This window comes from Grimontia marina (assembly GCF_900060185.1).
Classification (GTDB): domain Bacteria; phylum Pseudomonadota; class Gammaproteobacteria; order Enterobacterales; family Vibrionaceae; genus Enterovibrio; species Enterovibrio marinus.
In genome coordinates, this window is the sequence record NZ_FIZY01000026.1 from 1 (window position 1) to 57,042 (window position 57,042).

The 57,042-nt window shown below is 50.3% G+C and carries 58 protein-coding genes, 4 tRNA genes and 1 other RNA gene (1 of these 63 only partly in view); 39 read left to right on the top strand and 24 right to left on the bottom strand.

Going from position 1 to position 57,042, the window contains the following annotated elements:
- The 7 genes from GMA8713_RS13975 to GMA8713_RS14000 form a co-directional block, all read left to right on the top strand.
- Positions 1-539: IS3 family transposase (locus tag GMA8713_RS13975; RefSeq protein ID WP_062705098.1), on the top strand; the 539-nt coding region annotated here is incomplete at its 5' end.
- A gap of 81 nt (positions 540-620) precedes the next feature.
- Positions 621-794, top strand: a complete 174-nt coding sequence (locus GMA8713_RS26805; protein WP_198159511.1) for a DUF2730 family protein — start codon at positions 621-623, stop codon at positions 792-794.
- Positions 791-1,087 carry a VpaChn25_0724 family phage protein gene (locus tag GMA8713_RS13980; protein WP_062710933.1) on the top strand — a complete coding sequence of 99 codons (297 nt, stop codon included), beginning with the start codon at positions 791-793 and terminating at the stop codon, positions 1,085-1,087. The genes GMA8713_RS26805 and GMA8713_RS13980 overlap by 4 nt, the downstream gene beginning before the upstream one ends.
- Before the next feature lies 1 nt (position 1,088).
- Entirely contained in the window at positions 1,089-1,667 is a 579-nt protein-coding gene (locus GMA8713_RS13985) for a DUF3486 family protein (protein WP_062710936.1), read from the top strand.
- Positions 1,664-3,250, top strand: a complete 1,587-nt coding sequence (locus GMA8713_RS27350) for a hypothetical protein (RefSeq protein WP_062710938.1) — start codon at positions 1,664-1,666, stop codon at positions 3,248-3,250. The genes GMA8713_RS13985 and GMA8713_RS27350 overlap by 4 nt, the downstream gene beginning before the upstream one ends.
- Positions 3,251-3,259: 9 nt before the next feature.
- Positions 3,260-4,816, top strand: coding sequence for a DUF935 domain-containing protein (locus GMA8713_RS27355; protein WP_062710941.1), 1,557 nt, complete (start codon positions 3,260-3,262; stop codon positions 4,814-4,816).
- Positions 4,809-5,564 (top strand): phage head morphogenesis protein, encoded by a 756-nt coding sequence (locus GMA8713_RS14000; RefSeq protein WP_062710944.1) that lies wholly within the window; start codon positions 4,809-4,811, stop codon positions 5,562-5,564. The genes GMA8713_RS27355 and GMA8713_RS14000 overlap by 8 nt, the downstream gene beginning before the upstream one ends.
- A gap of 98 nt (positions 5,565-5,662) precedes the next feature.
- On the opposite strand, the gene hsdR is transcribed toward GMA8713_RS14000, so the two are convergent.
- The 3 genes from hsdR to GMA8713_RS14015 are packed head-to-tail and all read right to left on the bottom strand — an operon-like array spanning position 5,663 to position 10,718.
- Positions 5,663-8,068: an EcoAI/FtnUII family type I restriction enzme subunit R gene (hsdR, locus tag GMA8713_RS14005; protein ID WP_062710947.1), complete on the bottom strand. Its 2,406-nt coding sequence runs from the start codon at positions 8,066-8,068 to the stop codon at positions 5,663-5,665.
- 26 nt (positions 8,069-8,094) lie between these two features.
- Positions 8,095-9,270 carry a restriction endonuclease subunit S gene (locus tag GMA8713_RS14010; protein ID WP_062710950.1) on the bottom strand — a complete coding sequence of 392 codons (1,176 nt, stop codon included), beginning with the start codon at positions 9,268-9,270 and terminating at the stop codon, positions 8,095-8,097.
- The gene (locus GMA8713_RS14015) at positions 9,270-10,718 is read right to left on the bottom strand and encodes a class I SAM-dependent DNA methyltransferase (protein ID WP_062710954.1); all 1,449 of its coding nucleotides are present in this window, start codon (positions 10,716-10,718) and stop codon (positions 9,270-9,272) included. Before GMA8713_RS14015 ends, GMA8713_RS14010 begins: the two co-directional genes overlap by 1 nt.
- 208 nt (positions 10,719-10,926) lie before the next feature.
- On the opposite strand from GMA8713_RS14015, the gene GMA8713_RS14020 reads away from it, so the two are divergent.
- From GMA8713_RS14020 to GMA8713_RS14110, 19 genes are all read left to right on the top strand, one after another.
- Complete coding sequence (locus GMA8713_RS14020) at positions 10,927-11,892, top strand: phage protease (RefSeq protein ID WP_062710957.1); 966 nt, start codon at positions 10,927-10,929, stop codon at positions 11,890-11,892.
- 3 nt (positions 11,893-11,895) lie between these two features.
- Positions 11,896-12,783 (top strand): Mu-like prophage major head subunit gpT family protein, encoded by an 888-nt coding sequence (locus tag GMA8713_RS14025; protein ID WP_062710959.1) that lies wholly within the window; start codon positions 11,896-11,898, stop codon positions 12,781-12,783.
- 65 nt (positions 12,784-12,848) lie between these two features.
- Positions 12,849-13,262: a hypothetical protein gene (locus tag GMA8713_RS14030; RefSeq protein WP_157515618.1), complete on the top strand. Its 414-nt coding sequence runs from the start codon at positions 12,849-12,851 to the stop codon at positions 13,260-13,262.
- A 3-nt stretch (positions 13,263-13,265) separates the two neighbouring features.
- Positions 13,266-13,703 (top strand): gp436 family protein, encoded by a 438-nt coding sequence (locus tag GMA8713_RS14035; RefSeq protein WP_062710965.1) that lies wholly within the window; start codon positions 13,266-13,268, stop codon positions 13,701-13,703.
- Positions 13,703-14,245 carry a phage virion morphogenesis protein gene (locus tag GMA8713_RS14040; protein ID WP_062710967.1) on the top strand — a complete coding sequence of 181 codons (543 nt, stop codon included), beginning with the start codon at positions 13,703-13,705 and terminating at the stop codon, positions 14,243-14,245. The genes GMA8713_RS14035 and GMA8713_RS14040 overlap by 1 nt, the downstream gene beginning before the upstream one ends.
- On the top strand, positions 14,242-14,862 hold the full coding sequence (locus GMA8713_RS14045) for a hypothetical protein (protein WP_062710970.1): 621 nt from the start codon (positions 14,242-14,244) through the stop codon (positions 14,860-14,862). Before GMA8713_RS14040 ends, GMA8713_RS14045 begins: the two co-directional genes overlap by 4 nt.
- Positions 14,859-15,083 carry a DUF2635 domain-containing protein gene (locus tag GMA8713_RS28140; RefSeq protein ID WP_062710973.1) on the top strand — a complete coding sequence of 75 codons (225 nt, stop codon included), beginning with the start codon at positions 14,859-14,861 and terminating at the stop codon, positions 15,081-15,083. The genes GMA8713_RS14045 and GMA8713_RS28140 overlap by 4 nt, the downstream gene beginning before the upstream one ends.
- Positions 15,080-16,552, top strand: coding sequence for a phage tail sheath subtilisin-like domain-containing protein (locus tag GMA8713_RS14055; RefSeq protein WP_062710974.1), 1,473 nt, complete (start codon positions 15,080-15,082; stop codon positions 16,550-16,552). Before GMA8713_RS28140 ends, GMA8713_RS14055 begins: the two co-directional genes overlap by 4 nt.
- Before the next feature lie 12 nt (positions 16,553-16,564).
- Positions 16,565-16,918 carry a phage tail tube protein gene (locus GMA8713_RS14060; protein WP_062710978.1) on the top strand — a complete coding sequence of 118 codons (354 nt, stop codon included), beginning with the start codon at positions 16,565-16,567 and terminating at the stop codon, positions 16,916-16,918.
- A gap of 12 nt (positions 16,919-16,930) precedes the next feature.
- Complete coding sequence (locus GMA8713_RS14065; RefSeq protein WP_062710981.1) at positions 16,931-17,323, top strand: phage tail assembly protein; 393 nt, start codon at positions 16,931-16,933, stop codon at positions 17,321-17,323.
- Positions 17,324-17,433: 110 nt separating this feature from the next.
- Entirely contained in the window at positions 17,434-19,209 is a 1,776-nt protein-coding gene (locus GMA8713_RS14070; RefSeq protein WP_062710984.1) for a phage tail tape measure protein, read from the top strand.
- Between the two features lie 9 nt (positions 19,210-19,218).
- Positions 19,219-20,424, top strand: coding sequence for a DNA circularization protein (locus GMA8713_RS14075; protein WP_062710987.1), 1,206 nt, complete (start codon positions 19,219-19,221; stop codon positions 20,422-20,424).
- Complete coding sequence (locus GMA8713_RS14080; RefSeq protein ID WP_062710990.1) at positions 20,417-21,466, top strand: phage baseplate assembly protein; 1,050 nt, start codon at positions 20,417-20,419, stop codon at positions 21,464-21,466. The genes GMA8713_RS14075 and GMA8713_RS14080 overlap by 8 nt, the downstream gene beginning before the upstream one ends.
- On the top strand, positions 21,460-22,050 hold the full coding sequence (locus tag GMA8713_RS14085) for a phage baseplate assembly protein V (protein ID WP_062710994.1): 591 nt from the start codon (positions 21,460-21,462) through the stop codon (positions 22,048-22,050). Before GMA8713_RS14080 ends, GMA8713_RS14085 begins: the two co-directional genes overlap by 7 nt.
- Complete coding sequence (locus GMA8713_RS14090) at positions 22,047-22,505, top strand: phage GP46 family protein (RefSeq protein WP_062710997.1); 459 nt, start codon at positions 22,047-22,049, stop codon at positions 22,503-22,505. Before GMA8713_RS14085 ends, GMA8713_RS14090 begins: the two co-directional genes overlap by 4 nt.
- Positions 22,495-23,574: a baseplate J/gp47 family protein gene (locus tag GMA8713_RS14095; RefSeq protein WP_062711000.1), complete on the top strand. Its 1,080-nt coding sequence runs from the start codon at positions 22,495-22,497 to the stop codon at positions 23,572-23,574. Before GMA8713_RS14090 ends, GMA8713_RS14095 begins: the two co-directional genes overlap by 11 nt.
- Positions 23,562-24,119, top strand: coding sequence for a YmfQ family protein (locus GMA8713_RS14100; protein ID WP_232314444.1), 558 nt, complete (start codon positions 23,562-23,564; stop codon positions 24,117-24,119). The genes GMA8713_RS14095 and GMA8713_RS14100 overlap by 13 nt, the downstream gene beginning before the upstream one ends.
- Positions 24,119-24,859 carry a phage tail protein gene (locus GMA8713_RS14105; RefSeq protein ID WP_062711003.1) on the top strand — a complete coding sequence of 247 codons (741 nt, stop codon included), beginning with the start codon at positions 24,119-24,121 and terminating at the stop codon, positions 24,857-24,859. The genes GMA8713_RS14100 and GMA8713_RS14105 overlap by 1 nt, the downstream gene beginning before the upstream one ends.
- Positions 24,859-25,884 (top strand): DUF4376 domain-containing protein, encoded by a 1,026-nt coding sequence (locus tag GMA8713_RS14110; RefSeq protein WP_062711004.1) that lies wholly within the window; start codon positions 24,859-24,861, stop codon positions 25,882-25,884. The genes GMA8713_RS14105 and GMA8713_RS14110 overlap by 1 nt, the downstream gene beginning before the upstream one ends.
- A 194-nt stretch (positions 25,885-26,078) precedes the next feature.
- Here GMA8713_RS14110 and ffs read toward each other — a convergent pair.
- Positions 26,079-26,175: signal recognition particle sRNA small type (gene ffs, locus GMA8713_RS14115), an RNA gene on the bottom strand.
- Between the two features lie 136 nt (positions 26,176-26,311).
- Positions 26,312-27,046, bottom strand: coding sequence for a VP0952 family biofilm-associated protein (locus GMA8713_RS14120; protein ID WP_062711007.1), 735 nt, complete (start codon positions 27,044-27,046; stop codon positions 26,312-26,314).
- A gap of 111 nt (positions 27,047-27,157) precedes the next feature.
- On the opposite strand from GMA8713_RS14120, the gene GMA8713_RS14125 reads away from it, so the two are divergent.
- Positions 27,158-27,469, top strand: a complete 312-nt coding sequence (locus GMA8713_RS14125) for an MGMT family protein (protein ID WP_062711010.1) — start codon at positions 27,158-27,160, stop codon at positions 27,467-27,469.
- Between the two features lie 6 nt (positions 27,470-27,475).
- Here the strand turns inward: GMA8713_RS14125 and GMA8713_RS14130 are convergent, their stop codons facing one another.
- Entirely contained in the window at positions 27,476-27,895 is a 420-nt protein-coding gene (locus GMA8713_RS14130) for a YbaY family lipoprotein (RefSeq protein WP_062711024.1), read from the bottom strand.
- A gap of 269 nt (positions 27,896-28,164) precedes the next feature.
- Between GMA8713_RS14130 and tesB the strand changes: the two genes are divergently transcribed.
- Positions 28,165-29,028, top strand: a complete 864-nt coding sequence (gene tesB / locus GMA8713_RS14135; RefSeq protein WP_062711027.1) for an acyl-CoA thioesterase II — start codon at positions 28,165-28,167, stop codon at positions 29,026-29,028.
- Positions 29,029-29,061: 33 nt separating this feature from the next.
- On the opposite strand, the gene GMA8713_RS14140 is transcribed toward tesB, so the two are convergent.
- Together GMA8713_RS14140 and GMA8713_RS14145 are read right to left on the bottom strand one after the other, a co-directional pair.
- On the bottom strand, positions 29,062-29,241 hold the full coding sequence (locus tag GMA8713_RS14140; protein WP_157515620.1) for a hypothetical protein: 180 nt from the start codon (positions 29,239-29,241) through the stop codon (positions 29,062-29,064).
- A 220-nt stretch (positions 29,242-29,461) separates the two neighbouring features.
- Complete coding sequence (locus GMA8713_RS14145; RefSeq protein ID WP_062711033.1) at positions 29,462-30,385, bottom strand: porin; 924 nt, start codon at positions 30,383-30,385, stop codon at positions 29,462-29,464.
- Positions 30,386-30,674: 289 nt separating this feature from the next.
- On the opposite strand from GMA8713_RS14145, the gene GMA8713_RS14150 reads away from it, so the two are divergent.
- A complete protein-coding gene (locus GMA8713_RS14150) occupies positions 30,675-31,058 on the top strand; it encodes a VOC family protein (protein ID WP_062711036.1) in 384 nt (127 codons plus the stop codon).
- Here GMA8713_RS14150 and GMA8713_RS14155 read toward each other — a convergent pair.
- From GMA8713_RS14155 to GMA8713_RS14170, 4 genes are all read right to left on the bottom strand, one after another.
- Positions 31,055-31,678 carry a helix-turn-helix domain-containing protein gene (locus GMA8713_RS14155; RefSeq protein WP_062711040.1) on the bottom strand — a complete coding sequence of 208 codons (624 nt, stop codon included), beginning with the start codon at positions 31,676-31,678 and terminating at the stop codon, positions 31,055-31,057. The two genes, GMA8713_RS14150 and GMA8713_RS14155, sit on opposite strands and share 4 nt — an antisense overlap.
- A gap of 33 nt (positions 31,679-31,711) precedes the next feature.
- Positions 31,712-33,499 carry an ABC transporter transmembrane domain-containing protein gene (locus GMA8713_RS14160; RefSeq protein WP_062711043.1) on the bottom strand — a complete coding sequence of 596 codons (1,788 nt, stop codon included), beginning with the start codon at positions 33,497-33,499 and terminating at the stop codon, positions 31,712-31,714.
- Positions 33,496-35,241, bottom strand: coding sequence for a SmdA family multidrug ABC transporter permease/ATP-binding protein (locus GMA8713_RS14165; RefSeq protein WP_062711046.1), 1,746 nt, complete (start codon positions 35,239-35,241; stop codon positions 33,496-33,498). Before GMA8713_RS14165 ends, GMA8713_RS14160 begins: the two co-directional genes overlap by 4 nt.
- Positions 35,242-35,328: 87 nt before the next feature.
- Positions 35,329-35,793: an Lrp/AsnC family transcriptional regulator gene (locus tag GMA8713_RS14170; protein ID WP_039850363.1), complete on the bottom strand. Its 465-nt coding sequence runs from the start codon at positions 35,791-35,793 to the stop codon at positions 35,329-35,331.
- A gap of 194 nt (positions 35,794-35,987) precedes the next feature.
- Here GMA8713_RS14170 and GMA8713_RS14175 point away from each other — a divergent pair, with 194 nt between their 5' ends.
- From GMA8713_RS14175 to queC, 3 genes are all read left to right on the top strand, one after another.
- Positions 35,988-37,058: a PLP-dependent cysteine synthase family protein gene (locus GMA8713_RS14175; RefSeq protein ID WP_062711049.1), complete on the top strand. Its 1,071-nt coding sequence runs from the start codon at positions 35,988-35,990 to the stop codon at positions 37,056-37,058.
- A 162-nt stretch (positions 37,059-37,220) separates the two neighbouring features.
- A complete protein-coding gene (locus GMA8713_RS14180) occupies positions 37,221-40,568 on the top strand; it encodes a calcium-binding protein (RefSeq protein ID WP_062711052.1) in 3,348 nt (1,115 codons plus the stop codon).
- A 308-nt stretch (positions 40,569-40,876) separates the two neighbouring features.
- A complete protein-coding gene (gene queC, locus GMA8713_RS14185; protein WP_062711056.1) occupies positions 40,877-41,563 on the top strand; it encodes a 7-cyano-7-deazaguanine synthase QueC in 687 nt (228 codons plus the stop codon).
- 77 nt (positions 41,564-41,640) lie between these two features.
- Here the strand turns inward: queC and GMA8713_RS14190 are convergent, their stop codons facing one another.
- A complete protein-coding gene (locus GMA8713_RS14190) occupies positions 41,641-41,865 on the bottom strand; it encodes a helix-turn-helix domain-containing protein (protein ID WP_062711059.1) in 225 nt (74 codons plus the stop codon).
- A gap of 8 nt (positions 41,866-41,873) precedes the next feature.
- Complete coding sequence (locus tag GMA8713_RS14195; RefSeq protein ID WP_062711062.1) at positions 41,874-42,422, bottom strand: DUF2975 domain-containing protein; 549 nt, start codon at positions 42,420-42,422, stop codon at positions 41,874-41,876.
- Between the two features lie 233 nt (positions 42,423-42,655).
- Here GMA8713_RS14195 and GMA8713_RS14200 point away from each other — a divergent pair, with 233 nt between their 5' ends.
- Entirely contained in the window at positions 42,656-43,162 is a 507-nt protein-coding gene (locus GMA8713_RS14200; RefSeq protein WP_062711077.1) for a peptide-methionine (S)-S-oxide reductase, read from the top strand.
- Positions 43,163-43,203: 41 nt separating this feature from the next.
- Here the strand turns inward: GMA8713_RS14200 and GMA8713_RS14205 are convergent, their stop codons facing one another.
- The 3 genes from GMA8713_RS14205 to GMA8713_RS14215 all read right to left on the bottom strand — a co-directional run bounded on the left by GMA8713_RS14205 (position 43,204) and on the right by GMA8713_RS14215 (position 47,844).
- The gene (locus GMA8713_RS14205) at positions 43,204-43,521 is read right to left on the bottom strand and encodes a DUF1244 domain-containing protein (protein ID WP_062711079.1); all 318 of its coding nucleotides are present in this window, start codon (positions 43,519-43,521) and stop codon (positions 43,204-43,206) included.
- A 126-nt stretch (positions 43,522-43,647) separates the two neighbouring features.
- Positions 43,648-46,776 carry a multidrug efflux RND transporter permease subunit gene (locus GMA8713_RS14210; protein WP_062711082.1) on the bottom strand — a complete coding sequence of 1,043 codons (3,129 nt, stop codon included), beginning with the start codon at positions 46,774-46,776 and terminating at the stop codon, positions 43,648-43,650.
- On the bottom strand, positions 46,777-47,844 hold the full coding sequence (locus GMA8713_RS14215; protein ID WP_062711085.1) for an efflux RND transporter periplasmic adaptor subunit: 1,068 nt from the start codon (positions 47,842-47,844) through the stop codon (positions 46,777-46,779).
- Positions 47,845-48,137: 293 nt separating this feature from the next.
- On the opposite strand from GMA8713_RS14215, the gene GMA8713_RS14220 reads away from it, so the two are divergent.
- From GMA8713_RS14220 to GMA8713_RS14235, 4 genes are all read left to right on the top strand, one after another.
- Positions 48,138-48,222: transfer RNA gene (locus GMA8713_RS14220), tRNA-Tyr, on the top strand.
- A 65-nt stretch (positions 48,223-48,287) separates the two neighbouring features.
- A tRNA-Tyr gene (locus GMA8713_RS14225) sits at positions 48,288-48,372 on the top strand.
- Between the two features lie 65 nt (positions 48,373-48,437).
- A tRNA-Tyr gene (locus GMA8713_RS14230) sits at positions 48,438-48,522 on the top strand.
- Between the two features lie 65 nt (positions 48,523-48,587).
- Positions 48,588-48,672, top strand: a tRNA-Tyr gene (locus GMA8713_RS14235).
- A gap of 48 nt (positions 48,673-48,720) precedes the next feature.
- On the opposite strand, the gene GMA8713_RS14240 is transcribed toward GMA8713_RS14235, so the two are convergent.
- Both GMA8713_RS14240 and GMA8713_RS14245 read right to left on the bottom strand, forming a co-directional pair.
- A complete protein-coding gene (locus GMA8713_RS14240; RefSeq protein WP_062711088.1) occupies positions 48,721-49,683 on the bottom strand; it encodes a glutathione S-transferase family protein in 963 nt (320 codons plus the stop codon).
- Positions 49,684-49,813: 130 nt separating this feature from the next.
- Positions 49,814-50,260: a hypothetical protein gene (locus GMA8713_RS14245; RefSeq protein ID WP_232314445.1), complete on the bottom strand. Its 447-nt coding sequence runs from the start codon at positions 50,258-50,260 to the stop codon at positions 49,814-49,816.
- Between the two features lie 184 nt (positions 50,261-50,444).
- Here GMA8713_RS14245 and xthA point away from each other — a divergent pair, with 184 nt between their 5' ends.
- On the top strand, positions 50,445-51,251 hold the full coding sequence (gene xthA, locus GMA8713_RS14250; protein ID WP_062711091.1) for an exodeoxyribonuclease III: 807 nt from the start codon (positions 50,445-50,447) through the stop codon (positions 51,249-51,251).
- Between the two features lie 152 nt (positions 51,252-51,403).
- Here the strand turns inward: xthA and GMA8713_RS14255 are convergent, their stop codons facing one another.
- The 4 genes from GMA8713_RS14255 to GMA8713_RS14270 all read right to left on the bottom strand — a co-directional run bounded on the left by GMA8713_RS14255 (position 51,404) and on the right by GMA8713_RS14270 (position 54,883).
- The gene (locus GMA8713_RS14255) at positions 51,404-52,126 is read right to left on the bottom strand and encodes an ABC transporter permease (protein ID WP_062711094.1); all 723 of its coding nucleotides are present in this window, start codon (positions 52,124-52,126) and stop codon (positions 51,404-51,406) included.
- Positions 52,127-52,137: 11 nt separating this feature from the next.
- A complete protein-coding gene (locus GMA8713_RS14260; protein WP_062711097.1) occupies positions 52,138-52,839 on the bottom strand; it encodes an ABC transporter permease in 702 nt (233 codons plus the stop codon).
- Positions 52,840-53,232: 393 nt separating this feature from the next.
- Positions 53,233-53,997, bottom strand: a complete 765-nt coding sequence (locus tag GMA8713_RS14265) for a transporter substrate-binding domain-containing protein (protein ID WP_062711100.1) — start codon at positions 53,995-53,997, stop codon at positions 53,233-53,235.
- Positions 53,998-54,112: 115 nt separating this feature from the next.
- Positions 54,113-54,883, bottom strand: coding sequence for an ABC transporter ATP-binding protein (locus GMA8713_RS14270; protein ID WP_062711103.1), 771 nt, complete (start codon positions 54,881-54,883; stop codon positions 54,113-54,115).
- 374 nt (positions 54,884-55,257) lie between these two features.
- Here GMA8713_RS14270 and GMA8713_RS14275 point away from each other — a divergent pair, with 374 nt between their 5' ends.
- A complete protein-coding gene (locus tag GMA8713_RS14275; protein WP_062711106.1) occupies positions 55,258-56,907 on the top strand; it encodes an ABC transporter substrate-binding protein in 1,650 nt (549 codons plus the stop codon).
- Positions 56,908-56,957: 50 nt separating this feature from the next.
- On the opposite strand, the gene GMA8713_RS14280 is transcribed toward GMA8713_RS14275, so the two are convergent.
- On the bottom strand, positions 56,958-57,042 hold the 3' end of the coding sequence (locus GMA8713_RS14280) for a tetratricopeptide repeat protein (RefSeq protein WP_062711107.1). It continues 1,076 nt past the right edge of the window; 85 of the gene's 1,161 nt are visible here — the last part of the coding sequence; its start codon lies off the right edge, out of view; its stop codon occupies positions 56,958-56,960.

A 57,042-nucleotide genomic window follows, 5' to 3' on the forward strand; every position in this document is an offset into this window, starting at 1 on the left:
ACAAAGCACACAAGGTTTATCCCTACCTGCTGCGTGATATCGATGTCACTTATCCAAACCAAGCTTGGGCGATTGACATCACGTACATCCCCATGGCGAAGGGGTTCCTGTATCTGGTGGCCATTATCGACTGGTATAGCCGCAAAGTACTGGCTTGGCGCTTGTCGAATACGATGGATACAAGCTTTTGCATTGAGGCTCTCGAAGACGCACTGCAACACTACGGGCCGCCCGATATCTTCAATTCAGATCAAGGCAGCCAGTTTACTAGCGCTGAGTTTACTCAGAGATTAATCGACCATGATGTACGGATAAGCATGGATGGGAAAGGACGCTGGGTCGACAACGTGTTCATCGAGCGATTATGGCGTAGCTTGAAATATGAGGAGGTTTACTTAAAAGCCTATACCACCCCCCGAGAAGCTGAACTTGAAATCGGCCACTACATGGTGTTCTATAACGAAGAGCGTAACCATCAGGGACTCAATGACCTTACTCCTGATGAAGCCTACTTCGGCAGGCAAAGATACGCAGCATGAGCGGGATCAAACACTTAAAAAATTAGCTTGTGTGTCCAACCAATGGGGTCCACTTCTCACACCCAATTGGCATCGAGCCATGTGGCGCTGCAACAACACGTCGAAAAGCTGCCCGACCACGACGAGATATCGGGTCTCAAACTCAGCATTGAAAAGCTGCGTGGGGACATTCGGGAAATACGCCCCAAGCTCGAAGGGCTCGACCGCATCAGCAACCTGCTGCTTGAAAACGAACTCAAGGAAAAGAACGGATGACATTGCACACATTGCTACAACAAGACCGCCGCTTGGTGATGTTGCGCGTCCTGAATGAAATGCCAGGCTACGAGGCCAACGATTCAATCATTGATTCTGCCCTCGATGCCTACGGCCACAATGTCAGCCGCGATTTGGTGCGCACCGAGTTAAGCTGGCTCGCTGAGCAGCAATTGGTGACGCTGCGCGATGTCGCAGGCACCCAAGTGGCACGCATTACCCAGCGCGGCATAGATATCGCATTAGGCCAAGCCAATCACCCTGATATAAAACGCCCACGCCCAGGGGAATAACATGACGGAGACTGCGCACACCAAAAACCGCATAAGCAAAATAGACCAATTGCCGGACGACATTAAAACCCAACTCAATATCTTGCTGCGTGAGGGCAAAATGCCACAAACGGCAATCCGCGAACAAATTAATGCGCTCATTGATGAATTTGACCTGCCCGAAGACCAGAAAATAAGCCGCAATGGGTTAAGCCGTTATTCGCAGAGTTTTCATAAAGGCATGGCGCGTTATCAGCAAGCGCAGCAGCTGACCCAACAATGGGTTAAACAATTTGGGGAAACACCTCAAACCGACATTGCCCGCAGCCTGATTGAAATTGGGAAAAGCCAGATATTCGATATTCAGATGAAAGCGCTGGAAGAGAACGAACCGCTCGACCCTAAAACCCTTTCAGTGTTATCGCTGGCCATTAAGCGTTTGCAGGAAGCGCAAAGCGGCAGCGTGAAACTCGAAAAGGAAATTCGAAAACAAGCGATGGAAGAAGCAGCAAGCACCGCAGAGAAAACCGCCAAAACCTTGGGCCTCACCAAAGAGGGGGCCACCACGATTCGTAATCAAATATTGGGGTTATCATCATGATGATGAAAGATGAGCGTTCCCCCGTTGCCGCTGCTGTTTCACACCTTCATTATCAGTACGACAATAATGAAGTCTTATTGCCCTACCAAAAATATTGGATAGAGGATGACTCGCCACTCAAGATTGCAGAGAAATCCCGTCGAACCGGTATCACTTGGGCCGAAGCCTGTGATGCTTCGCTGACCACGTCAAAAAGTAAAACCCATGGCGGGTGTCATCATTTCTATGTCGGCTCGAATAAAGAAATGGCGCGCGAGTTTATTGATGCGGTCGCGATGTGGGCCAAAGCCTTTGATAAAGCCGCTGGCGAAATATGCGAAGAAGTCATCGAGGAAGAAGACAAAGACATTCTCACCTACGTCATTTATTTCGCGTCCGGCTTTAAAGTCCAAGCCCTCTCATCTAACCCGTCAAACCTTCGCGGCATGCAAGGCAATGTGACCATTGATGAAGCCGCCTTTCATGAACGCTTGGCCGAAGTATTAAAAGCCGCGCTCGCATTAACCATGTGGGGCTGCAAAGTTCGTCTTATTTCCACCCATAACGGCACAGAGAATCAATTCAATGAACTGATTCAACAAAGCCGCGCGGGTAAAAAAGATTACAGCGTCCACACCATTACCTTGAGTGATGCCTGTTGTGATGGGTTATATCAGCGTATTTGCCAAGTAAGTAGCAAGACATGGAGCCAGGAAGAGGAAGACCATTGGATTGCAGGCTTATTAAAAGCCACGGCCACCGAAGAAGATGCATTAGAAGAATATTTCTGTGTGCCTAAATCTGGCTCGGGCGTGTATATCCCGCGCAGTTATCGCGAGCGCGCTGCCGTGCTCGAAAATAACGTGGTGCATTTTAATGGCTCTGCAGCCTTTAACGCCTTGCCCGAACGGTTACGCGCAATGGACATGGCCGAATGGTTAGAGCAAAACGTTAAAACTCTGCTTGATGATTTACCCACACACCTTCGCCATACCCTTGGGGAAGACTTTGCCCGCTCGGGCGATTTAACCGTCTTTGCCCCGTGTACTGTATTGCAAAATACCCAACGGCAAATCCCTTTTTTGGTTGAACTGTTTAATGTGCCGTTTAAACAACAAGAACAAGTGCTGTATTACATTGCCGACCGCCTGCCCCGTCGTGATGGCATCAAACTCGATGCCCGAGGCAATGGCCAATATTTGGCCGAGCAAGCGGCAGAGAAATACGGGGCGGAAGTGGAACAGGTAATGTTATCGACGGCCTATTACCGCGAGAACATGCCGAGTTTTAAAGCCGCCTTTGAAGATGACGAATTACAAATGCCAAAGAACGAGGATGTCATTAATGACTTCTCGTCTATCCAAATGATTCGCGGCGTGCCAAGCATTGATGATGCCCGCACAAAATCTGCAGACGGTCATCAACGCCACGGGGATTCCGCGATTGCGATTTTTCTGGCCTACCTCGCCTCAAAAGAAGAATGCCGCCGCTATGAATTGCACCGCATTGTAGAAGCCGAAAACAACCGCAACCTGCACGAAGACACCCGCCGCCAGTTCACTCACACCCGTGGCCTCAAAGGCATGCGCGGTGGCCTGCTTTAGGAGATCGCCATGATAATCAACCCCACTACAAATAAGCCGTTTACTCGGCAAGAAAAAGAGGAACTGCAGGCACACCATAGCCGTGCCCATGTCACCAGTGTGCGCCGCCCCATGGCGACCCATTCGATAGCCAGTTATCTCACCCCCGCGCGCCTGGCCAATGTGCTGCGCAATGCCATCAACGGCCAAGCGGAAGATTACTTTGTGTTGGCAGAAGAAATGGAAGAGCGCGACACCCATTACCGCTCGGTGCTGTCTACGCGTAAACTCGCCGCCGCCTCATTAAGCCCAACGGTAGAAGCAGCCAGCGATGACGAACAAGACCAGGCACTCGCAGAAGCGGTGCGCCAGCTGCTGCGCCACCCTCAGTGGGAAGATTGTGTGTTTGATTTGCTCGATGGTATCGGCAAAGGCATTGGCCTGGTCGAAATGCTGTGGGATACCACCGACACGCCTTGGCAGCCTTACGAGTACAAATGGGTAGACCCGCGCTTTATTCGTTTGGACGAGGATACGCAGAGCGAACTGCGCTTAGTCACCGATGACAACCCAAGCGACGGCGAACCCTTGGCCCCGAATAAATACCTGGTTCACTTGCCGCGCATGAAGTCCGGCCATTGGCTTCGCGCGGGCCTCGCCCGTGTGGTGGCCGTGATGTATATGCTCAAATCCTTCACGGTCAGAGATTGGTGGGCCTTCGCTGAAGTGTTTGGCATGCCCATTCGTGTGGGGAAATACCACAGTAATGCCTCTGATGAAGACATACGTACCCTGATTAACGCCATTGCAACCATCGCCAGTGATGCTGGCGCGGCCATTCCCGAATCCATGCAAATCGAGATGGTGGAAACCGCCAAGGGCAGTGGCGGCGATACCCTGTTTGAGAACATGGCCGAGTGGGCCGACCGCCAGATTTCCAAAACCGTGCTCGGCCAAACCATGACCACGGATGACGGCTCAAGCCAAAGCCAAGCGAAAGTGCATAACGAAGTGCGCCAAGACATCATCAACTGGGATGCCCGCCAGTTGGCCAACACCTTAAACGCTCACCTCGTCAAACCCTTCATCGACATGAACTGGGGGCCGCAAAAACAGTACCCGCGCATCATCATCAAGCTCGAAGAAAGCGAGGACATTAAAGCCTGGGTGGAGGCGATTACCCCTCTTATAGATAGAGGGATGAAAGTCCAAGCCTCCGAGGTGCGTGACCGTGTTGGTCTGTCTGACCCTGAAGACGATGGCGAATTGCTGCATGCCGTGAACAATCAACCTATCGATACACCCGCGCTCAACCGCCAGCAGCTGGCGCTCAATCGCGCCCTGCCCGCCATCGATACCGAAGCGGAAATAGATGAACTGGTGAACAGTGGCTTAAACGAATGGGAAGCAGTGAGCGCCCCCATACTGAACCCCATCTTGGACGCCGCCAAACAGGCTGACAGTTTCGAGGCGTTTAACCTGGCTTTAAACGATATCGCGAGCGAACTCGATGCCAGCGCCTTTGCCGAACAGCTGGCCGCCCTGTGCTGGCAAGCCCGCGCCTTGGGAGATGTGAGCGATGGATAATGACATCATCCCTGCAGAAGCCTTGGCTTACCTGAAAGCCAAAGGGTTAAAAGTGGGCTTTCATCATGCCGACGTGTGGAAGGATGAACACAACGCCGCCTTCACCGTGGCCAAGATGATGCAGCTCGACATGCTCGACGATGTCAAAGTGGCACTGGCCACCGCACTCGAAGAAGGCCAAACCTTTAAACAGTTCGCCGAAAGCCTCAAACCCTACCTAATACAAAAAGGATGGTGGGGCGAGCAGCTGGCCCGTGACCCGCTTGATGGGGATATCAAAGCGGTAAAGCTTGGCAGTGATGCGCGTTTAAAAACCATTTACCGCACCAACATGCGCACCGCCCGCGCGGCAGGTCAATGGGAACGCATCGAGCGCACCAAAGCCACCCACCCTTTTTTGCTGTATGAACTGGGGCCAAGTCGCGAACACCGAAAAGATCACCAAGCCTGGGCGGGGATCATTCTCCCTTCCGACCACCCTTGGTGGCAAACCCACATGCCGCCCAATGGTTGGGGCTGTAAATGCAGAGTGCGCCAACTGAGCCAACGCGAAGCAAACAGGCTGATTGCGTCAGGGCAATACAGCACCCATGCGCCAGCACTTGAAGAAAGGGATTGGCTGAACAAACGAACGGGAGAAGTTGAGCGCGTACCGAAAGGCATCGACCCTGGTTGGAACTACAACCCAGGGAGCCGACAAAATGAACTCGACAGGCAATTTCAGAAAAAGCAACAGGAGGCGCGCTAAGCGCCTCTTTGTTGTTCAGTGATGCAGTTGGGTGGGTGGTGAGTGTTTAAACGATTATGGCGAGATTTAAACGAGTGTTAAACAGTCAATTCAGTCGCTCAACTGCTATAAAGATGTTTTTGAAAACCTAAAAAAGTATCTCTAATCACTGCGGTAGAACCAAACAAATCTACGGCATCTTTCGGTGTCTTGTATTTCAAAGTCAACAGACTTGGCATCTTCTTAGGAAGAAGTTCACCTTCGCCATCTTGAATGTACTTACCTAAAATAAAGTTGATAAAGTCTTGCTGATTGTTATCTGTAAATACAGTATCGATTATCGCCTTAGCATCAGCTACGCGAGTAGCACGAGATTTGGTTTCAGCCGCATAAGCAACATATGCAAGCACATCATAAACATCACTATTTTCTGCATCGATTAGCTCTTTCATCGCACCAAGCTTCTCTGAATCATATCCATGCTCAGCCAAATTTAATAGTAGTTGTTCTCGTGTTGTGGCATCCGACCAGATTTCACGAAGTCTATCTTCATTTTCAAAAAACTTAGGCAAGTCATCAAACATTAACTGCATAAACTCATGAGCTGTTATTGGCTTGTCGCCATGCCAATACATTACAGAGCTAATATGCTTGATAGAGCGTTCTTTACCATCACTAAGCTTAATCTTAACTTTCTTTTTCTTTTCACAAATACACGTTAGCGCACCACAATCTTTACATGGTTTAGGTTCTGGTTTTTCACAAGCACAAGGTTGCTGACCACATTTATCACATGGTTTACCTCCGCCACGAGGCTTTGGCTCTTCAGGCTCTAGTGGCTCACCATCCCAATCTGGATCAGCAAAATTATGATAGGCCTTTACAAAGTCGTAGATAGTGAAATAGTCTTTACCGTCAAAAACACGAGTTCCTCGCCCAACGATTTGCTTAAACTCAATCATGTTTTTACATTCACGCATCAGAACAATGTTACGTACATTTCGGGCATCAACTCCCGTAGATAGCTTGCGTGAAGTCGTTAAAATGGTAGGAATAGATTTTTCGTTGTCTTGAAATACCTTAAGATCGGTTTCACCTGCTTTACCATCATCAGCAGTAACTCGAACGCAATAAGATGGGTTACTTGTCCAGCCTTTATACACCGCATATTTATTGATGAAATCACGCACCATCCCAGCGTGCTCTTGAGTGGCGCAGAACACGATGGTTTTCTCTTTAGGGTTAAATTTATCCATCCAATAATGCACTCGTTTTTTTTCACGGGCAGGGATGGTAATAATGCGGTTGAAATCACCTTCTTTGTATACACGCCCTTCTTCAGGCTCTCCATCAATGATGACACCATCGCCTTTGGTATAGATGTATTCATCCATAGTGCCAACGATAGGCAACACTTTAAATGGTGTTAAAAAGCCATCATTAATGCCTTCTTTTAGGGTGTAGCTATAAACAGGTTCACCAAAATATTTATAAGTATCCGTGTTATCTTTTCGCTTTGGCGTAGCGGTTAAGCCTAGCTGAACTGCTGATTCAAAATACTCTAGAACACCGCGCCATGAACTTTCATCTTTCGCACCGCCACGGTGACACTCATCAATCATAATGAAATCAAAGAAGTCTGATGGGTACTCGCCAAAGTAAGGAGCATCTTCACCATTCTCATCTTTGCCCGACATGAATGTTTGGAAAATAGTGAAGAAAATAGAACCGTTCTTAGGAACTCTACCTGCCTTTTTTACTTCTTTTGGGTCTATTCGAATGATAGCGTCTTCAGAAAATGGTGAGAATGAATTGAACGCTTGGTCTGCAAGAATATTACGGTCGGCAAGGAACAAGATTCGTGGACGACGAACCGCCTTAGAAATATCCGTTTGAGATACTTTTGACCATCGAGAGTAAAACAGCTTCCATGCAAGTTGGAATGCAATGAACGTTTTACCCGTTCCCGTAGCCAGTGTTAACAGGATCCTATCGTCGCCCTTTGCTATTGCTTCTAGGGCATTGTTGATTGCGTTTTCTTGGTAGTAACGAGCCGTCCAGCTACCACCTTTTGTTTCAAAAGGCACATCAGAAAAGCGTTGCCGCCATTCAGCGGCACAGCCAGAATCAGTAAAGGTCAATTTCCATAATTCTTCAGGACTAAGGTATCTATCAACTAACTTTTGTCCACCTGTAACCATGTCTATTTGGTAGATATCATGACCATTAGTAGCATAGGCAATTCTACATTGAAGACGAGTCGCATAGTCGATAGCCTGTCGTACCCCTTCGGTATAAGACAAAGACTCTTTCTTTGCCTCAACAACACCCAGTTTTTTACCTTTGTACTCTAAGACGTAGTCAGACGAAACTTTAGTGCCACGCTTACCACCATTCATGATACGACCTGGGCAGATAACCTCACGGCGAATATAGCTATGTTCAATGCTACCCCAGCCACACCTTGCTAGCATCGGATCAATAAAGTCAGCACGGGTATCGGCTTCGGTTCTTTGTGAGGTCATAGTTATTGCTTCCCCTGATCTAAGCGCTATAGCTTGCCACTAAAAGCTTGCTGTAACACTGATTGCTTAAGTTCATCTAATGCTTTGATTTTATTTGTATACACTAGCTTTAATCGGGAGGTCTCATTTTTTATAAAGGCAACTTGATCAATTAGTTTTCTTTGCTCTTCAATACTAGGAAGAACAAGAGGTAACTCTTTAATAATTCCCATATTTAACCCAGCCATAATAGCTCCTTTAGCTCTAATTAAAAGATATTTTCTAGCTATTGGATGGTGCAAGAAATAAATATGCAAGTACTCTGGTAAGCACTTACTTTGATCTAATGTAATACAGCAAATATGTTTAGTATTAATTGTTTTTGGTATGTCATCAGGAACGATTGCGCACCGACCACATGTTCCCATTATAGTAATTAATACATCTTTTGGCTTAACCTCAAATTTTGATAACTCTTCAAATTTCTCAGGTGTTATAAATCGCTGCCCCCCCCACTTAAACTCGTTATTAACAGTGTTATCAATCCCCAAAACGGCAATTCCGTTATCAACAATCTCCTTCTTTAACAACTGACTACCAAAGGGGCCAGTTCTCATCGACCCTTTCTCTTTTTTTGCAGCATCAAGCACAGTGCAGTTCGGTTTAGTGTGCTTGGAGAAAATAGAGTTCTGACAGAAAGACTCAAACAGCTCCCCAGTATTTTCTAGGTTTTTTTCTGCATTCTGCTTTGCTTTTTTGATATCAGAAAAAATGGCATCTAACTTGGAAACTATTTGTTTTTGAACTTCTAGAGTAGGCAGGCTAATACGAATGGATTCAATTTGCTTTTTATTAATTGAATTGAAAACCGCACCATCACTACCAATAAGGTTTTTTTGGATAGACAGTAGGAAAAAATATAGAAATGATTGATCGATATGCTTGGCTCGAATCGCAGCTAACCCTCGACCTATACAAATTTCTTCTGTCGCAATATTTATTGGACCAACAGGTGCTCGAACAGACATTAAAATATCACCGTCAAGCGCGATTTTAGTTACCTTTGATGTCCACTTAACAGGCGGTTTCAGGTACTTATCACCATATTCTTTTTTACCTTGATAAAAGGGTAAACCTATACGATCGGTATTATAATACTTCCCTTCAGGACTTTGTCCTGCAACAACCTCACAAACATCAATTAATTTTTTAACTTGCCACATTACAGCAACCCTCGAACACTCATAAGAATTGCTTCACTCTCTTTATCGAGAGTCATTATTTCCTCTATGATTTCAGATGTCTTACGAAGTGGTGCTTCTTCTTCGACATTAGGATTTTTTATGCTTAGGTCAAAACTAGCATCAAGGCCTCCTATATCAAGAGACCAAGATTTGTATGAATCTGAAAACGTCTTTTGAAGTGCAACGAAATCTTTTAGGTCATTATCGTTCAGTGGGTTAGTTTTTCCCATTTTACGACCTGGATCTAATTCGTAAAACCATGTTTTTTGAGTTGCCGACCCTTTTTCAAAGAACAAGACAACTGTTTTCACCCCTGCTCCAATAAATGTCCCTGCTGGACAATCCAATACCGTATGCAAGTTACAGTTTTCCAAAAGCTCTTTACGTAAAGCGATGGCTGCATTATCTGTATTCGATAAGAAGGTATTTTTGATAACGACAGCGCCACGACCGCCTGCTCTTAGTTTTTTGATAAAGTGCTGTAAGAACAAGAAAGCCGTTTCACCCGTTTTGATCGGGAAGTTTTGCTGAACCTCAGCACGCTCTTTACCACCAAAAGGTGGGTTGGCTAGGATAATATCGTGGCGTTCACTATCTTGAATATCAGCAATATTTTCAGCTAACGTGTTGGTATGAATGACATTTGGTGCTTCAATACCATGAAGTATCATGTTCATTATTGCGATGACATAAGCTAATGATTTTTTCTCTTTCGCATAGAAAGTTTCATTTTGCAGCGTATCAAGATCTTGAGTGGATAGACCCTCTTTTTTGCTTAGGTAATCAAATGCCTCACATAAGAAGCCTGCTGAACCTGCTGCGCCATCGTAAATGGTTTCACCAATTTTAGGCTGTACAACATCGATCATGGCGCGGATTAATGGACGAGGTGTATAGTATTCACCACCATTGCGACCAGCGTTCCCCATGTTCTTGATCTTGGTTTCGTATAGGTGCGATAGCTCATGCTTTTCTTCTTGAGAACGGAATCGAAGCTCATCGACTTTTTCTAGGCAGTCACGTAGTGCGTAACCACTTTGGATTTTGTTTTTGATCTCACCAAAGATCTCACCGATTTTATATTCGATAGTATCTGGGCTTTCTGCTCGTTGTTTGAAACCTTTTAGGTAATGGAAGAGTTTGTTATCGACAAACTCCATCAAATCGTCACCGATAAGAGCGTTGTCGTAATCAAACTCACCATCTACCTTAGGCGCAGCCCATGAAGACCAACGATACTCTTCATCAATTATGTATTGGTAATCTTCAAACATCAGCTCGGCATTGATCTTCTTGTCTTGTTCTAAGTCATCAAGGTACTTAAGAAATAGCATCCAAGATGTTTGCTCTGTGTAATCAAGTTCCGAAGAACATCCAGAGTCTTTATGCAGAATATCATCAATATTTTTAAAGGTTTGTTCGAACATTGTTAACGCTCTGAGTTGAAGGAAATCCACATCTATAATACATTTTTTCAGACAACCAAACCAATAGTTCTAAAACCCATCAAACACAGAAAATGGTCAAATCGTCCGCTTTATAAACAACTACAAACAACCACCGCCGTAAATCTCACCCAACCCCCTATCCACTTATTCTGGCCTCTACCGTTTACCCAAAACGCAGGCCAACACAATGCCAGACACAACCCAAACACGACACCTAGCGCTCTGTTTCCAACTGCCTTCACAGCAAAGCGATACAAGTGAGCGCTGGCTAGAGCTCATCCCCGCAGGCACCTTTGCAGGCATCGATGGCCGCCGTTGGTCAAATGCTTCCCCCGATTCCGTCGTTCTCAACTCTGCCGCCTCTACGCCCTGGGACATTGAGCACGCCACCCACATTAAAGGCCCTCAGGGTGAAGAAGCTCCCGCGTATGGCTGGGTAGAAGAATATGACGTGCGTGACGGCGCTATTTGGGGCCGTGTTGCCTTTAACCGTGAAGGCATGGACATCATTGCCGAACGCAAATACCGCTATTACTCCCCTGCTTTTTTGCACGATGCCCAAGGCAACGTGACCGCGATTGAATCCGTGGGCTTTACCAACAAACCCAACTTGACCGAACTCCCTGCCCTTAATCGACAACAACAGGAGCAACACCCCATGACACTCTCTGCCCCTCTCGCTGCAGCGCTGTCGCTCAACCCTGCCACAGCAACTGACGCCGATGCAGTTACCGCGATTGATGCACTCAAATCTGATGCGCAGCTGGCGCTTAACCGCGCCGAACAACCCGACCTGAAAAAGTTTGTGCCCGTCGAAACCCATCAACTGGCCTTAAACCGCGCCGAAGCGGCAGAAGGCGAATTGAAAGCCCAGCAAGACGCGGAAACCGAAGCCGTGATTGATGACGCCATCGCCGAAGGCAAGATTGCGCCTGCGAATAAAGCCGCGTTCCTGTCGATGTGTCGCAGTGACCGCGAAGGCTTCGACCGCTTTTTGGCCTCGGCTCCCAAGGTTGCGAGCGATGAAAGCCGCCACACCCAGTCACCCAAAGGCCACGCCAAGCTCGATGAACACGAGCTCGCCATGTGCCGCAAATTACACCTCACCCAAGACCAATTCTTGGCCGCCAAAAACGCCCAACAGGAGCAGTAATCAATGCCACAGTCACAATCTGAAATCCTTCAAAACCTGTTCACGGGCATGAGCGCGTCTTACACCCAAGGACTCGACAGCGCGAGCCCTCAATGGCAAGAAATCGCTACCGAAGTGCCAAGCTCAACCTCTGCCAACAACTATGGCTGGCTTGCCGACATTCCTGGCATTCAAGAATGGGTCGGTGAACGCCAATTGGCCGACATCGGCAAACACGGGTACGCCATCGAGAACAAAACGTGGGAAACCTCCATCAAGGTCAAACGTGAAGACGTGGACGACGATCAAATTGGCATGTATTCCGTGCTCGCCAAGAACTTCGGTTTTCAGGTGGCGCTGTTTCCTGACGAACTGTCCTACGGGCTGTTAAAGGCAGGCTTTGAAACCCAATGTTTTGATGGTCAGTACTTCTTTGACACAGACCACCCTATGGGCGACGACACCTATTCCAACATCGTTGGCGTGCCTACCTCGACGGGCGAACCATGGTTCTTAATTGATGATACCCAAGTGCTCAAACCCATCATCTACCAACACCGCCGCCCGTTCGTGTTCAAGAACATGAACCCCAATGAAGAGTTCACCTGGTTCAATAACGCACTCGCTGCAGGCACCGATGGCCGTTCAAACGTGGGCTTTGGTTTCTGGCAAACCGCCGTGGGCTCGAAAGCAGCGCTGACCGAATCTAATTACGAAAAGGCCATTGAAGCACTGTCCGGCACCAAGAAAAACAACGGCACCCCGCTTGGCATTCGCCCCACCAAATTGGTGGTCGGCCCGCGCAACCGCGCGGCGGCGAAGAAGCTCATCAATGTGGCTATCCAAGGCGGTGGCGGCAGCAACCCCTATTTCGAAGACGTAAAAGTGGTTGTGAGCCCGTACCTCGGGTAACCACCTAACCCACTCGCACTGGCCGCAAGGCGGCCTTTGCCCCTTTGTATTTTGAGGATGAAACAGTGACCGATGTTCCTAAGCCAACCGCGTCAACCAAAACGCCACGTACTGGCAGCAATAAAAAAGCCACTGACACCGCAAACACCGACACTGCGCAAGTTGCTGGCACTGCCGCTGCGCCATCGCAATCGGATAGCGCGCCAAGCGGCCTAAACACCCATGAAACCATCACGACAAGCCTTGAAGGCACGCCCTTTGTTGCCGTGTTCGTCAAAGCTGTCTCTGTCGATGGGTTCTGGCGCTGTGGCCGCTTTTGGCCCCACGCAGGCGTGCAAGTGTATGCGGTTGACGACCCAACCACCGCCCACGCGCAACACGATGCCGATGTGTTTGTTGATATGGCAGCGCTTGAACGCATTGAGCTTGAGCCCTTACTTGTGGTTTCACGCCTGCAAACAGACGAAAAGGAAGCCTAAGCCATGACCGCCGCCGTCTATGCCACCGCGCAAGATTTGCTTGAACGCGATCCCTCGTTTGTGTGGACGGTGGCCGCCCAAAAAGACAACCCCGATACCCTCGATGAGGTGGCCATGGCTGCCGCCTTGCGCGATGCCACCGAAGAGATAAACAGCTTTCTGTCTCGCTTTACTCTGCCGCTTGCAGCCACGCCAAACACGCTCAACCGCTTGGCCATTTCCCTTGCCTTTTACTGGCTGGCTGACCGCGACAGCAGCGTGACTGACCTCGTACAAAAGCGCTATGACGATGCCATCAGTACCTTGAAAGACATCCAAGCAGGTCGCCGCGATCTTGGTTTGCCCAAAGCAGACAAGCCCGCTGAAACCCAAAGCGGTAAGGCGGAGGTGATCGCCGCCTCTCGCCCTGCCATGCGCAAAGACTTGGGCGGGGTGCTGTAATGGCCATCGCCGTTAACATCACAGGCGATGCCGAGCTTCAAAGGCTTCAGCAACATATCGCGAGACTCAGCGATGCAGGTAACCGCCGCCAGCTGCTGGCCCTCATCGGCGCAGAAGCCGAAACCCAAACCCATCGCCGCATTCGCGATGAGAAAACCGCGCCAAATGGCACGCCCTGGGAAAGCTGGTCAGACGGTTATGCCAAGACCCGTCACGGTAACCATTCGTTACTGATGGGAAACGGCGAACTCGATGACTCTATCCAATTTCAGGTGCGTGGCAATAAGGTGCATGTGGGCTCGCCCCTGGTGTATGCCGCCGTGCATCAAGACGGCTTTGAGGGCGCGGTCAACATCGCCGCCCACCATCGGCGCATCACCCAAGCCTTTGGCAAGGTGCTTCGCCACCCTGTTTGGCAATCAGTCGGCGCGCATGTGCGCCACATGAAGGTGCCGCAGCGTGAATACCTGGGACTTTCCACTGAGAACCGCCAAGACCTGTACGCCTTGATTGGTGACTTTTACGGAGACCTTCTGACATGAGTACGCGCCCGCAACTCGACATCACAGGCACCTCTCTGGCCATCACCGCCGCTGTGGTGCAGGCCCTTGCCGCGTTCAAAGGCGATGCCCCTGATAAGGTCGGCAGCATTAACCGGCACAAAGGCCGCTTCGCCACCCCCGATGCAGTGAAACATGAGGTCACTCACTATGGCGCGATCCGTGTGGCCGCACTCAACGTCAGCCAGGTGCGCCGCGAAGCAGGCAGCCTGGTCGGCATGGTCTCCTTGGTGGCCTTTGTCATGACCACTGACCATTACGGCCATCACCGTGACGAGCGCGCCGAAGTCATCAGCAGCAAGCTCGCCGTGTTTATCTCAGGCCAAGATTGGTCACAGGCTCTTGGCCGAACCGCCTACAAACAGCCTGAACGCATAAGCGCGCAGAATCTTTGTACCGAGGCGCTAGACAACATCGGCGTCGCGATTTGGTCAGTCAGTTGGCAGCAAGAGTGTCGCCTCAATATGCCCGTTGACCTGACCACCCTTGATGACTTTTTGACCATGCAACTCGATACGCCCACGCAAGATAGTCCAGCGCTGAGCGCCACCTTCGCGATGCGCCAAAACAACACACCCAGCCCCGAGGACACCCAATGAACACCGTGACTCTCTACCCCACCGATAAAAAGGTGAAAGTACGTAAACCCGATGGCGGCCACCTCAATGAAAACGGCGAGCCTGTGGTCATGACCGCCTTCTGGCACCGCCGTGTGCGCGATGGCTCTGTCACCCAAGACGCGCCAGAAGACGCCATTAATACTGCAAAAGACAACATCGACACGGCCAAAGACAGCGCGAAACCAAAAGGATCTAAATGATGTCCATCCCGAATGATATTCGTGTTCCCCTGTTTTACATGGCTTTTGATAACGCCAATGCCAATCAGGGGGTCGCGGTACAGCAACACAAAATACTGGTGATGGGTCACCAAAGCGGCGGCACCGCGACCGACTTGGAGCAATACCGTATCACCAGTGACGACCAAGCCCGCGCCCTCTTTGGTGACGATGCCATGCTCACGGCCATGCTGCAGACGCTGCGCAAAGGCAATAACTACACCGAGACCTGGGCCATGCCCGTGGCTGAGCCCGCAGCAGGCACGGCGGCTTCATCAGGACAAGCCATCACGGTGACAGGCTCTGCCAGCCAAGCGGGCACGCTGTCACTTATGATTGCGGGCCAGCGCGTGCAAGTGGGCGTGAGCACCAATGACACTGCAGGAGCCATCGCTGCCGCCATCGTTAATGCCATCAACCAACAGGCCGCATTGCCTGTTACGGCGCAAATTCCAGCGAGCGAAAACACCCGAGTGAAACTAACCGCCAAATGGAAAGGGATCACGGGCAACGACATCGATGTGCGCTGTAACTATTACGACACCGAGCAGCTGCCGCCTGGCGTATCGCTAACCCTGTCACCTTTATCCGGCGGTGCAGGTTATGTCGATGCCAGTGACGTCATTGGCGCATTGGGCGATGAGTGGTTTAACCATATCGTGTGCCCGTTTAACGATCAGGCTTTCCTTGATGGCCTTCGCACCGAACTCGATGCCCGTTGGGGTGCGCTTCGCATGATGGAAGCCGTGTGTTACACCGCCATTCGCGGCAACCATGCCGAAACGGGCACCTGGGGCAATACGCGCAACGACCATTTGATCACCTGCATGAGCACCAACACCGCCCCCAACCCGCCGTGGGAATTTGCGGCGGCGTATGCGGGGCAAGCGGCCTATCACCTCGCTATCGATCCCGCGCGGCCTCTGCAAACCTTGCCCTTGGTCGGATTGCTGCCGCCGTCGAAGCGTGAGCGCTGGGATTTGGTAGAGCGCAACCTGCTGCTGCATGACGGTGTCGCGACCTACTACGTGGATGCAGGGAACCGCTGCGTGATTGAGCGTGAAATCAGCACGTACCAGGTCAACACCTTTGGCAGTCCTGATCCGAGTTACCTCGACATCACCACCCCGATGACGCTCGGTTATTTCCGCTTTGTCCATAAGGCTCACTTCACCCAAAAATTCCCACGCCATAAATTGGCGGGCGATGACGTGCTCGACAGCCTAGAGCCAGGGCAACCTGTCGTGACGCCAAAAATACTGCGCGCCGAAATGCTCGATGTGTTCTTGCAATTGCAAGAGAAAGGCTTGGTGGAAGGCTTTGAGCAATACAACGCCGAGCTTGAGGTCACCCGCGACAGCGCAGACGCCAACCGCATCAATGTGCTGTGTTCACCAGATTTGATTAACGGCCTTCGCATCATGGCCATGAACGTGCAGTTCAAGCTGTAAGGAGAAACACCGATGTCTATTCTCGGATACGCCAAAATTCGCGCCAATGGCGATGAACTCAAAACCAAGGGCGGCGCACGTCTCAACCCTGGCGGCTTTAGTCGCACCTCACACGGCGGTGGTGGTCGCGTCTGGGGCAACAGCAAACGCTTTGTCGCCCCCTCGCTCGACTTCAAGTTGGTGGTAGACAGTGACACCGACGTGCAAGCGCTCAACGACATGGAGAACGTCACCATCGTCTTTGAGGCTGACAACGGCCTCACTTACATGATGACAGACAGCGCCTTGGAAAACCCCGCAGAGCTCGATGAAGACAACGGCGAGACGGGCGGCAAATTCATTGGCAAACAATGCAAACGCATTTAAGCGAGGCAACCTGTGGCAAAAATTGAATTTAGCCTTGAGCATGGCCTTCTCTTTGGCAAAGGTCAGGACGCAGAGCCGCACTATGACGTGGTACTGCGTGAACTCACCACCCGCGATGTGATTGAAGCGCGCACCAAGGCCGAACAAGTGGTGTTTGTGCCTGACCCGCAAACGGGCACAGAGAGAGGCATCACCGTGGTCTCTGAGGTCAAGATGGGCATTGAGCTTTTATGCCGCCAAGTGGCCTCGATTGGCGACATTCAAGGCCCACTGTCAGAGCGCCAATTGTATGGGCTGCATGTGGATGATTTTGCCCTACTCAATGAACAAGCCGAACGCCTCGATGCTGCCGTGGGGGTGGCGGAAAAGCGGGGGCGATTGGAGCAGCCAGGCGACCGGACTTGAACAGGTCGTGCTTGCTCTGGCAAGCCGACATTTCACCTCTATCGAGCACTTTCTCGATAAACCCGTCACCTGGCTGTTTGACCACTTACTCGCATTAAAGGCAAAACACCATGAGCACACTAAACAGTGAAATCGTCATCAACCTGTCGGGGAACCTCTCCCAAAAAGCCCGCACCTACTCTAACGACATGAAGAAATTTGCGGCGAGTCAATCACACATGGCCAAAGGGTTTCGTCACGTTGTGAGAGGCGTCAACAAAGGTTTAGACGCCATGGAAAACCGCTACACCGCTTTGGTGGCCACGGTAGCAGGTGGCGCAGTGGCCAACAGGTTGGTCACCCTTGACCGCCGTCTGTCGCGTTTATCCGTAGCGGCAGACCTCACCAAAGAACAAACCCGCGCCTTATACGAAGAAATCGAGAACATTTCACGCTCTGAGGGTATCCGTATCGATCCTACCCAAACCCTCGAAGGGCTTGAGGTGGTGATGGAAAAGCTCGGTGATATCGACTTTGCCCGCCAGAACATGGGCAACATTGCGCTGTTTTCTCAAGCCACGGGCGCGACAGGTGGCCACATTGGTGCCGTGCTCACTCAACTCAAAAAGCTCTCAGTAGAAACCCAACAAGAGGTCATGACCGCCATGGACACCTTGAACGTGCAAGGTAAAAGCGGCGCGTTCACCATGGCCTCGTTCGCCGCACAAGGTGAGCGGCTGCTATCAACCTATGCTGCAACAGGTCGCCAAGGTGTTGAGGCTGTGCTTGAACTGGGTGCCGCCATGCAGGTCATTCGAAGTGGTGCGGGCTCTGACGACCAGGCCGTGACCGCGTATGAAGCGTTTATCCGAGAAGTGACCACCCCCGACAAAGTGAAAAAGCTCAAAGAATTGGCAGGCATCAATGTGTTCGATCCTGACAAGCTCAAGCAAGGCGCGGAAGTCATGCGCCCGTTACCCGATCTGATGAAAGACATCATTACTCAAGCAGGCTCAAGCCAGACCTACACCATGAGCCAAGCCCTCAACACCATCAAGTTTGGCGAAGAAGCCATGCGCGCCTTAAAGCCTTTGATGGGGGAGTTTTCCGCTAACGGCAGCATTAACGCCTTTGACCAATTTCTGTCCGTGACCGCCGACGGCAGTACCACAATGCAAGATGCGGCCAAGGTGGCCAAGGACTACCAAGCCAGCGTCGATAATTTGATGACCGCCGTCCACCGACTCACACAACGAGAGCTGGCAGGCCCCTTTCAAGACCTGGCCGATGCGGTCAACAGCTTGGACGCCGACACCCTTGACCGCTGGCTGCAGCTGGGCAAAAACATCGGCGTGACCGTGGCCGGACTCATCGCCGCCCGCAAAGCGCTGGGTGTCGCCAAAGATTTAAAAGCCGTGTTCGGCAAAAAAGGCGGCGTCGGGAATGGCGCAAACACCCTCTCTGGCGGTGTCACCCCCGTGTATGTGGTGAACATGCCCGCCGCCAATGCCCTGCCTGGTAGCGCGAGCGGTGGAATAGGGAAACAGGGCAAAGGTGCAGGCAAAATGCGCTGGCTCAACGCGGCGGCGCAAAGCACAGGCATTGGCTATGGCCTGATGAACCTTGCCCCTGACTTCTCCCCCATCGACATTCGCAGACAATCTGACGTCGATACCACAGGCATGCCGTCGTCATTCGTGCCAGGCGCGGGCTTACTGGATGTGTTTGACGAAATATCAGGCTGGTTCAGTGGACAAGGGGCCCCTTCCCAAACGCCGGAGTCTGGAGAAATCCGAGGCAAAATAGCCATCGAAATGCACGAGAACCGCACCCGCATTAAAAGCGCGGACGTGCGTTACAACGGCATACCGCTCACGGTCGATCACGGCTTATCGATGGCCGATTAAGGGGGCGAGATGCAAGCACAATGGCAAGACCGACGTGACGCCGCCTTTCGTGGCGTTCCTTTTCTACTGAACACAGTGCGCGGCAAAACAGGCCGCCGCACCGTGCCCCATGAATACCCCAAGAGCAACCTAGGCTGGCCAGAAGACAACGGCGGCGCGCTCAATGTCGAAACCATCAAAGCCGTCCTGGTCGGCCCCACCGCGCAAACCCAGTGCCAGCAATTGCTTGATGCCTTAAACGTCGCCGGGCCAGGTGAGCTGGTGCATCCCTATTGGGGCATTCGTCAGGTACAAGTTGGCGACGTAAATTACGATTTCGATAACAACGAGCGCGATATCTGCCGCCTGTCGTTTCAGATTTTCGCGGTCAGTGATCGGCTATTCCCTGCAGACCAACTCGACACGCAGCAAGCAGTCACCGAGCAAGCAAAAGCCGCCAATGACGCGCAATGTGAGCGCTTTGCCCAAGTGACCGAAGCACTGACACCCGAGCAAGCGACATCGATGGCCGACCATCTTGATGGATTGCTCGACAGCCTCGATAACACGGTGAACAACTTACCAGGGCTGCCGGAGCAAACGGGCGAATGGGTGAACAGGCTGGGCCGCGTTAAATCCTCGGTCACGCGCGGATTAACCTACCCAGGGCAACAAGCCAGGGACATCACGGATCTTCTTTTTCGCGTGAAAGACCTGGTCACAGAGTTGCCCTTGTCACTCAGTATTTACGATCAACTGGCACAGCGCTGGCAGGGAGAACGCGAAGCGCTGAGCCCTACCCGCTCTGCGACAACACCCGAACAGGCTCAACAGCTAACTGCACTCGATTTGATGCTCACCGCCGTCGTGACAGGCAAAGCCAATGCCATTGCCAACGGTGAACTGACCGACAGCCAACAAGCCGAGCAAGCGGCCACCTCGATGACAACGTCACTGGCGACCCAAGCTGCCCGCGCCGTGGAGGATGGCAACCGCGATGGCTGGCGAACACTGAGGGCTTTGCGCCTTTCCGTGGTCGAGGACATCAAAACCCGCGCACGCCAATTACCGAGAATGCGCACCGTCTCGATTGAGCGCCCTATTCCCTCGGCTTTGCTCGCCTATCACATCACAGGAGACGCACAGCAACGTGATGACATCGTCAAACGCAATCGCCTGTCTCGCCCCGCGTTTGTAACGGGCAATGTAGATGTGTTGGAGAACAGCAATGGATAAGGTGTCATTGAAAATCGGGGGCCGCGTCTGGCAAGGCTGGAAGCAAGTCAGCACGACCCGCGCCTTATCGGCGGTGACGGGTGAGCATCAATTCAGCATCACCCGCAGTTGGCAAGATGCCGAGGCGCTGCCCCTTCGTGAAGGCATGGCCGTGGAGGTGTTCATCGGAGAGGACAAAGTTGCCACGGGCTACATCGCCGAACGCGTACCAAGCTATGACGCCAACACGCTCAGCTACCACATCACCGCACGGTGCAAAACCAAAGATCTGGTCGAGTCGTCATTGGTTCACCCATCGGGGGAATGGAAACACGTCACGCTGGCCACCCTCGCTGATGAAATCTGCCGCCCTTATGGTATTGCGGTGGAGGTGCAAACCGACATTGGTGGGCCGTTCACCACTGTCCGACTTGAGCAAGGCGAATCGCCCTTTGAACTGCTAGAGCGCTTGGCCCGTCAACGGGGAGTGTTGCTTACCAGCAACGCGAACGGCAACTTGGTGATCGCCCGCGCCAGTGACATACAGCTGCACACCGCCTTGGTGCTCGGACAAAACATCTTGGCCGCGCGGGGCCGCTTTAGTGAATCAGAGCGTTTCAGTCAGTACATCATCAAAGGCGTCGGCAATGGTGCCGCGTTTGATGCACAAAGCCCCGCCCGTGTCGGCGGCCAATCCGTGTCAGTCAATGACAACGACATCACGCGCTATCGCCCGAAAATCATTCTCTCGGAAGAGGTCTTCACCGCTGATGGCGCAAGCCGTCGAGGCCAGTGGCAAAAGCAACGCGCGCTGGCACATGCCACCACCACTGAAATCACCGTACAAGGCTGGCGCATGCCCAATGGAATGCTCTGGCCACTGAACCGCCGCATCAAAGTGCTCGACCCCATTCAAGGGATCGATGACGTGTTGCTCATCGCCTCACTGACCCGACTCGAAGACGACCAAGGCCGCACCACGGTGCTCGGTTTAGTGCCCCCCAACGCGATGGATATTCCCATCGAAACCGCCAAAGACACTAAGCAGGTGGCTGCATGGTAACCGCGTTCAACCGCCTTTTAATGCCCGTTAAACGCCGATTACAGTTAATGGTTGATCGCGCCGTGCTGCGTATCGTGAGCGATAGCACCCAACGCCAACAGCTTCAAATCCAAACCTTGGCAGGCGAAACCGACAGCGACATTGAACGCTGGCAAAACTATGGCCACACCAGTGTGCCGCCAACAGGCTCAGAAGCCATCACTCTGGCCCTGAACGGTAACCGTTCGAACCTCATTGTTATCTGCGCCGAAGACAAAGGCGTAAGACTGAAAGACCTGCAGCCAGGGGATAGCGCGCTGTATCACGCAGAGGGCCATTTTTTGAAACTGACCCGAGATAAAACGGGCGAGCTTAGCGCAGATACCCTGAACATTTCAGTGAAACAGGTAAATATCACCGCCACTGAATCGGTTGTTATAACGACCCCTACAGCACGCTTTTCTAACAACGTTGAAATCGGAGGTAATTGCCATGTAACAGGTCACGTCATCGGTGAGCAAGGCGGCACCTTTAAAGGCGTCAAAGCGGAGAGCCACAAACACAAAGAAAACGGTAAAGACAACCTAACGGACGACCCACAATGATTGGTACTTATTGGCACCAGAACGGCGCAGACCACAGCATCGAAGACGGCAAACTGGCAGAAGACGATGGCCTCAACTCGCTGGTCTTCATGATGTTGATGACGGATGCACGCGCCAAAGACAGCGACGCTTTACCTGCTGGCACAACCGACCGTCGTGGCTGGCCTGGTGACAGCTTTGCCGCGTCACCCTGGGGCTCTCGCCTTTGGCTGCTTGCCCGCGAAAAGCTCACCACAACCACACTGCAGCGCGCAGAAGATTACGCCAGTGAAGCCCTAGTGCCGCTGCTCAAAGGGATAGCCAAACGCTACCGCGTCACGGCATCACGTCAAGGCCGCGAGCGCTTGCGCCTAGATATCACCATCACCAAACCCGACGACACGGTGATGCGTTATGGCATCAGCCTTCGTTGGGCGGCGCACACGTTACGCGGTGAGGTGTCACATGCCTTATAACCCGCCAACACTTGCCGAATCTATTCAACAAATCGAAGGCGATATCTCGCTTGAGCTTGGCCTTAATGCCCATTTACCCGTGGTCTGTTCAGAGCGCGCCATCGCGTTTTCCGTGGGCGCGGCCAAGCGTGATTTGCATGACCAACTGCAGTGGCTGGCCAAACAAATTGTGCCGACCGCCGAAAGCGACGACAGCACCATTGAAACCCGCGCCGCTTATGAAGGCGTGCCGCGCAAGCTGCCACAAAAGGCCAAAGGGCATGCCACTTTTACGGTGTCTGATAACGCGCAATTGCCGCTTGATTCGGTGCTCACCGCCGCCAACGGTTCACGCTATCTCGTGACCTTCGCCACCTTGCCCGACAACGGGATCATCATCGCTGCAATTGAAGCCGAACTGGCAGGGAAAGCGGGCAACCTTAATGCAGGTGACGTGCTCACGCTCGTCAGTCCCGTGCCAGGCATTCATAACCAAGCCACCGTGCGCACTCTTGAAGGGGGCGTAGACATTGAACCCATTACTGAACTGCTCCGTCGTTTGTGGTTTCGCAAACAATATCCGCCCATGGGTGGTGCACTGCATGATTACAGAGCTTGGGCGACCGAAGTGCCGAGCGTGACCCGCGCTTGGGCATACGATGCCTGGCAAGGTGGTAGCACCGTGGGCCTGACCTTTGTCTGTGATGGTAATGATGACCTCTTGCCGTCTGCTGCAAAAATCCAAGAAGTAAAAGACTACATCTATCGTCATAGCGACCCTGCAACGGGCGTGGAGGTGGGCCGCCCTGCTGGCATTGAAACCGTGTTGTTTACGCTACGTATAAAGCCCGTTCAATTGGCCATCACACTCACCCCCGACACTGCAGAGACCCGCGCCGCCGTCATCGCACAACTCACCCAATTAGAGCGCCAATTCGCAAGCCCTGGTAGCCGCATTTTACTGTCACAAGTACGCACGGCCATTGGCACCGCATCGGGCGTGATGGATTACGCCACCCCACTTGCCAGCGACATCATCAGCCAAAGCAATGAGCTCATCACCTTTGAGGTGCCGCAGTGGATAGAGTAACCGCCGCCCAATCGACAGAGGCTTGGCTTGATGTCCTGCAGCAGCTGATGCCACAGGGCCTTGCTTGGCCGCGTGATGATGAGGCGAATCAAACCAAACTGCTTCGCGCACTGGCCAAACAACTGGCCGACATTGATGCCCAAGCGGATGCGCTCCAACAAGAAATGACACCCGCCAATGCGCGTGAACTACTCGACGAATATGAACAGTATTTGGGTTTACCCGAGTGCGGCGCACCGCAACAACAAACAACAGAGCGCCAAGCCGCTGCCGTTGAAAAAGACCAACGAAAAGGCCGTTTGCAAGCGTGGAACATCGAACAACGCGGTGCAGATTTAGGCTTTCAGATTACGGTCGAAGAACACTTTCCGCATCATTGCCTTCGAGGCTGCACCTATCCCCTCTATGAAGAAAAGTACCGTCACCTTTTGCGTATCCGCGTGCATGGCACAGACGAAGGCGATGCCAACACTCTGGAATGCACCCTCAAGCAATTCAAGCTCGGCGGGAAATATTACGAATTTGTCTATGAAGGTAATCAATAATGCATTTGCTCAATAATGGCTCTCAGGTCGAACAGATACCCGCTATCAAATCACGTGAAGGGATTGGCGGCTACTTCAGTGAAAGCAATGATGACGACGCGCCAAGCTATCCGGGGGCCGACTGGTTTAATGCTGTCATTCGCGAGTTTCAAAATGCACTGGCAGTATCTGGTGTGGCCTTTAACCCTGATAGCTTCAATCATCTCGCCGCACTTATACAGATAACTGCAGTGCCTGTAGGGTCTCCGATGCCCTGGTTTACCGATACGGCTCCCAATGGACATGCCATCTTCAAAGGCCAAGCGTTCGACAAAGACGCTAACCCTCAATTAGCCCTCATTTTTCCAACAGGTGTTCTACTGGATTTACGCGGGGTCGGCCTCATCGGTAAGGAAGAAGGCGAAACAGTAGGCGTTTTCGAAGAAGGTCAGGTTAAAGAACACGGCCACCCTAATTCAGAGGTTTCAACCACGAATCTGGGAACGAAGCGATCAACATCTAACGGACGACACCGTCACTATTCGAGAGGCGGTTATCAGGGGGGATATACCAGCTCATACCATAATGCAGATGCGGCTGGCGGCAGTCATTCGAATGTTCTTTATTCAAGCGAAGCCCCTGATCATTTCCACGACACCTACATTGGGGCGCATGGCCACGCTCTTCAAGTTGCCCTATTTGGCATGGTCAAAAACACCATTGATCACTACAAAGTTAATTGGATTACTAGGATGGCCTAATGAATAGCATTCAATCGCAATCTGTCACCTTAAACGTATCTCAAATCACTGACGAAGGGTGGTGGCTTGGTAACAAGCAAGAACATGTGGCCAAAGGTACAGCGCTCGGTGATGACTATACCGAGTCAATTTACACGCCCTCAGAAGTAGGGTTAATCGCACGCTTCGACAGAGAAAAAGGTGTCTGGTCTGATGAAATCAAAGACATGACATTCACACCTTACTTTTCAGAGAATGGTCAGCACTATATCGTGGGCTCGCCTGATGGCGCTGTACCAAAAGGCATGATTGAAACCCCGCCACCAGCACATGACCCACTCAAACAGGCCGTGCGACATGATGGTGAGCAGTGGAAGATATTTGATATTAAGGTTGGCGAGTCTTTTTGGGATGAATGGGCCAATGAATATGTCGTGTCAGAAACCTATTTTGAATTGCCTGAATCCTGCACCTGGGAACGTCCACCCGAGACTGAAGAAGGCTATATACAAAGACTAGTGGACGGCAGCTGGCAGCAAATCGAAGACCACAGGGATACGCTGATTTATAACAAAGCAGAATGCAGACATACTGATTACGTCGATGATATAGGCCCAATAAAAGAGGGATGGACGTTTGATGAACCTCCTACCCCATACCACGAATACACCGCAGAAGGTTGGGTGCAGAGCATTGACCGCGCTAAGCAAGCAAAGCGAGAAGAGATCAACGCCTGGCGCGCATCACTGGAAAATGACTCAGGCACGACCGTCACTGCAAATGGTATTGAATGGGACGCAGGGCCTGAAGCACGTTTGAGGATTGATTCAACGATACTGTCTGACTCGATGCCGCCTTATTGGACTGATGCCAATAATGTCGATCATCAAGGCATGACGATAGAAGCGTTAAAACAAGTTAAAGCCGCCATTAACCTTCAAGGTTTTATGATCCACGACAGACAGCGAGCCATGAAGCGAGACTTAGACCAAATTGCCGAGTTTGATGATGTGTTGGCGTTTAGCGTGGGCTGGGTTGAAGCATAAGCAAGAGTTAAAGGCGATTTAAAACCCGTTTAAAGAAAAGCTGAATAAACCGCTTAATTTGGTATTCGATTTACATTCCAGATTAAGCGGTTTCATTTTTCATTTCGCGCGGCGGGCTACATTTCTACTGCAGAAATATCATTTTCTACTGCAGAAATATCATTTACTTCTGCCATCCACAAGATGGGTGGAAGCCCCCTCAGCCACATCCCGGCACACACGTCCCAAGCGCGGGCTGCTTCCTTCCGGACCTGACCCAGTACACAAGTTAGTGTTGCGGGAGGACCAAGGGGGCCTCCATAGATTTGATACACCAAAAATCTCTTGAGAAAGAAACCGTTGGTTCGAGCGCATTATGTGGGATGGCTACGCCCAATGCAAGGGGTTATCTGGCTTTCAGCAACCAAGTGGTGAGAATTTACCCGCCCTACTCTTCCTCGTTTTCTGTGTGGAGAAGGTAATCGCCGAGCCAAGCAATGGTCAGAGACAACAACCAGGCGACAAACACCGGGTTTGGCACTGAGAATTGCGGGAAGACGACAATAGTGGCAAAGGCAATGGCTGGCAAAATCACGCAGAGTTTATCGCCGCGCTGTTCACCACCGATGCGTTGGAGTTCCTGAAGCGCCAGCACCAGCATACTGCCGCAGAAGGCGAACATGGCACCTTGGGTTTGTCCGCCTGCCAATAGCGCGATAATCAGTGCCACAGGCCACCAGCTGATTTTCTTCACTGGCTTCCAGAAGTAAGTCGCGACCCAAACCATAATCACGCAGAAGATCTGCATCAGGGTGTAGCTGATGGCACCACCGAGCTTCTCGTCCCCTTGCAGGGCAAGCACGCCGCATTCCATGGCAATTACCACGGAGATCACCAATAGCGAGACCTGCCAGTTACGGCGCTCTCCGGTGATAAGCACCAGTGCGGGAAGGATCATCCAAAGGCTGAGAGAAATGGCAACGGGTTGGTAAGGCATCATGGCGCCGAAGCCAATCAGGCCGGAGGCAAGAATCCAAACGGTGACGCCGCCGGAACCTGCAAAAAAGAGAGCGGGAATGGCAAAAGCAAGCAGGGGGATATCGCCTTCAGCAAAGGCAGAAGAAAGTGCAGCGCCCATGACCATGACTGCTGCTGTCACCATTAATGTCGTCGCATACCACATATAGCACCTCCTGCGCTTCATGCCGACAGTGATACCTCATTCCTTGTTTGATGTATTTGTAGTCAGGTGAGGTATGATGTTTCTAATTATAATTTCTCCGTCTGTTTCAATATGCCCAATTTTGATGACCAAATCTATGCAGTACTTATCCAAATACCCTCTGGAAAAGTAACAACTTACGGTGATGTCGCAAAATTAGCAGGGTTTCCCCGTCACGCGCGCCATGTCGGCAAGCTTCTTGGCTCGCTGCCGAAGGATTCCAAGCTACCTTGGTTTCGGGTGATCAACTCAAGTGGAATGATTTCGCTGAAGGGCGAGAGCTTCGTCAGACAGCGTGAAAAGCTGCTGGATGACGGGGTGGAAGTCAAAGAAAACGGCGCAGTATCATTGCGCCGTTTTAAATGGGATGGAGAACCTGCCTAGTGGCAATTAACGTACAGCGCTTACTACCTGCACTTCTACATTCTGGGTTTTCGCGGGGTCGTTAATCACGTGGGTGGCTGTATCACTGATAAAAATCAGTTGGCCGTCGACTTCAATGCGCGCGCTCACGTTGTAGGTGTGGCCCGGTTTAATCTCTGAAGGTGAGTAAGTCAGCGAAAATGGTAATGGGACCTGACGGCCTTCAGTCATGTAAGACTGGCTGCTAATCACATCCATCGGCGCGTCTGCCAAGGACACATCCGCCAATGTCACCGTCAATTTTGCGTTTTCAGGCAACGCAATACGCTGTAAGTAGTAAACTTCACCTGTCACTGTTGCCATGTCTTGGCCCTTTATGATGTCTGTACATGCGGTAAACGCCAATGCCGTCAACGCAGCAAAAAATCCAAAAAAGGCCTTCTTCATGGTAAAACTCCCAGTAACGCAAGCATCTAAAATACTGATAAAAATAACAACAAGTGTATCACCGTTGCATATTCAACCACTGGGAAAATGTGGATTTGAGATCACACCTTTTAACATCCGATGGTTGTCACGCAGGGCAGCGTAATGAGCCGCCTCGCAACGTTAGAGAGCATACATGCTGAATAAGTTCGAAATAAACGACATCATAAGTGCAATCTGTCATTTTTCTGTCAAAACAATGAGCAATAAGACCGGCTTAAAGGGGATTTATGAGTACGAAATTGGAAGAACTACTGGCTTTGCTTAAGCTCGAAAAAATAGAGGAAGGCCTCTATCGTGGGCAGAGCGAGAACCTTGGACTGCCACAGGTTTATGGTGGTCAAGTAATAGGACAAGCACTTTCTGCTGCCAAAGCCACGGTAGCGGGTGACCGCTTTGTTCACTCCTTCCATAGTTACTTCCTTCGCCCCGGCGACCCTGAAAAGCCCATTGTCTATGACGTGGAAAACCTTCGCGACGGGCAAAGCTTCAGTACCCGCCGCGTGAAAGCCGTGCAGTATGGTAAACCGATTTTCTACCTTACCGCCTCTTACCACATGAATGAGCCCGGATTTGATCATCAGTTTGCTATGCCGCAAGTGCCGGGACCAGAAGGGTTGATGTCGGAGCAAGAGTTAGTGGAGTCCATTGCCGAGCACCTTCCAAAGAAGGTGACTGAAACCTTTGGAAGGGAACGTCCGATTGAGGTTCGCCCTGTCGTGGTGGTGAATCCGCTCGCGCCGGAAAAACTCGAAGCCAAGCAGTACCTCTGGATCCGAGCCAATGGCAAGATGATTGATGACCCCCGTGTCCACCAATACCTGTTGGCGTATGCATCTGACTGGGGCTTTCTGGTGACTGCATTGCAGCCGCACGGCGTGACCTTGATGTCTCCAGGGTTCAAAATGGCGACCATTGACCATGCGATGTGGTTCCACCGTGAATTCCGTATGGATGAATGGCTACTGTTCGCGATAAATAGCCCTTCAGCCAGTGATTCACGTGGCTTGGTCCGCGGTGAGATCTACAATCAGAAAGGCGAGCTGGTTGCATCCGCGGTTCAGGAAGGTTTAATGCGCAAAAGTCAGCGCTAGTTGCCAATTTGCTCCCTGTGTTTTCGGGGAGCACTATTTTGGTAGAGATTCTAACTCTTGGTTTTCTTCTGCTATCTGCGGTGAAATTGCATCGCTATTGCTTTCGAGTTGCAGCAGTTTCTCCTCATTACTCCTTGAGTCATCTCCCCCATATTCCGCTTGGCTTCCCGGTTCCAATACTGGTTGATTGTAGGGGTCTGGCTGTAATGCCATGGGCGGAATACCGTTAGGATCACTATCTGTTTCTGCGTACAAATTGACAGTGAATAGAAGTAATAACGTTGCGAGTCGTCGGAACATTCTTCAGTCTCTCATGCGATGTCTTATGCCCCAAAGATAGGCAAAGCGGAATCATTGCTGTTGTCGCGTTTCAGAAAACGGGCACTAAAAAGCCAGCTCGGAGGCTGGCTTCTTCTTAAGGGCCGCGACTAACTTAGAAGTCGTAGCGCATACCCGCTTGCAGTTGGTCGTCTTTACCATCCAGGCTTTCGAACTTGTAACCCGCGTATGCACGGAAGTTACCGTTGAATTTGTAAACTGCTTCCGCCGCAAAGTTGTTGGCTTCTTCAGTGTCAGCCTTATCGAACTCAGCGAAGTTATAAACAGCGACCAGTTTCAGTTTCTTGGTTGCTTTATATTGCGCTGCCAGCTCGTAGCCGGTGTAGTCCTCGTTGCTCTTTGAACCGATCGTGTAAAGTGCACCCAGCGTGAAACCGTTTTGTGAGTATTCAGCGGCCAGGTTGATTTGGTCATCGCTGTCAGTGCCTGCATCCTGAGAGACGTAGCCAGCACCGAGGCTTACTACACCAAAACCGTACAGCGCTGAGATTCCGTAGCTGTCAGCGTCTTTTTCATCTGCCGCGATGTAGTTAGCTTGGATAGACAGAGAATCAAATTCACCCGCGTAAAGGAAGTTGTTATCACGCTTGTCTTTGTTGCCTGAAACCAGGTCTGCCGCATCACCACCAAAGGTTGCCATTACGTCAGTAATGTCTGTCAGCTGAACTTGCGCGGAGTCTTGCTTACCGTAAGAAAACTCACCGGCAGACGTACCGAAACCAGCAAAGAAATAACGGTTCTTCAAGCTGTCGCTATCGCTGAACTCTGCTTCGTATTTACCAAAACCGTAGAAGCCGTCAGAGATTTCTGTTTTGCCTTTTAGGTTAACGCGCGCTCGGGATTTGTCTTTGAATGAGCTGTCTTCTGCGCTCTCGTTGTTGTCCGACACATTGAAGCGTGCTTCAGCACGGCCGCCGACTTTCAGGGTAGTGCCATCGTTGTCATAAACGGTCGCTGCAAAAGATGAAGTTGAAGCCAGTGCAACAAGCAGTGCCGAGGTTAACGTCGCGTATTTCATTTCTTACTACCTTATTGTATTTGAGGGGCTTTCTTGCCCAATAAAGAAAAAGCGGGGGCTAAGGTAGGTTGAAAAAATGACAGTTCGGTTTCTGTCGGGTGACGTTTATGTTCCACGGGAATGACCAAATGATGACTGTCGACCAACCTCTCAATACGTTGAAATTTCGGGATATTAATCACACAGGAAGTTACGAGGCATATCTTCCCTTTTAGGCTGTCGGAAATCTTCAAGACTCCTTTCCCACCAAGAGCCAGAATGGAATAAACACCACCAAGGAGCCGGAATCATGAAATTTCGATACACCATTATGTACGCAGAAAACGTTGAACAAACATTGGCATTTTATGAGGAAGCCTTCGGGCTGGATCGCGCCTTTTTGCATGAGAGCGGTGATTATGGAGAGCTGAACACTGGCGACACTAAACTCGCCTTTTCATCGCTTGAGCTCATGACATCACTCGGTAAGCACCCAAGCTCGGGGAATGTGCAATCACCGAATTTTGAAATCGCCTTCGAAACCCATGATGTAGCAGGAAACCTTGTGACTGCACTGAAAGCCGGTGCCGAGTTAGTGCAAGGAACCGAACATATGCCGTGGGGACAGACCATCGCTTACGTGCGCGATTTGAATGGCTATCTGGTAGAGATTTGTACGCCAGTGGCCGCTTAATAACCGGGAACGTAAAGCTGTTCGGTAAGATCTTTTCTGAGTTTTAATTCACTTGGTGTCACGCCAAACCAGCGTTTAATTTCGCGGCTGAAGTGCGCCTGATCGGCATAGCCAAATTCAAAGGCAGTATCAATCAAGGGTGCACCTTCGGCAATGGCACGGGCACTTTGTCTTGCCCTTGCCAATTGAACCCAGAACAAAGGCGACTTACCGCTCCGTTTGAGAAGGTGCCTTTGCAAGGTTCTCTCACTGACACCAAGCGAGCGCGCAATATCAGCCACAGAACCCAACCGCTCGCCTAGGCTGAAAAGCGCTTCATCGACATTGCTACAGCGACGTGAAAAGGCAGCAATCTTATCGAAAAGATCATGGGTGTCTTTTCCAATAGCGGCCATCAATTGGCTTTCATCCACCCATGTTCCCGGCGCTAAGCGATAGCCTGTCATTTTTGCGTTTGGCGTTATATCAACAGCGATAGTGGTTTCAAACAGCGGGGAGACATGCACCTGCTGTACACCCTCGATTTCCGTCACAATCACATCACGGCAGCCGTCAGGCACCACATAGGCGGTCCCTTTTTCTGTCGGATTAGATGTCCAGATATCGATGATGCTTTCCATGCTCTCCCCGCCTGGTGTTGAACAGCCTTTAGCTTAGGCGATCCCTTCGTGTGTTTCTGTCTCACCGCAAGCAATTTGCTCCAGCTCTTCCAGATGTGCTCGGGTTTGCTGCAGCTCGTACATCTGCCAGTAGCGGCCTTTGTTCGCTAAAAGCTGCTGATGGTTACCCTGCTCTTCCACATGCCCACGATGCAGTACCAGAATGTTGTCGGCATCAGCAATGGTAGAAAGACGGTGCGCAATCACCACAATCGTCATGGTATTTCGCAGTGCTGCCAGTGCTTGCTGCACACGTTCTTCAGTGCCGGAGTCAATGTTGGCGGTCGCTTCATCCAAAATCAGGATACGCGGCTTATCCACCAGCACGCGCGCCAGCGCCAGCAACTGCTTCTGACCCGCAGAAAGCGTAATATCACCAGTACCAATCGCAGTATCCAGACCCGACGGCAAGTGCTTCACATAGTCCGCCATATCGACCTGTTCCAACGCCTGCCAAATCGCTTCATCTGAAATATCACGGCCAAGGCTCACGTTGGCTCGGAAGGTATCAGACAGCACATGCGGGTCTTGCTGAACCATGGCAATGCCAGAGCGGAGCGCGTTTTGGGTCAGGGTCGAGAGTTCTCTGCCACCCAGTTTCAACGTGCCCTTTTGCACCGGATAAAAGCCCATCAACAAGGAAGCGAGCGTACTCTTACCGCTGCCGGTATGACCAACCAAGGCTAAGAACCCGCCCTCTTTGACCGAGACATTCACATCGGTCAGCACCTGAGTTTTGCCATCGTAACTGAAGTTAAGCCCTTCAATATCAATAGTGCCGGATTGAATGGCGCGGTCATCATCACCATAAACATGCTGTTTAGCATCCATCAGCTCGAACAAACGCTCACCCGCCATAATAGCCTGCTGCAACAAGGACAAACGCTGCATCAGTTCTATCAGCGGCTCAGTGACACGCCCCAAATAGCTGATAAAGGCGTAAAGCACGCCCACACCAATCAACTCATTCCCGTGCCAGCCAAACAGCGCAGCTAGCGAGATAAGTGCCACACCGGACATCAAATCGATCAGCGGGCGAAGGTAAATGCCGTTGATTTTCACGATGCGTACTTCGGTGTTGAAGTGTCGCTCGGTCAAATCGGCAAAGCGCGCTGAAAAACGCTGCTCCTGCCCCATCAACTGAACGAGGCTCATGCCCTGAATAGATTCGCTCATCACACTGTTAATGTCGGTCAGCAAATCACGCGAATCGCGATACGCTGACGACGAGCGACGTTGGTAGTAGTACATCACCAAAACCACAGAGGGGATAAGAATCGCCACCACAACTGTGAGTGTCGGGCTCAACAAGTACATGCCCGTCAGCATGGCGATGATCAGCGCCGTCGCTTGCAGGAAACTCGCGACCACTTGCACGTAAAGCTCTTTCAGCGATTCGGTATCGTTCGTCACGCGCGAGACCAATTTACCCGCTGGCACATAATCAAAGGCAGACAAGGGCTGGTTGATGATGCTGGCATATACACGCTTGCGAATGGTTTGAACGATTTCAATCGCGATACGGCTAAACCTGATCCCATAGGCGTAGTGCAACAGACCTGAGAGTACCGTAACCGCAATATAGGCTAAGGCCAGCCCCCAAAGGACGTTCGGTGGGTAATAATCCTGGGCAACATAATCATCGAGGAAAATTCGAATCAACCACGGGCCGCTGACATCGGCCACCACGGCAAACAGCAGGAATATAGCCGCCACCGCAAAACCGGCTTTGTCATTAAGCAGGTAACTCAGCAGGCGTTTTAAGGTTTCACGTTTACTCACAGCGCCTCCTCCAATGCCTGTTCCAGTTGCTGATAGCGCTGCATCTCTGCATACCAGCCGTTGGCATTCACCAAGGCTTTGTGCTTGCCACGCTCTTCAATATGCCCCTTTTGCAACACGATGATCTCATCGGCCGATTCCAGTGCCGACAAACGGTGTGCAATCACCACGGTGGTCTGATGCTGTGCGCGGTCGTGAAGATTTTTGAGAATGTGGTGCTCCGTGCGGCCATCCACCGCTGATAAGGCATCATCCAAAACCAGAATTTCCGCATCCAGCAACAAAGCACGAGCAATAGAAATCCGCTGTTTTTGACCACCGGAAAGCGTAATACCCTTTTCTCCCACCAGCGTTTCGTAGCCTTCAGGGAATTGCATGATGTCTTCATCAATACACGCAAGCTTTGCCGCTTCACGGATTTCTTCACGTGTTGCGTCCGGCTTACCGAGCGCAATGTTGTCGGCAATGCTGCGGGAAAACAAAAACGGCGCTTGCGTAACAACGGCCAGCTTACCGCGCCACTCGCCCAGCTTGAAATCGCGAAGGGCTGTGCCGCCGTAGCTTACGCGACCCTGAACAGGGTCTTCCAAGCGAAGCATCAAAGACAAAATGGTGGTTTTACCGCTGCCCACGGGCCCCGCCACACCCAGCATTTTTCCGGGTGCTAATTCAACATTCACATCGCGAAGCGCGGGGATGTCATGACCGCGCCAAGTGAACTGATCAATCGCAATAGACAGGGTTTCGCGTTCTGCTGGTAACGCTTTGTCTCCATCAACCAAATCCGGCTTTTCGTCCAGCAACGCTTTAATCCGCTTCCACGCTGCAGAACCGCGCTCGATGATGTTAAACAACCAGGCAACCGCCAGCATCGGCCAAATCATCAAGCCTTGATATAGGGTAAAGGCGGTCAGCTCACCCAAGGTTAAGGTGCCGTCTGCCACCATGTAACCACCACCCGCAATAGAGCAGAAAAACGAGGTGCCAATGGTCAGGAAGATCACTGGGTCAAACATAGCATCAACTTTTGCTACGGCCATGTTCTTTTCGCCCGTGTCATCCGCCACCGCGTTAAAGCGGTCAACTTGCTGAGACTCCAACCCAAACGCGCGGATCATCCGAATACCATTGAGAGAAGACTGGGTTTCTTCAGACAGTGATGAAAAGGCCGCCTGTGAGGCGCTGAACCTATGATGGAGCTGTTTACCGAAGCGGTTCACCATAATCGCCATCACTGGCATGGGCGCAAGCGCCAACAGGGTCAGCTCCCAACTGATGGTGGTGGTCATCACGATCAATACCGCAATCCCCATGATCATTGAGTCGGCAAGCGTCAGCACGCCTTCTCCGGCCGTCATCACCACTGCCTTCACATCATTGGTGGAACGCGCCATCAAATCGCCAGTACGGTAGCGCTCAAAGAATCTCGGTGCGTGGCGGGTAAAATGCTGATAGAGCTTGTCACGAAGCACAGTCCCGAGTTGCGCCGCAGCGCCAAACAGCCACACGCGCCAGACAACGCGCATGAAATACACCACGACCCAGAGCGCAACGATCGCCCCAAGCGCGATAAACATTTGTTTTTTGCTGATATCGCCCGCCATGACACCGTCCACCAGCCAACCAATGGCTTTCGGCGGGATCAGTTCAAAACCGGCGACGAAAAATAAGAGCACAATGGCGCCGACATAGCGTTTCCACGCCATTCGGAAAAACCATCCGAGTTCCAAAAATATGCGCATTCATCCTCCCCTGCGCGAGCCAACTTACGTTTCAGGTCTCTGACTTGCCTGACTTTTATTGCTCAAGCTTTTGTTTGCTGAGTCTTTTTAGAGCGGTAACGCGGTGGTGTATTTCAATGGCTCCATCGCGAACGTCGACGTGACGTTGGTCAGGCCATCAATACTGTTCACCAGCTTTTTATAGAAGCGGTCAAACGCCGCCATGTCTGCGACCTGCACCTTTAACATGTAGTCGTATTCTCCCGCCATGCGATAGCATTCCATCACTTCAGCAAAAGGGGTAACGACATCCACAAACTTGCGGTACCAGGTTTCAGAGTGGTTTGAGGTTTTAATTTGGACAAAAGCCGTGAACGAGAGCCCCAACGCTTCAGGGTCTAGAAGGGCGACACGCTTTTGCAAGATGCCACTTTCTTCAAGACGTTTGAGACGTTTCCAACAAGGCGTGGTAGTGAGGTTTACCCGTTCGGCCAGATCTGAAAGCGACAATGATGCGTCGCGTTGTAACCAATCTAACAATTGGCGATCTACATTATCCAGTGAAATTGTCATGACTGCTTTACCATTTCCGCGATAAGAGGCGAAAAATCCCCCCCAAAGACAGTAGAGAGAAATATTTTCTTTTTCGACGCCAATAATAGAATGAATTTCCATAACCAGCGACATTTAGGCGAAAAATGGCAAAACTTTACTTCGCATCTAGGATTATATTGTTGGTATAACCTTGATTATTATGAAGTAAGCCAATGATGACTGAAGTAAACGTCCCTGCTAATTCCTCACACTGGGTTTGCGACGCAATTCGTAAAATCGAAGCGGATTTCCAACGTTCAGCGGATACCCACCTGATCAAGCTGGATCTGCCGTACTTCCCGGAGATCGACATCTACCTGAAAGATGAGAGTACTCATCCGACTGGCAGCCTGAAACACCGTCTTGCTCGTTCCCTTTTCCTTTACGCACTGTGTAATGGCTGGATCAAAGAAGACACCACCATCATTGAATCGTCTTCTGGCAGCACCGCCATCTCTGAGGCCTACTTCGCCCGCTTACTTGGCCTTCGTTTTATCGCTGTAGTACCGCGAACAACAGCGAAAAAGAAAATCGAGCAAATTCAGTTCTACGGCGGCGAAGCCCACTTTGTAGATCGCTCTGACGAAATCTATGCAGAGTCACGCCGCCTTGCGCAGGAACTGAATGGCCATTACATGGACCAATTCACCTACGCCGAGCGCGCCACCGACTGGCGCAGTAACAACAACATCGCCAACAGCATTTTCAGTCAGATGAAGTACGAGCGTTACCCTGTGCCAAACTGGATTGTCATGAGCCCGGGCACTGGCGGTACTTCAGCCACCATCGGCCGTTTCATCCGCTACCGTTGCCAACACACACAATTGATGGCGGTTGACCCAGAAAACTCGGTTTTCCATGATTTCTACAAAACCGGTGACCAGTCACTCACTTTGGATCGCGGCGGAAAAATCGAAGGTATCGGCCGCCCTCGCGTTGAACCAAGCTTTATCCCAGGCGTGATTGACCGTATGGAAACCATCAAAGATGTCGACAGTGTCGGCACGGCGCACTGGCTGGAGAACATTCTTGGCCGAAAAGCGGGTGCATCAACAGGCACTAACCTGTATGGCGCATTGATGCTGGCAGAAGAGATGCAATCACGCGGTGAAAAGGGCTCCATCGTCACCCTGCTTTGCGACAGTGGCGAACGTTACTTAGATACCTATTTCAATGAAGAATGGGTGAACGCAAACATTGGTGATATTGCACCAACGCTGGAATACCTGAAGAAGTTTGGGTGACAGAAATCGCTTTTTTCAGCTCATCAAGGCGCACTTCGGTGCGCTTTTTTATTGTTTACAACCAAATATTTGGTAGTAAATCCCGCTTCTTACTTTAGTGACAAAAATCTCTCCGCTCCTTGGATTAGATAACTTGTGTATCTATTCAAAGGGACTAAAAGCATGTCTACAACAAAAACTATCATTCGCACTGCTCAGGACTTTATCGACCTTTTCTATGACGTAAAGGACAGGTTAGAGAAAGCTGGTCATCCAGACTTAGCCAAAAAAATGAGCAAGATTAAAGATGGCGTTGAAAAGCTTTACCAACACATTGATGAAGAAGGGAATATTACAAACCAAGAAGAGGTTGATCGGGTCAAAGAAGAGATCGCAGGTGAACTTTCCAGCCTTATCCCTACTGATGGCCTTGCTCTCGCAGCAGGTACCCTTGTCATATTTGCGTTTGGCTCTAGCGCGTTAGCATTTGCTGGTGCAGCAGGTGTTGCCGTTGGGGCTTCTTTGGCTCTTGATTATGCTAAAGATGCAATATTGGTGGAGATGCTTCGAATAGTAGAGGATCTTGGTATCCAACGATTCGAACCACTTGAAGCTGATTTTTCCTCGTCGACCAAAGGCGTCATTGTTTCGGGGAGCATCAGCAATGACACTATTGTAAGTTCATCCTACGACGACATCATCGATACGGGACTAGGTCAAGACACGATAAATCTTATCTCTGGCACCAATACTATTGATACAGGTTTGGATAGCGATACCGTCAACATTCAAGGAGGCAACAATCTAATCAACATGGGAGCCATAGGCGTTGAAACAAATAGCGTGGTCTATACAAACGGGAACGGAAAACAGTTCCTTGTTGACATGAAGAGAATCGACAAAGTTATTGTCAACAGAGGTGAGGAGCAAGACGAGATAACGGGCGCAGACATCATTGCCTTTGATGGTATACCCGCATCAAGCAATGGTAGTTTTTCGGTCAAAATGACATTTGACTCAGCCAATGATCTGCTCAACACGCCATCGGGCTATCACATTGCTCCCATTATTGCTTTCATGGGACAGGGCGACGATGTAGTGCAACTCCGGCCTTTCACTGCCCTTGGGCACACCTCCACAGAACATGAATTTTGGGGAGGTAGCGGTGAAGATACAGTGGCCTTCGTTGATCCAGAAGCTAACTCTCTAATCCAAACATTTATAAATCTGGAACAGGGAACCGTCTCACTGGGAAAGTCATCCGGAAGTCATTTCATAATCCATGAATTTGAACACGCAATAGGCACCGACAAACAGGACTTCATCACAGGAAACGAATTTGATAATCAGTTGACTGGACTAGATGGCAATGACTTTATTACCGGAAATGAAGGCACTGATGTACTCGATGGCGGTGAAGGAAGGGACATCTTAATCGGCGGTCGAGATGGAGAACGGGCGAATGCCAATGACGGTGTGAACGATTACCTGCAAGGTGGTGACGGCTACGACACCTACTACATTTCCGTGGAGCAAAACTATGACAGTGCTCTAACCACGGCTATTCGCTACAGCGATGCATCCAGCGCCTACTATAAAAACACCAATGTCCTGAATTCCATTGACTATATCTACGATTCAGATGAGTCGGGTAAGGTTGAGTTTTCTTTCGATGGTGGGGATGGTTGGCTAACAGGGTTGAATGCCAGTATCGAACTGAGCGGCATCAGTCTAACCAAAACTCATTTCAGTGAAGGGATCGATTTCTATCAATCCGTAAATGCCTATGTTTTTGGCGGGTTACCCCTTGCTGCCGTAAAATTGGGAAATGATCTAGTTTTTGTTGAGCAGGAGAACTTTGGGGCTATTTTCGCCGTGAAAGACTTTCAAAATGGGGACAGTGGCATAAGGATTCACGACAACGCATTGGTCGGTACGAATCTTACTGAACGGTTAGAGGGCACCAAAGAAGATGAATCAATTTCTTCAGCACCGACTGTCAACGGTGGGATCAGAATGGAAGGTAAGGGTGGCTCTGATACCTATTCAGGAATGGGTAAAGACACGGGCAATGACGAAATTGCCGACGTCGGTAGTGAAGAAGATGTTGATCGCCTAGACATGTCTAACCTTTCAGCCGCCGATGTCTCGATTTCGCGAGGAGGTTCCTCGAACTCACAACACCTGATCATTAAAGGCCTGGAAGGCTCTAACTACGGAGGTAGTGTCTCCATCAAAGGTTACTTTGGTGGCCGCCCAACCGGCATTGAGGAAATTCTTCTGGGTGGACAACTCCTCGACGCCGAAGACGTGGTGCGCTCCTTCAATGACTATGCCCCTTCCTTACTGACAGACGATATATCAGGCAGTGAAGGACGTGATGTGATTGATGCGTCAGACGGAGATGATGTGCTTGCTGGAAATGGGGGGAATGATCTGCTGATTGGCGGCAAAGGAGCAGACAGCCTAGACGGAGGAGATGGCAACGATTTGATAGTCGCTGACGCAGAAGACACCCAATATCTTGGGGGGAGCGGCGAAGATACCCTGCTGTACATTGGATCCGACGACAGAACGTTCTTTATGGGCGCAGAGGGATTTGAACACCTTGAGGCGGGTTCCGGCAATAATGTCGTTTACGCTTCTTCCAGCAAGGCTGATGACAATAACATCAATGGTCAAGGCGGCGATGACAAACTGTTCGGCTTTGGTGGTAACGATAAACTTCAGGGCGAACAAGGTAATGACACTTTAATTGCTGGCTCAGGAAATGATGAGCTCTATGGCGGAGAAGGTAAGGATGTCCTGAAAGGTGGTAAAGGTGATGACTATCTTGAAGGTGGTGACGGTGACGACCTGCTTATCGGCTTTTTGGGCAGTGATCGCCTAATTGGTGGTTTCGGTAACGACCGCTTGGACGCGCGTTTAGGCGACAACAACTATCTGGATGGTGGATTTGGTGCTGATACGTATATTGGGAGTAACTTGACCGATACCATGATTTTCGATGCCAGCGATTTCGTTGGAAAAGCCAAATACACCTCAAGCGGTTGGGTGAATGACATCGTCTACCGCGCCAGCAACGGCTTTGATGTACTTGAGGTTTCGTATGCTGAAGAAATCGACTTCACCGGAGAAGCCTACAAACAGGAAGGCTCTGCTGCAAAAGGTAATGTGATTACCGGTGTTGAGGCACTCACTGCAGATTGGGGGGAGCAGAATGTGACCATCAACGCCTATGCCATTCAGGCCCACTCTGATACCGAAACAGTCGAAGATTGGGACGCCTTTATCGCCTATCTTGGCGAAGATGAAGATACCTTCAATCTTGTTGGCACAGGCTGGTCTTATCTGGAAGAAGGCACTGTTGATACAGCGATCTCTCCAGAAATGGCGAGGATCGCTGGCCTCTCAGAATCTCAAGTGGCTGAACTATCAGCATATGTCTTCGAGCAGACATTCAACGAATCAACCATAACCATTTGGACAGATGCTGAAAATGGCTATGTGAATGGAGAGATGTTTGTGTGACGGCGAAAGCTATTTGAATGTGGTTTTTAAGCTACTTCTTCAGAACTGAGCGCACTTCAGTGCGCTTTCATTTTTCACCGATAAGCGATCTCACTCGAAAGGGACGCATCAAAATCAAAGCAGCCCCCAGATAACCTTGGCGCACAAAAGTTCTGCGAGTCGTTGGGTTATGTGGAAGATGAGACCTACTTTCACTGCTTCCTCAACGTATGAACAGACAGGCAATTATCACGCAGCCATAGAGCTGGGCAATCAGTTAGGCTAAACTCCTGCTCCTATAAACCATCTTTCCGGTAAAGGATGTAGCCATGAAAAAAGCTGTTGTCGTCTTTAGTGGCGGACAGGATTCAACCACCTGTCTGATTCAGGCGCTGTCTGAGTTTGACGAAGTGCATTGTATTACCTTCGACTATAACCAGCGCCACAAACAGGAAATCGACGTAGCACGGGACGTTGCGAACGCGCTGGGTGCGACTTCGCACAAAGTGATGGACGTTGGTCTACTGAATGAACTGGCGATCAGTTCGCTGACCCGTGACAACATTCCGGTTTCCCATGAGCTTCAGGAAAACGGCCTACCTAACTCTTTTGTGCCGGGTCGCAACATCCTGTTCCTGACGCTGGCAGGGATTTACGCTTACCAACTTGGTGCGCAAACTGTTATCACCGGTGTGTGTGAAACCGACTTTTCTGGCTATCCCGATTGCCGTAATGATTTTGTACAGGCGATGAACAAGTCATTGGTATTGGGGATGGATCGCGAGCTTGAAATCCAGACGCCGCTGATGTGGCTCAACAAAGCAGAGACCTGGGCGCTGGCGGATAAATACGGCAAGCTGGAGTTTGTACGCGACCACACCCTGACCTGCTACAACGGCGTGATTGGTAAAGGCTGTGGCGATTGCCCTGCCTGTGACCTTCGCCAGAAAGGTCTGGACAGCTACCTCGAAGATAAAGAGCACGTGATGGCGTCGCTGGACCGCAAAAGTGTCTGATTGCCCTAAGTAAGGTGGATACCCATCTTAAGAAAAGAGGGCTCACTTGAGCCCTCTTTTCTGTTCAAATTTCGCGTCTATTCAGATTCCGCGATTTCGTCAGCAGTGTAGATCAGTATATCCCCTGGCTGACATTCCAGAACCTCACAGATTTTTTCTAACGTACTAAACCTTACTGCCTTTGCTTTTCCGTTTTTCAGTATTGAAAGATTCTGCTCCGTCACGCCCACGAGTTTTGACAGCTCTTTGAGCCTCATTTTGCGTCTGGCCATCATAACGTCCAGATCGATTGTAATTCCCATAGCTTTCCCTAAATCGTGTGCTGGTGTTCTTCGGCGATGATTTGTGCCTCACGCATTACCCAGCCAACTGTCAGTATCATAAAGCCACAGAGTACAGTGACAATATCCACACTTCCCAAAGAGAGTGAAAGCACACGCTCGCCCGGCGGGTTATTGAAGCTGAGAATAACGGATATCAGACCACCAAAAGCCAGATTTGCCAGAACCCAATAGAAAAAGGTGAACCCCAGCATGCGGTAGCAGTTTGCGGTATCTACCGAGAAGATATCGGCAGATTCATAGCGGCGGAACAGTTTGACCAACAAAGCCATACCGTAGAGCAAGACACCGATAGGCAAGGCACTCGCAATAGCGGCAAAAATACGGGTTTCTAAGGTCAACGGCGCTGATGTATAGGCACTGATATCATGCATATCGGTAACAATCCCAAACCGCGAGATAAAATCCAAGTCGGTTTGCGCTGTCATCCAGTAGTAAATAGCGCCTAACGGTAAAAGGCACATCAGTAGTTGGATCGCCCTTCTGATGTTCCGACTGTAAGTTTGTATTTTCTGCATAGCACTCTCTCCTAAAGTATGGGGTTAAGATACCATCACCAAAAAACAGGTCAATAATAAATTATCGTTTATCGACAATTTATTATTGAAAAACACCAAAAGGGGAACGTCCCATTTTAGACTATGTGAAAGCATATTGGCCTCTATCCGGTTCTACTCTTTATATCCAAACAACCTGAAAATGCAGAATTCAGCGAGTTTGGGTATATCTATCTTGTTCATTGGGAGGTGATATGTATCTTGCCGTCAGTGGTACTTGTTACTGGTGCATGGAAGCCATCTTCAATGCGTTAAAAGGCGTGTCGGATGTCGAGCAGGGATTTTTAGTCACGGAAGACAGTAAGCATGTTGAAGCGGTGTTGTTTCGCTTCGACGAAGAGGTTATTTCGTTAGATGAAGTGATCCGTGTACATCTGGACTCGCACGCTTGTACTTCAAACCATTCGTTTCGGGAAAGCTACCCGAGTGCTATTTATCCAACCAATGCCGCACACATGGATAAGTGTTCAAAGGCACTGGCAAGCGCGGCTTCAGATTACGTAAACCCTGTGGTCACCAAAGTGGTGCCCATGATGGCGTTTTACCCAACACCAGCGCGCCAGCAGAACTACTTCTGGCGCAATCCATCGAAGCCCTTTTGCCGTCGCGTGATTGCGCCGAAGATGGAAGTGCTGAAAGAGCTGTATCCGCAACTATTAAACCGCGATGCCTTCATCTACCTTTCCGGCGAAACCTCATAAAAAAAGCGCCAATCGGCGCTTTTCTTTTTTGATATTGAGGCTTACTTAGCTTCTTTCGCTTTCTGGCGTGCGTTGAATGCTGCCATTTGCTCATCCGTCGCTGGTAGTTGATGGTTTGCTTTCCACTCGCTGTAAGGCATGCCGTAGACGCGCTCGCGTGCTTCTTCGTCACTCACTTCAACACCCGCATTATCCGCTTCGGCTTTGTACCATTTCCCCAGACAGTTACGGCAGAAGTCAGCAAGGATCATCAGATCGATGTTCTGTACTTCTTTGTGATTATCCAGATGAGACAGGAAACGACGAAACGTTGCTGCATCCAACTGATCTTGCTGTTCTTGGGTCAGTTTATCCGACATGACTGGCTTCCTTTATCTTCGATTTTTATTTGGTGGTTATGGTAATAAAACATACCAACGGATGCTTTAAAACGAAAGAGCGGACCTAGGATTCTAGGACCTGGACCTGCTCTTCTTGTGTTTTCATCAGTGCGGTTCAAAGTCACCATGGCCTGGGCGGTGTGGCTTGAATTTCTCTAGCTCCGCATTGAGCTGGGCTTCCACATAACCCGGCGAATGCGTCTTCACAGACAGCAGACGGTACATCGCTGGGATAACGAACAGAGTAACCGCTGTGGCAAATGCCATACCGGCGAAAATGACCGTACCGACAGCCACACGGCTTTCGTAGCCTGCGCCCGTCGAGATGATCAACGGAATAGCACCGATAATGGTGGTGAACGCTGTCATCATGATTGGGCGAAGACGGCGCACGGAAGCGTCGATAATCGCTTTCTCAAACGGTTCGCCGCGGTCACGAAGCTGGTTGGCAAATTCGACGATAAGAATACCGTTTTTGGTCACCATCCCAATCAACATGATCATGCCAATCTGCGAGTAGATATTGAGTCCCTGACTGGTCAGCCACAGGCCAACAAAACCGCCAAAGATCCCCATAGGTACTGTTAGCATCACCACTAGCGGATTCACGAAGCTTTCAAACTGGGCAGCCAGAACCAAGTAAGCCACCAACAGAGCCAAACCAAATACAATCAGAATGCTGCTTTGGTTGTCTTTGAACTCTGCCGACTCACCGGAATAGCTGATCGTGATATCTGCAGGCAGCAACTCGATCGCTTTGACATCAAGGAAATCCAGCGCATTACCCAAGGTGTAGCCATCACCAAGGTTGGCTTTCAGGGTGATCGACTTCTGTTTGTTAAAGTGACGAAGCGTCTGCGCTGACGCGACCTCTTCCACTTCAGCAAGGGTGTCGAGACTCACCAGATCGCCGTTGCGGGTACGCATGTAGATTTGGCTGATGTCGTCTTTGCTGTTGAACCGGACTTCATCACCGCGCAGGTAAACGTCAAACTCTTCACCGCGGTCTACAAAAGTGGTTTCACTCTTACCACCCAGCATGATTTCCATGGTGTTAGACACTTCATCTGCGCTGATACCCAGTTCAGCCGCACGCTTGCGGTCAATGCTCACCACCAGCTCTGGGGTGGTTTCCGCGTAATCCAGATCCGCCCCCTGAAGGATCGGGCTGGCTTTGACTTCATCCAGCAGTACTTGTGCCCATTTGCTCAGCTCTTGATAGTCAGGGCCGCCCAGAATGAACTGAACAGGCTCGCTCGAACCACCGCGGAACCCCGGCATAAAGGCACGGACAAAGATATCCGGAATACCGCCCAGTGCTTTACGCACTTCGCCCAGAACCTGCGCTGCAGTCTGGTCACGCTTATCCCAATCTTCAAGCTGCATAATCACGAAGCCTGTCTGATCGCCCGCCATACCGCCAAACGCTGGCGCTTGCATGCTGATAGAGGTCAGAACACCTTTATCAACCAATGGCATCAAGCGGCGTTCCACTTCTTCCATGTTGCCGACCATACGGTTGTATGCGGTGCCTTCTGCGCCTTTTACAAAGGCCATCAATACGCCACGGTCTTCCTGCGGTACCAACTGCGCTGGCAGGTTTTTCATTAAGTAAGCACTGCCGCCAATACACGTGAGGATGATCAGCGGAGCCACAAAGCGCGCTTTTACAGCGACGGTGACTGCTGAGCGATAGCCACTCTCGAATCGCTCGAAGAAGTTATCAACCAAGCGGTTGAACGCGCCGCGCTTCACATTGGCTTTGAGGATTTTACTGCCCAGCACCGGCGTCAGCGTCAGTGCCACGATTGAAGAGAAAATCACCGACATTGCCAGCAGTACCGAGAACTCGGTAAACAGCTTGCCGACCATGCCTTCCATAAAGGAGATTGGCAGGAAGACCATGACCAGCACTGCGGTAGTCGCCACCACGGCAAAGCCAACTTCGCGGGTACCTTTAAATGCTGCTACCAGTGGAGTTTCACCTTTCTCAATGTGGTGGAACATGTTTTCCACTACCACGATGGCATCATCCACCACCAGGCCGATCGCCAGGATAAGTGCCATCAGGGTCAGCAGGTTAATTGAGAAACCAAAGAAGTACGCGGCGATAAAGGATGAAATCAGGGAAACCGGAACTGTCACGGCCGGGATCAGTGTCGCCCTCGCCTGACCGATAAAGATGTAGAGCACCAGAACCACCAGCGCGCCAGTGACAAACAGGGTGCTGTACACTTCATCAATCGAACGTTCGATAAACACGGTGGAATCATAGTCGACCCATAGCTTTGCCCCTTCAGGAAGGAATGGCTGGAACTCATCCACCAGTTCACGGACGGCAATCGCTACGTTCAACGGGTTGGCATCAGACTGCGGCACAATACCCAGACTGAGGTTATTCACGCCGTTGTTTTTGTAGGTCGCGTTTTCGTTCTGTGAACCGATATAAACATCAGCCACGTCTTTGAGGTAAATCGGGCTACCGTCATTGGCGGTGCGAACCACAAGGTAGTCGAAATCTTCCGGGGTCTGGTACATCCGCTCAGTACGCACCGTCATCTTGGTGACATCGTTACGAATTTCACCACCTGGGCTTTCGAGATTCTCTCTGCGAAGTGCAGAGGTAATGTCAGAAGTCGTGACACCACGCCCCGCCATGAGCACGGGATCGAGTCGCACATACATCACTTTGTACAGCGCGCCATAAAGCTCCACCGAGCTTACACCCGTCAGCAGGCTGAATTTGTCTTCCAGCACACGCTGCGCGTATTCGGTGAGCTGAGTACGGTCCATTTCCGGCGAGGCAAGGTTGATGTAAATGGAGGCTTCACCGGAGCCATTGGACTTGGACACAATCGGCTCGTCGGCTTCATCAGGCAGACGACGCTGTGCACGCGCGACCGCGTCACGCACATCACTGACCCCTTCGGTCAGGTTCCAGTCGATATTGAATTCGACGGAAATACGCGACATACCGTTTCGGCTGACAGAGGTAATTTCCTCAATGCCGCTGATGCCGGAAAGCTCGTCTTCCAGAACCTGAGTGATCTGGCTTTCCATGATGCTGGCGGACGCCCCGGCATAGCGGGTCATCACTGACACAACCGGGCTATCGATATCCGGGTATTCACGCACTGCAAGCTTACTGAAGGAAACGATACCAAAAACGAGCAGCAGCAGGCTCAGAACAATCGCGACAACGGGTCGCTTAACAGAGACATCTGAGAGCCACATTTACTTGCCCTCACCCTTCGCCGTCAGGTCGTTCACTTTGGTGCCATCACGCATGCTCACCAGTCCCTGAACGACGATGCGATCGCCAATTTCTAAACCGCTTTCTACTGTGACCAGATTATCGATACGTGCGCCAAGTTTCACTTCAGTACGGTGAGCAATGCCTTTGTCATCCACCAGATAAACAAAGCGCTTAGTGCCAGAATACTCGATGCCCTGAACCGGGATGACTGCGCTTATCATAGGCGCGAAACCCATTGTCGCTTCCATCATCATACCCGGACGCAGAAGGCGTTTGTCATTATTGATGTTAATGCGTGCACGAAGGTTCAGAGAATCATTGTTAACACGCGAGTCGACCGCCGTCAGTTGACCTTCGAAGAACTGACCACGCCAGGCTTTGGAGCTTGCAACAACATTGATGTCCTTGCTCAGCTCTGACAGGTATTGCTCAGGCACATTCACGTCTAATTGCATCTGGGAAAGATCGTCGAGGTTAAGCAGCGCTTCACCAACTGACACTAACTGACCGCGGGTAATGTCCACCAGACCGACCGTACCATTAAATGGCGCTTTGATAAAACGATCATCCAGATCGGCTTTGGCCGAATCCAGACGCGCTTTCGCCACATCAACACTCGCCTGTTGTGCGTCGAGTTCAGTTTTGGTCAGCGCGCCACGCTTGTGCAGCTTGGAAAACTCACGAAGCTTGCGAAGCTCGTCCTTATGAAACGCCTGAGCTTCATCGACAGCCGCTTCAGATTTGGCCGTATCCAGCGTCAGCAGCGCATCACCCTCTTTCACTTGCTGACCCGCTTTCACATAAATAGCCTCAATCTTTCCAGCCACTTCAGGCGCTATAACCACTGAATTTTCAGATTTTAGGTTACCAATCAAAGAGAGGTTTCGCGCAACCAGGCGCGATTCAACTTGGGCAGTAGCGACTGCAATAGCGGGTCTTGCAGGACGCGCTAAAGGTTTATCCGCGGCTTCGGTTTTACCCTGCCAGGCAAAATAACCGGCAGTGCCAAGCACAACAATGGCAGCGAAAAGGACTTTATTTTTCATTTTTTTAACCGTAAATAACAACTCGCGATAGTCTACTCTATGCCTATCCTGCGTGCGGTAAAGTAATGTAAATCTCGTTAAAGATTTACCCGCAAGCAGTCGGCGAAAAAAGCCTCTGGGATATCTTTTGGATACCCCAGAAAACCCCTGTTGGATTCTCGAAATGCGGTAAAATTCCACGTTTCCTATCAGTCAACCGTTTCAACGCCGAAAAAACCAGCAAACGCGCGGCATTTTCGAGAAAAATGCTTTACAGACATGCTTCGTTTGATAATATGCGCCCCGCACAACGTGGTGGGATTCCCGAGTGGCCAAAGGGATCAGACTGTAAATCTGACGGCTCCGCCTTCGAAGGTTCGAATCCTTCTCCCACCACCATCTTTCAGCTTCGTCGCGATGTTCAATTGATTTACGCAGCGCAGCATACAATCAGAATAACTCGTGGTGGGATTCCCGAGTGGCCAAAGGGATCAGACTGTAAATCTGACGGCTCCGCCTTCGAAGGTTCGAATCCTTCTCCCACCACCATCTTTCAGCTTCATTGCTATGTTCATTAGATTTCCGCAGTGCAGCACACAATCAGAATAACTCGTGGTGGGATTCCCGAGTGGCCAAAGGGATCAGACTGTAAATCTGACGGCTCCGCCTTCGAAGGTTCGAATCCTTCTCCCACCACCATCTTTCAGCTTCATTGCGATGTTCATTAGATTTCCGCAGTGCAGCACACAATCAGAATAACTCGTGGTGGGATTCCCGAGTGGCCAAAGGGATCAGACTGTAAATCTGACGGCTCCGCCTTCGAAGGTTCGAATCCTTCTCCCACCACCATCATTAAAAAAGCCAGCTCATCGAGCTGGCTTTTTGCTTTCCTGCAAACTAAACGCTTTCGCGGCCATGTGACGTGGTCAAATCCTGCACTGGCCCTTTTGGCACAACACGGGTTGGGTTGATGTTGGCGTGGCTGTAGTAATAGTGACGCTTGATGTATGGCATATCGACTGTCTCAGCCACACCCGCAACCTGATATAACTCTTTCAGATAGCCGAAGATGTGCTCATATTGGGCAATCTGCTGGCGATTACATTTGAAATGCCCCACGTATACCGGGTCAAAACGTACCAGCGTGGTAAAGGCGCGCCAGTCTGCCTCTGTAATTTGATCACCTACCAAGTAACGGCTGGTCGCCAAATGCGCATCCAATTTGTCCAACGCGGAGAACAAATTGTCGAACGCTTCTTCATACGCTTCTTGCGTGGTCGCAAATCCACAGCGGTATACGCCGTTGTTGATGTTTGGATAAACATAATCGTTCCACTCATCAATCTTGCTGCGCAGTGCTTCTGGATAAAAATCTTCCGAATTACCTGTCACCTGGTTGAAGGCGCTGTTTAACATACGAATGATTTCAGACGATTCGTTGCTGACAATGGTTTCGGTTTTCTTGTCCCACAGCACAGGCACGGTGACGCGCCCGGTGTAATCCGCTTTCGCTTTGGTGTACACCTGATGCATGTAGTTAAAGCCATAAAGCGACTCAGGCTCATCAAACTGCCAACCTTTCTCCAACATGTCAGGACTCACCACAGATACGGTGATGTGCTCTTCAAGGCCTTTCAATTTACGGAAAATCAGCGTTCGGTGTGCCCATGGGCATGCCAGCGACACATAAAGATGGTAGCGACCAGATTCTGCTTTAAAGCCACTATCCCCCGTTGGACCCGCTTCGCCTGTTGCCGTCACCCAAGAACGGAAACCAGCATCTTCACGCACGAATTTCCCGCCAGATGATTTGGTGTCATACCAAACATCATGCCAAACACCTTCGACTAATTTTCCCATATCCAATCTCCTGAATTTATCATTCAAAAGTATATGAGAGGGTTAGAAAGAAGTCCGTAGGAGGAATTCGTCAGAGTCGTTCGAATATTTGGAACAACGTGAAATCACTCTGACGATAATCCCTTTACATTCAATTGGACTCGCTAGGCTTACCACCAAGCATGTAGATGCTATAAGTGACATTCATTGCCGTGCTTCCATCAGGGAAGGTTTCGTTAATGTGAAGATCCTGGCCTTCTATTTGGAATCTAATCGTTGGATCTTGAGCCTGATCGCGCCACCTTCCCTCTTTGCCCTGCGCCAAAACAGCGCGGGTTCTAACAATTCGGCATTTATAGTGCCATTTCTTTCCATCATCTGGGCGCTTATAAGAAATGAAAAACACTTCCCTTTCGGTTTCCGGATCTTTCCTTACTTCTTCTATGGTCATGATTGTTGGGCTTTTCCCCTTTACAGCAGCGAGACTCGCCCGACAAATCTGCTCTTGTGTGAAATCACCGTACTCGCTGCATCCAGCCACCAAAGTCATCATCAGTGAAGCCACTGACATTTTCACCAAAGAAACTGTGTTCATCATTTGCGCTCCCTTCGCTCAAAAACTGATAACATCTTGAGTGTCAAAAGATTCTTTATTTAACAAGCATAGTTGCACTATTGAGATAATGCGCGATTAGCAAATTGAATCTAAGCAGCGAGTCGTTGTATTTTCAGATAAACTGTTCAGAACTCAATGGATTTCAGATAAAGAGAAGTAAATCAGCATGAAAGTCATTTCTTTTAATATCAATGGATTGCGCGCCCGCCTCCACCAACTTCAGGCGCTGATTGAAAAGCACCAGCCAGATGTTATCGGTCTGCAGGAAATCAAGGTTCACGATGAGGCTTTTCCAGTAGAAGATTTAGAGGCGATGGGCTACAAAGTCTATTTCCATGGTCAAAAGGCACATTACGGTGTCGCAATGCTTTGTAAACAAGAGCCAGTCAAAGTACAAAAAGGCTTCCCAACAGACGAGGAAGATGCGCAGCGCCGCATGATCATGGCAACGTTTAAAAAAGACGATGGCAGTGAAGTGACGGTGCTAAATGGCTACTTTCCGCAGGGTGAAAACATTGCCCATGAAATCAAGTACCCAGCCAAGCGCAAGTTTTACAAAGATCTGATGACCTACCTCAACACCTCCCACAGCAACGGAGAGCAGTTGATTGTGATGGGGGATATCAACATCAGCCCGATTGATTTGGATATCGGTATTGGTGAAGTCAACCGTAAGCGTTGGCTGAAAACCGGTAAGTGTTCATTCCAACCAGAGGAACGCGAAATGCTGGCAACCCTCATGGACTGGGGTTTTGTAGATACTTTCCGTCAGCAATTCCCAGATGTGGACGACAAGTTCTCCTGGTTCGATTACCGCTCCCGCGGCTTTGACGATAACCGTGGGCTGCGTATCGACGTGATTTTGGCAACGCCTTCACTGGCAGCAGATTGCATAGATACAGGTATCGACTACGAACTGCGTGGCATTGAAAAACCCTCCGACCACGCGCCGATTTGGGCTAAGTTTAAGTAGATCAGGGCCTAGGATAGAAGGATCTAGGTCATAGGAAAAGAAAGGTCCTAGGAAGAGCAAGATACAAAAAACCGCCAGTGAATGGCGGTTTTTCTTTTTGGGGTTTGGCTCTTCCCTAGGATCTGGGACCCTGCTCTTCCTAGGACCTGCTCTTACGACTCCAACGGCCTCAAGTGCCTGTGCCAGCGGTGCTCTAAGCGTTTAAAGCCATAAACAATAGCAAAGGTCAGACATAGGTAGATAGCCGCCACAAACAGGAAGGCATCAAACGGGGCATAGAAACGCGCGTAGATATCCCTTGCTGCGCCTGTAAGGTCGATGATGGTCACGACTGATGCAATCGAGCTCGCATGCAGCATGAAGATGACTTCGTTGCTGTACGCGGGTAATGCGCGGCGGAAGGAGGATGGCAGGATGATGCGACGTAGTATCGTAAAGCGCGACATACCGTAGGCTTTACCTGCTTCGATTTCACCCACAGGCGTTGCCACCATCGCACCACGGAGGATTTCTGTAGTGTATGCAGCCGTGTTAAGTACAAACGCAAACAGACATGGATAGAAAGCATCTTCGACAACCGCCCAGAACATGCTTTGCTGAATGCCTTCAATCGTCGCGACACCATAGTAGATCAGGTAAAGCTGGATAAGCAGTGGCGTGCCACGGAAGATGTATACGTAAATCCAAACTGGACGGTTAATCCAAGGATTCTTTGAGGTCCTCGCGACCGCCAATGGAACGGACAGGATGAAACCCAATACCAGTGAAAGGAACACCAGCTGGACAGTGACCGTAAGACCACTCCAGTAGTGGAGAATGGTGGTCGACGTAAAAATCTCGTTTTGGTCGAGGTAAGCGTAAATTGATTCTAACATTCCGTGTCTCCTTAGCCTCTTACTACACCGGCGCTGAATTTACGCTCCAAGCGCTTGAGCCCAAGCTCAGAGATGGAGGTGATCAGCAGGTAGACCATTGCTACCGGAATAAAGAATTTGAACGGTTCGTTCACTGCACCTGCCGCTTCCTTAGCAAGGCGCGTCATGTCCGCGAGACCAATCACTGAGACCAATGCCGTGGTTTTCACCAACACCAGCCAATTGTTACCAATACCGGGCAACGCGTGACGCATCATTTGCGGGAACATGATGCGACGGAAAATCATCCAAGGGCTCATACCGTAAGCCGTGCCCGCTTCCAACTGGCCGCGGTCGACCGCCAGAAATGCACCGCGGAAGGTTTCGGCCATGTAGGCACCGAAGATAAATCCAATGGTAGAAACACCCGCTGTGAACTCATCGATGTTGATGAACATATCAATGTCATACTTTTCGTAAAGCCAGTCAGAGAAATTGTTCATCATGATTTGTGCGCCGAAGAAGATCAGCAGCATCAACACCAGATCCGGTACCCCCCGAACAACGGTGGAGTAGACCGTCGCTGCCCCCCGGGCAAAACGATTCTTAGAAAGGCGGGCCAATGCAGTTACCAATCCCAGTAACACTGCAATCACAGCAGAAAGTACCGCCAATTCGACGGTCAATATTGCGCCCATGAAAATGGAAGGGCCATAACCATGCAGATCTAACATCCTTTCCTCCTGCACGAATAAACCGCTAGCGAAACTACCGCTTTATGGATCTTGTATTCAGTTTTCGCTTATCAGTCAAAAGGGAGCGAATCCCGCTCCCCCTAGAGCTTTATCAGCCCCGTAAATCAGAGGGCTGATAAATCTGCCATGTGTTGCCATGTAGGCCTAGCAGATTTCCTGCAAAGTAGTTGGAGAGTGTTTTCCAACTATAGATTGCTGTAAATAGATGGTGCTGTATCAAGGGAGTACCAACTATGCCCAGTAATCCAATCTGCAAAGATGTTGGGGTTAGAATAAGGCATCAAGTGAACGAATCCACGGGAGCATAGTTTCTATGTGACCGTGGTGAGTTCGCGCAGATAACGCAGTTATCACCCCAATAGCGAAGCAGATTTACATTTTGATATCGTAGGCAAAGTACTTCTTACGAATCTCGTCATAAGTACCGTCCGCTTTCACTTCTGCCAAAGACTTGTTGAAGATCGCCGCAAGGTCTTTGTCACGTTTACGGAACGCAGCACCTACGCCACCACCCAGTTGCAGGGTGTCACCGACTGCTTCAAAGTTGCCACCATCTTTCCCGCCCAGAATTGACGCTTCACCCACTGGGAAGTCAATCAGAACGATATCCAGACGACCACCTTGCAGATCCAGTACCAGATCATCACCTGTAGTGTAGCGTTTTACATCAGCAATTTTGCCGAAAGTGTCGGTTGCGTGGCCATCTTGGATCGTGCCGCGCTGTACTCCGATGCGCTTGCCTTTCAGCGTTTCGGTATCAGCTGGATTAATGCCTGAACCTTTAGCAGCAAAGTAGCCACTTGGGGTGTTGTAGTATGGCTCTGAGAACAGCACCTGCTTGGCACGCTCTTCAGTGATAGACATTGACGAGAAAATTACGTCGTACTTACGGGCTTGCAGACCTGGAATGATACCGTCCCATGCCTGGATAACCCAGCTACAGTTCAGTTTTGCGTTTTCACATACAGCGTTACCCAGATCCACTTCGAAACCAGTCAGCGTGCCATCTGGCGCTTTGTATTCGAATGGTTCATAAGGTACATCCACAGCGATGCGTACGTCTTTCCAGTCTTTTGCCTGAACCGCTGTTGCGCCCAGTGCAGCTGTAACAGCAGCAGCAACTAACCATTTTTTCATCTTTCTGTCTCCTTATGGAAATATTGTCCAGATGGCGTCACTCCATTGCCATCTGCCGTATGCGTTTACACGCGTTGGGACTTTCGTATTACAAAATCGTTTCGAGTTGAATGCCCTAGTAAATCGAAGAGATAAATTGTTGTAACCGCTCCGATTCAGGGTTAGTAAATAGCTTAGCTGGGTCGCCCTGCTCTTCCACTAATCCTTGGTGTAAGAACATGACATGGTTGGAAACATCACGTGCGAATGCCATTTCGTGGGTCACCACCAGCATGGTGCGGCCTTCTTCAGCAAGGATTTTCATGACATTGAGAACTTCACCCACTAATTCTGGATCGAGCGCTGAGGTAGGCTCATCGAACAGTAACACTTCTGGCTCTACGGCAAGAGCGCGAGCAATAGCCGCTCGCTGTTGTTGACCACCTGAAAGGTGTCCCGGGTAGTAATCGCGACGTTCCCAAAGGCCAACACGTTGCAGAAAGGCTTCTGCACGCTCCATGGCCTCTGCTTTTGATACGCCTAGAACATGGATAGGCGCTTCAATGACATTTTCAAGCACTGTCATGTGAGACCAAAGGTTGAACCCTTGAAACACCATCGCCAGACGCGAACGAATACGTTGAACTTGCTTCTCACTCACCGGCACAGCTTCACCATGACGGCCGTTTTTCATTTCGATGAGTTCGCCATTAACCCAAATCTCACCTGCTGTTGGGGTTTCTAGCAAATTGATACAGCGAAGGAAGGTACTTTTTCCTGAACCGGAAGATCCGATAATAGAGATGACATCGCCACGGTGTGCGTCCAGTGAAATCCCTTTTAGTACTTCGTGTTGACCAAAGGTCTTGTGAAGGTCTTTGACTTGTAGCGCTACTGCTTCCGTCATGCGCTTGACTCCTGTCTTTCTATTTTCACGCCGAGCTTCGTTTGAGTGCCCGCATCTTAATAAAGATGGTTTAGGCTCTCTGGTTTATGTGGCTGAGTGGTACGGAGTTCAGCGTATCTATGACGTAAATTGTCATTTTTCACCGTGCCACAACACATTTCACTACTGATGCTCGTTTCTCTGAAAATAACATCCATCAGTTTCAACAGCAACAATTTGTTAACCTTTAAGTGAATAAAAAACAAGTCATTTTTAATGCATAATTAAACACAACAAGTGCTTTATCAAGAGTTCGAAGCGATTGATGGTTTTGGGTGGTTAGTGTAGGGTGTGTTTCGATAAAAACTTGCTTGTAGATTAATATCGAGAGAGCTATGTTGCCACGCTTGCTGACCCTGTGTTTCGCGCTCATCTCATTCGCCAGCTCAGCCACGACAAATACACTTACCATCATTCCTGAGCTATCGAGCGGCTTTGTCAGAAACTACAACCCTTTCCGCGCCGATACACTGGCGACGACGAAAGACTTTATCTTCGAGCCGCTGATGGTTTTTGAGGAGGGTGTCGTACACTTCCGCCTCGCCAAGAGCTATACCTTATCCCCCGACCTTAAAGGCATTCTTCTTACCCTACGTGACGGCATTAAATGGTCTGATGGAACCCCATTCAGCGCCGATGATGTGGTGTACAGTCTTTCACTACTCCAAAGTGAACCCAAACTGGATTACAATTCACTCGGTGACTGGATTGAGCGTATCGAAAAACATAATGAAAATGAGGTATACGTCTCGTTAAGTCGCCCCAATGCCCAGATCGCCCATCGTTTGCAGGAAGCTATTATTGTCCCTAAACACCAGTGGGAGAACATTCCTGACAAGCGCTTCTACCTCAATGCCCAGCCTGTCGGCACTGGACCTTTTACCGATATAAAAGCCTTTAGCAGCAATAACATCGTTCAATGCCGTAATCCGCACTATTGGCAGCAGGATGAACTCAAGGTTGATTGCATCCGCTACCCACAGGTAAAAAGCAACGACGAGCTCATCAGCCGTCTCAGTAACGGAGAATTTGACTGGGCGAGCGCCTTTATTCCAGATATTGAACGTAATTACGCTTCCTACTCGCGCGATTACCATTACCACCACAAACCATCGACCGTTGTCAGCCTGATGTTTAACTTCAAACATCCAAATGAACAAATACGAAAAGTTATTCAGGACGTGCGCTTCCGCCGTGCTGTGTCGATGAGCCTTGCCCGGGAACTTTTAACTGATATTGCAGTTTTTGGGCAAGGTGAAAAAGCCGCTTTTGCTAGTGGAATGGAATCAAAATTTGAGGATTGGGTACCAAATTCGGCCGCCGAGCAGCATCTTTACTACATTCGCTCTCATCCCAAGGCTGCATCGCGCCTGCTCGACGAGTTAGGTTTGAAAGATTTCGATGGCGACAGGTTCCGTGAGTTACCATCAGGAGAGCCACTGACACTGCAGATCATCGCACCTCACGGTTGGAGCGATTTTATCTCGGCCTCCAATGTGGCTGCGGAGATGTTTGCTGCGGTAGGCCTTCGCGTGAAAATAGAAGTTTTGCCATTTCCTGAATACGAAGCCCGTATGGCTAATGCGAGCTATGATCTGGGTATCACGAACTATTTCTCTGGCCTGACACCGTTCAAGTACTTTAACTCAGCATTTAACAGCGCCTATCAAACGCCTACCTCTCCGCGGTTTGCGCAGCACTATTTTAGAGATAAGGAAGTCGATGGACTACTGGCTGACTTCCTGCTTCAAACTGATCCTCAAAAACAACGTGACATTATAACCAATCTCCACCTTCGCGTTGCCGAACAGCAGGTCACTGTGCCGCTTTATTACAAACTGGAAACCGTTGAGTTCACCACTACCCGTTACAAAGGCTGGCGAAAGCACGCTGATGGTTCTCCAAATGTACCGCCGATTTGGTATACCGAAAGGCCAAGGCTTATCCAACTTCTGGAACTGGAACCAGTAGTAAGCGCTAAATAGAAAAAGAAAAAACCAGACAACAGCCTGGTTTTTTCTTTGTTCCGTTAACGTTACTCTTTACCCATCAACTCCAGAGTTTTAAGCCAGACATCGGCATCTCCGTTAGGGTCAAGTACTTTTAGTCGCTCATAAGCT

Coding starts and splice junctions, on each gene's coding strand:
- GMA8713_RS27355 (WP_062710941.1), top strand. CDS start 3,260: ATGATAATCAACCCCACTACAAATAAGCCGTTTACTCGGCAAGAAAAA.
- GMA8713_RS14025 (WP_062710959.1), top strand. CDS start 11,896: ATGCCACAGTCACAATCTGAAATCCTTCAAAACCTGTTCACGGGCATG.
- GMA8713_RS14155 (WP_062711040.1), bottom strand. CDS start 31,678: ATGGAAAGCATCATCGATATCTGGACATCTAATCCGACAGAAAAAGGG.
- GMA8713_RS14130 (WP_062711024.1), bottom strand. CDS start 27,895: ATGAAGAAGGCCTTTTTTGGATTTTTTGCTGCGTTGACGGCATTGGCG.
- GMA8713_RS14255 (WP_062711094.1), bottom strand. CDS start 52,126: ATGTTAGAATCAATTTACGCTTACCTCGACCAAAACGAGATTTTTACG.
- GMA8713_RS14275 (WP_062711106.1), top strand. CDS start 55,258: ATGTTGCCACGCTTGCTGACCCTGTGTTTCGCGCTCATCTCATTCGCC.
- GMA8713_RS14205 (WP_062711079.1), bottom strand. CDS start 43,521: ATGTCGGATAAACTGACCCAAGAACAGCAAGATCAGTTGGATGCAGCA.
- GMA8713_RS14210 (WP_062711082.1), bottom strand. CDS start 46,776: ATGTGGCTCTCAGATGTCTCTGTTAAGCGACCCGTTGTCGCGATTGTT.
- GMA8713_RS14145 (WP_062711033.1), bottom strand. CDS start 30,385: ATGAAATACGCGACGTTAACCTCGGCACTGCTTGTTGCACTGGCTTCA.
- GMA8713_RS14095 (WP_062711000.1), top strand. CDS start 22,495: ATGCCTTATAACCCGCCAACACTTGCCGAATCTATTCAACAAATCGAA.
- GMA8713_RS14140 (WP_157515620.1), bottom strand. CDS start 29,241: ATGGCATTACAGCCAGACCCCTACAATCAACCAGTATTGGAACCGGGA.
- GMA8713_RS14125 (WP_062711010.1), top strand. CDS start 27,158: ATGCCCAATTTTGATGACCAAATCTATGCAGTACTTATCCAAATACCC.
- GMA8713_RS14000 (WP_062710944.1), top strand. CDS start 4,809: ATGGATAATGACATCATCCCTGCAGAAGCCTTGGCTTACCTGAAAGCC.
- GMA8713_RS14070 (WP_062710984.1), top strand. CDS start 17,434: ATGAGCACACTAAACAGTGAAATCGTCATCAACCTGTCGGGGAACCTC.
- GMA8713_RS14200 (WP_062711077.1), top strand. CDS start 42,656: ATGTATCTTGCCGTCAGTGGTACTTGTTACTGGTGCATGGAAGCCATC.
- GMA8713_RS14240 (WP_062711088.1), bottom strand. CDS start 49,683: ATGGGAAAATTAGTCGAAGGTGTTTGGCATGATGTTTGGTATGACACC.
- GMA8713_RS14180 (WP_062711052.1), top strand. CDS start 37,221: ATGTCTACAACAAAAACTATCATTCGCACTGCTCAGGACTTTATCGAC.
- GMA8713_RS14265 (WP_062711100.1), bottom strand. CDS start 53,997: ATGAAAAAATGGTTAGTTGCTGCTGCTGTTACAGCTGCACTGGGCGCA.
- GMA8713_RS14150 (WP_062711036.1), top strand. CDS start 30,675: ATGAAATTTCGATACACCATTATGTACGCAGAAAACGTTGAACAAACA.
- queC (WP_062711056.1), top strand. CDS start 40,877: ATGAAAAAAGCTGTTGTCGTCTTTAGTGGCGGACAGGATTCAACCACC.
- GMA8713_RS14080 (WP_062710990.1), top strand. CDS start 20,417: ATGGATAAGGTGTCATTGAAAATCGGGGGCCGCGTCTGGCAAGGCTGG.
- GMA8713_RS14190 (WP_062711059.1), bottom strand. CDS start 41,865: ATGGGAATTACAATCGATCTGGACGTTATGATGGCCAGACGCAAAATG.
- GMA8713_RS14175 (WP_062711049.1), top strand. CDS start 35,988: ATGATGACTGAAGTAAACGTCCCTGCTAATTCCTCACACTGGGTTTGC.
- GMA8713_RS14015 (WP_062710954.1), bottom strand. CDS start 10,718: ATGTTCGAACAAACCTTTAAAAATATTGATGATATTCTGCATAAAGAC.
- GMA8713_RS14090 (WP_062710997.1), top strand. CDS start 22,047: ATGATTGGTACTTATTGGCACCAGAACGGCGCAGACCACAGCATCGAA.
- GMA8713_RS14055 (WP_062710974.1), top strand. CDS start 15,080: ATGATGTCCATCCCGAATGATATTCGTGTTCCCCTGTTTTACATGGCT.
- GMA8713_RS14215 (WP_062711085.1), bottom strand. CDS start 47,844: ATGAAAAATAAAGTCCTTTTCGCTGCCATTGTTGTGCTTGGCACTGCC.
- GMA8713_RS14165 (WP_062711046.1), bottom strand. CDS start 35,241: ATGCGCATATTTTTGGAACTCGGATGGTTTTTCCGAATGGCGTGGAAA.
- hsdR (WP_062710947.1), bottom strand. CDS start 8,068: ATGACCTCACAAAGAACCGAAGCCGATACCCGTGCTGACTTTATTGAT.
- GMA8713_RS27350 (WP_062710938.1), top strand. CDS start 1,664: ATGATGATGAAAGATGAGCGTTCCCCCGTTGCCGCTGCTGTTTCACAC.
- GMA8713_RS14035 (WP_062710965.1), top strand. CDS start 13,266: ATGACCGCCGCCGTCTATGCCACCGCGCAAGATTTGCTTGAACGCGAT.
- GMA8713_RS14245 (WP_232314445.1), bottom strand. CDS start 50,260: ATGATGAACACAGTTTCTTTGGTGAAAATGTCAGTGGCTTCACTGATG.
- tesB (WP_062711027.1), top strand. CDS start 28,165: ATGAGTACGAAATTGGAAGAACTACTGGCTTTGCTTAAGCTCGAAAAA.
- GMA8713_RS14045 (WP_062710970.1), top strand. CDS start 14,242: ATGAGTACGCGCCCGCAACTCGACATCACAGGCACCTCTCTGGCCATC.
- GMA8713_RS14085 (WP_062710994.1), top strand. CDS start 21,460: ATGGTAACCGCGTTCAACCGCCTTTTAATGCCCGTTAAACGCCGATTA.
- GMA8713_RS14120 (WP_062711007.1), bottom strand. CDS start 27,046: ATGTGGTATGCGACGACATTAATGGTGACAGCAGCAGTCATGGTCATG.
- GMA8713_RS14020 (WP_062710957.1), top strand. CDS start 10,927: ATGCCAGACACAACCCAAACACGACACCTAGCGCTCTGTTTCCAACTG.
- GMA8713_RS14040 (WP_062710967.1), top strand. CDS start 13,703: ATGGCCATCGCCGTTAACATCACAGGCGATGCCGAGCTTCAAAGGCTT.
- GMA8713_RS28140 (WP_062710973.1), top strand. CDS start 14,859: ATGAACACCGTGACTCTCTACCCCACCGATAAAAAGGTGAAAGTACGT.
- GMA8713_RS14270 (WP_062711103.1), bottom strand. CDS start 54,883: ATGACGGAAGCAGTAGCGCTACAAGTCAAAGACCTTCACAAGACCTTT.
- GMA8713_RS14060 (WP_062710978.1), top strand. CDS start 16,565: ATGTCTATTCTCGGATACGCCAAAATTCGCGCCAATGGCGATGAACTC.
- GMA8713_RS14260 (WP_062711097.1), bottom strand. CDS start 52,839: ATGTTAGATCTGCATGGTTATGGCCCTTCCATTTTCATGGGCGCAATA.
- GMA8713_RS14075 (WP_062710987.1), top strand. CDS start 19,219: ATGCAAGCACAATGGCAAGACCGACGTGACGCCGCCTTTCGTGGCGTT.
- GMA8713_RS14170 (WP_039850363.1), bottom strand. CDS start 35,793: ATGACAATTTCACTGGATAATGTAGATCGCCAATTGTTAGATTGGTTA.
- GMA8713_RS13985 (WP_062710936.1), top strand. CDS start 1,089: ATGACGGAGACTGCGCACACCAAAAACCGCATAAGCAAAATAGACCAA.
- GMA8713_RS14010 (WP_062710950.1), bottom strand. CDS start 9,270: ATGTGGCAAGTTAAAAAATTAATTGATGTTTGTGAGGTTGTTGCAGGA.
- GMA8713_RS14105 (WP_062711003.1), top strand. CDS start 24,119: ATGCATTTGCTCAATAATGGCTCTCAGGTCGAACAGATACCCGCTATC.
- xthA (WP_062711091.1), top strand. CDS start 50,445: ATGAAAGTCATTTCTTTTAATATCAATGGATTGCGCGCCCGCCTCCAC.
- GMA8713_RS14195 (WP_062711062.1), bottom strand. CDS start 42,422: ATGCAGAAAATACAAACTTACAGTCGGAACATCAGAAGGGCGATCCAA.
- GMA8713_RS13980 (WP_062710933.1), top strand. CDS start 791: ATGACATTGCACACATTGCTACAACAAGACCGCCGCTTGGTGATGTTG.
- GMA8713_RS14110 (WP_062711004.1), top strand. CDS start 24,859: ATGAATAGCATTCAATCGCAATCTGTCACCTTAAACGTATCTCAAATC.